Source organism: Streptomyces sp. NBC_01476 (genome assembly GCF_036227265.1).
In the GTDB taxonomy this organism is placed as follows: Bacteria; Actinomycetota; Actinomycetes; order Streptomycetales; family Streptomycetaceae; genus Actinacidiphila.
Genome location: NZ_CP109446.1, coordinates 2,706,159 through 2,763,829, shown reverse-complemented (window position 1 = coordinate 2,763,829; position 57,671 = coordinate 2,706,159). Strand labels below are relative to the sequence as shown.

At 71.3% G+C, this 57,671-nt stretch carries 45 protein-coding genes and 1 tRNA gene (2 of these 46 cut by a window edge); 22 read left to right on the top strand and 24 right to left on the bottom strand.

Annotated elements, in window-relative coordinates:
- The 8 genes from OG552_RS12335 to OG552_RS12300 form a co-directional block, all read right to left on the bottom strand.
- Positions 1 to 463, bottom strand: partial view of an IucA/IucC family protein gene (locus tag OG552_RS12335; RefSeq protein WP_329132201.1) — the 5' end (the start) only. Its footprint begins 1,511 nt before the window's first position; only the first 463 of its 1,974 coding nucleotides appear in the window; it begins with the start codon at positions 461 to 463; its stop codon lies beyond the left edge, outside the window.
- A complete protein-coding gene (locus OG552_RS12330; protein WP_329132198.1) occupies positions 460 to 1,053 on the bottom strand; it encodes a GNAT family N-acetyltransferase in 594 nt (197 codons plus the stop codon). The genes OG552_RS12335 and OG552_RS12330 overlap by 4 nt, the downstream gene beginning before the upstream one ends.
- Positions 1,050 to 2,330 (bottom strand): lysine N(6)-hydroxylase/L-ornithine N(5)-oxygenase family protein, encoded by a 1,281-nt coding sequence (locus tag OG552_RS12325; protein ID WP_329132196.1) that lies wholly within the window; start codon positions 2,328 to 2,330, stop codon positions 1,050 to 1,052. The genes OG552_RS12330 and OG552_RS12325 overlap by 4 nt, the downstream gene beginning before the upstream one ends.
- Complete coding sequence (locus tag OG552_RS12320; RefSeq protein WP_329132194.1) at positions 2,317 to 3,768, bottom strand: pyridoxal phosphate-dependent decarboxylase family protein; 1,452 nt, start codon at positions 3,766 to 3,768, stop codon at positions 2,317 to 2,319. The genes OG552_RS12325 and OG552_RS12320 overlap by 14 nt, the downstream gene beginning before the upstream one ends.
- A gap of 93 nt (positions 3,769 to 3,861) precedes the next feature.
- Positions 3,862 to 5,028: an acyl-CoA dehydrogenase family protein gene (locus OG552_RS12315; RefSeq protein ID WP_329132192.1), complete on the bottom strand. Its 1,167-nt coding sequence runs from the start codon at positions 5,026 to 5,028 to the stop codon at positions 3,862 to 3,864.
- A gap of 2 nt (positions 5,029 to 5,030) precedes the next feature.
- Positions 5,031 to 6,131, bottom strand: coding sequence for a hydroxymethylglutaryl-CoA lyase (locus OG552_RS12310; RefSeq protein ID WP_329140758.1), 1,101 nt, complete (start codon positions 6,129 to 6,131; stop codon positions 5,031 to 5,033).
- A 188-nt stretch (positions 6,132 to 6,319) separates the two neighbouring features.
- Positions 6,320 to 8,338: an ATP-binding protein gene (locus OG552_RS12305; protein ID WP_329140756.1), complete on the bottom strand. Its 2,019-nt coding sequence runs from the start codon at positions 8,336 to 8,338 to the stop codon at positions 6,320 to 6,322.
- Positions 8,339 to 8,412: 74 nt separating this feature from the next.
- Positions 8,413 to 10,041, bottom strand: a complete 1,629-nt coding sequence (locus OG552_RS12300) for a carboxyl transferase domain-containing protein (protein ID WP_329132190.1) — start codon at positions 10,039 to 10,041, stop codon at positions 8,413 to 8,415.
- Between the two features lie 84 nt (positions 10,042 to 10,125).
- Here OG552_RS12300 and OG552_RS12295 point away from each other — a divergent pair, with 84 nt between their 5' ends.
- The 3 genes from OG552_RS12295 to tesB are packed head-to-tail and all read left to right on the top strand — an operon-like array spanning position 10,126 to position 12,878.
- Positions 10,126 to 10,773, top strand: coding sequence for an SACE_7040 family transcriptional regulator (locus OG552_RS12295; protein WP_329132187.1), 648 nt, complete (start codon positions 10,126 to 10,128; stop codon positions 10,771 to 10,773).
- 45 nt (positions 10,774 to 10,818) lie between these two features.
- Positions 10,819 to 11,976, top strand: a complete 1,158-nt coding sequence (locus tag OG552_RS12290) for an acyl-CoA dehydrogenase family protein (RefSeq protein WP_329132185.1) — start codon at positions 10,819 to 10,821, stop codon at positions 11,974 to 11,976.
- Between the two features lie 2 nt (positions 11,977 to 11,978).
- Positions 11,979 to 12,878, top strand: a complete 900-nt coding sequence (gene tesB / locus OG552_RS12285; RefSeq protein ID WP_329140755.1) for an acyl-CoA thioesterase II — start codon at positions 11,979 to 11,981, stop codon at positions 12,876 to 12,878.
- A gap of 44 nt (positions 12,879 to 12,922) precedes the next feature.
- On the opposite strand, the gene OG552_RS12280 is transcribed toward tesB, so the two are convergent.
- On the bottom strand, positions 12,923 to 13,723 hold the full coding sequence (locus OG552_RS12280; protein ID WP_329132183.1) for a phosphatase: 801 nt from the start codon (positions 13,721 to 13,723) through the stop codon (positions 12,923 to 12,925).
- Positions 13,724 to 13,899: 176 nt separating this feature from the next.
- Here OG552_RS12280 and speB point away from each other — a divergent pair, with 176 nt between their 5' ends.
- The gene (gene speB / locus OG552_RS12275) at positions 13,900 to 14,859 is read left to right on the top strand and encodes an agmatinase (protein ID WP_329132182.1); all 960 of its coding nucleotides are present in this window, start codon (positions 13,900 to 13,902) and stop codon (positions 14,857 to 14,859) included.
- Positions 14,860 to 15,042: 183 nt separating this feature from the next.
- Positions 15,043 to 18,837, top strand: a complete 3,795-nt coding sequence (locus OG552_RS12270; protein ID WP_329132180.1) for an ABC transporter ATP-binding protein — start codon at positions 15,043 to 15,045, stop codon at positions 18,835 to 18,837.
- 133 nt (positions 18,838 to 18,970) lie between these two features.
- Here OG552_RS12270 and OG552_RS12265 read toward each other — a convergent pair whose 3' ends face one another.
- From OG552_RS12265 to OG552_RS12250, 4 genes are all read right to left on the bottom strand, one after another.
- The gene (locus OG552_RS12265) at positions 18,971 to 19,519 is read right to left on the bottom strand and encodes a hypothetical protein (RefSeq protein ID WP_329132178.1); all 549 of its coding nucleotides are present in this window, start codon (positions 19,517 to 19,519) and stop codon (positions 18,971 to 18,973) included.
- Between the two features lie 65 nt (positions 19,520 to 19,584).
- Positions 19,585 to 20,382, bottom strand: coding sequence for a sugar phosphate isomerase/epimerase family protein (locus tag OG552_RS12260; RefSeq protein ID WP_329132176.1), 798 nt, complete (start codon positions 20,380 to 20,382; stop codon positions 19,585 to 19,587).
- Between the two features lie 153 nt (positions 20,383 to 20,535).
- Positions 20,536 to 21,462 carry a bifunctional helix-turn-helix transcriptional regulator/GNAT family N-acetyltransferase gene (locus OG552_RS12255; RefSeq protein WP_329132174.1) on the bottom strand — a complete coding sequence of 309 codons (927 nt, stop codon included), beginning with the start codon at positions 21,460 to 21,462 and terminating at the stop codon, positions 20,536 to 20,538.
- Positions 21,463 to 21,550: 88 nt separating this feature from the next.
- Positions 21,551 to 22,639 carry a LacI family DNA-binding transcriptional regulator gene (locus OG552_RS12250; RefSeq protein WP_329132172.1) on the bottom strand — a complete coding sequence of 363 codons (1,089 nt, stop codon included), beginning with the start codon at positions 22,637 to 22,639 and terminating at the stop codon, positions 21,551 to 21,553.
- Positions 22,640 to 22,902: 263 nt separating this feature from the next.
- Here OG552_RS12250 and OG552_RS12245 point away from each other — a divergent pair, with 263 nt between their 5' ends.
- The 7 genes from OG552_RS12245 to OG552_RS12215 all read left to right on the top strand — a co-directional run bounded on the left by OG552_RS12245 (position 22,903) and on the right by OG552_RS12215 (position 32,325).
- Positions 22,903 to 24,054 carry a Gfo/Idh/MocA family protein gene (locus OG552_RS12245; protein WP_329132170.1) on the top strand — a complete coding sequence of 384 codons (1,152 nt, stop codon included), beginning with the start codon at positions 22,903 to 22,905 and terminating at the stop codon, positions 24,052 to 24,054.
- On the top strand, positions 24,051 to 25,202 hold the full coding sequence (locus OG552_RS12240; protein WP_329132169.1) for a dihydrodipicolinate synthase family protein: 1,152 nt from the start codon (positions 24,051 to 24,053) through the stop codon (positions 25,200 to 25,202). Before OG552_RS12245 ends, OG552_RS12240 begins: the two co-directional genes overlap by 4 nt.
- On the top strand, positions 25,199 to 26,059 hold the full coding sequence (locus OG552_RS12235; protein ID WP_329132167.1) for a sugar phosphate isomerase/epimerase family protein: 861 nt from the start codon (positions 25,199 to 25,201) through the stop codon (positions 26,057 to 26,059). The genes OG552_RS12240 and OG552_RS12235 overlap by 4 nt, the downstream gene beginning before the upstream one ends.
- Before the next feature lie 315 nt (positions 26,060 to 26,374).
- Entirely contained in the window at positions 26,375 to 28,597 is a 2,223-nt protein-coding gene (gene recD2 / locus OG552_RS12230; RefSeq protein WP_329132165.1) for an SF1B family DNA helicase RecD2, read from the top strand.
- Positions 28,598 to 28,721: 124 nt separating this feature from the next.
- The gene (locus tag OG552_RS12225) at positions 28,722 to 30,011 is read left to right on the top strand and encodes a citrate synthase (protein WP_329132163.1); all 1,290 of its coding nucleotides are present in this window, start codon (positions 28,722 to 28,724) and stop codon (positions 30,009 to 30,011) included.
- A gap of 429 nt (positions 30,012 to 30,440) precedes the next feature.
- Positions 30,441 to 31,190 carry an SDR family NAD(P)-dependent oxidoreductase gene (locus tag OG552_RS12220; RefSeq protein WP_329132162.1) on the top strand — a complete coding sequence of 250 codons (750 nt, stop codon included), beginning with the start codon at positions 30,441 to 30,443 and terminating at the stop codon, positions 31,188 to 31,190.
- A 214-nt stretch (positions 31,191 to 31,404) separates the two neighbouring features.
- Positions 31,405 to 32,325 (top strand): DedA family protein, encoded by a 921-nt coding sequence (locus OG552_RS12215; RefSeq protein ID WP_329132160.1) that lies wholly within the window; start codon positions 31,405 to 31,407, stop codon positions 32,323 to 32,325.
- Here OG552_RS12215 and OG552_RS12210 read toward each other — a convergent pair.
- The gene (locus OG552_RS12210; RefSeq protein ID WP_329132158.1) at positions 32,322 to 32,957 is read right to left on the bottom strand and encodes a TetR/AcrR family transcriptional regulator; all 636 of its coding nucleotides are present in this window, start codon (positions 32,955 to 32,957) and stop codon (positions 32,322 to 32,324) included. The genes OG552_RS12215 and OG552_RS12210 overlap by 4 nt on opposite strands.
- Positions 32,958 to 33,097: 140 nt before the next feature.
- Here OG552_RS12210 and OG552_RS12205 point away from each other — a divergent pair, with 140 nt between their 5' ends.
- Positions 33,098 to 35,317 (top strand): MMPL family transporter, encoded by a 2,220-nt coding sequence (locus tag OG552_RS12205; protein WP_329132156.1) that lies wholly within the window; start codon positions 33,098 to 33,100, stop codon positions 35,315 to 35,317.
- Positions 35,318 to 35,327: 10 nt separating this feature from the next.
- Here the strand turns inward: OG552_RS12205 and OG552_RS12200 are convergent, their stop codons facing one another.
- Positions 35,328 to 35,531 carry a MarR family transcriptional regulator gene (locus tag OG552_RS12200; RefSeq protein ID WP_329132154.1) on the bottom strand — a complete coding sequence of 68 codons (204 nt, stop codon included), beginning with the start codon at positions 35,529 to 35,531 and terminating at the stop codon, positions 35,328 to 35,330.
- Positions 35,532 to 35,795: 264 nt separating this feature from the next.
- Here OG552_RS12200 and OG552_RS12195 point away from each other — a divergent pair, with 264 nt between their 5' ends.
- Positions 35,796 to 37,193 carry a cryptochrome/photolyase family protein gene (locus OG552_RS12195; RefSeq protein WP_329132152.1) on the top strand — a complete coding sequence of 466 codons (1,398 nt, stop codon included), beginning with the start codon at positions 35,796 to 35,798 and terminating at the stop codon, positions 37,191 to 37,193.
- A gap of 19 nt (positions 37,194 to 37,212) precedes the next feature.
- Here OG552_RS12195 and OG552_RS12190 read toward each other — a convergent pair whose 3' ends face one another.
- The 7 genes from OG552_RS12190 to fdh form a co-directional block, all read right to left on the bottom strand.
- The gene (locus OG552_RS12190) at positions 37,213 to 38,046 is read right to left on the bottom strand and encodes a class II fructose-bisphosphate aldolase (protein WP_329132150.1); all 834 of its coding nucleotides are present in this window, start codon (positions 38,044 to 38,046) and stop codon (positions 37,213 to 37,215) included.
- Between the two features lie 163 nt (positions 38,047 to 38,209).
- Positions 38,210 to 39,100, bottom strand: coding sequence for an SIS domain-containing protein (locus tag OG552_RS12185; RefSeq protein WP_329132148.1), 891 nt, complete (start codon positions 39,098 to 39,100; stop codon positions 38,210 to 38,212).
- Positions 39,101 to 39,434: 334 nt separating this feature from the next.
- Positions 39,435 to 39,965: a MarR family transcriptional regulator gene (locus tag OG552_RS12180; protein WP_329132147.1), complete on the bottom strand. Its 531-nt coding sequence runs from the start codon at positions 39,963 to 39,965 to the stop codon at positions 39,435 to 39,437.
- A gap of 270 nt (positions 39,966 to 40,235) precedes the next feature.
- A complete protein-coding gene (locus OG552_RS12175; protein WP_329132145.1) occupies positions 40,236 to 41,438 on the bottom strand; it encodes a lactonase family protein in 1,203 nt (400 codons plus the stop codon).
- 359 nt (positions 41,439 to 41,797) lie between these two features.
- Positions 41,798 to 42,760, bottom strand: a complete 963-nt coding sequence (gene nrfD / locus OG552_RS12170; protein ID WP_329132143.1) for an NrfD/PsrC family molybdoenzyme membrane anchor subunit — start codon at positions 42,758 to 42,760, stop codon at positions 41,798 to 41,800.
- Positions 42,757 to 43,704 (bottom strand): 4Fe-4S dicluster domain-containing protein, encoded by a 948-nt coding sequence (locus OG552_RS12165; protein WP_329132141.1) that lies wholly within the window; start codon positions 43,702 to 43,704, stop codon positions 42,757 to 42,759. Before OG552_RS12165 ends, nrfD begins: the two co-directional genes overlap by 4 nt.
- A 4-nt stretch (positions 43,705 to 43,708) precedes the next feature.
- Complete coding sequence (gene fdh / locus OG552_RS12160) at positions 43,709 to 46,996, bottom strand: formate dehydrogenase (protein ID WP_329132139.1); 3,288 nt, start codon at positions 46,994 to 46,996, stop codon at positions 43,709 to 43,711.
- A 321-nt stretch (positions 46,997 to 47,317) separates the two neighbouring features.
- Between fdh and OG552_RS12155 the strand changes: the two genes are divergently transcribed.
- The 3 genes from OG552_RS12155 (at position 47,318) to OG552_RS12145 (ending at position 50,281) form a co-directional block, all read left to right on the top strand.
- On the top strand, positions 47,318 to 47,962 hold the full coding sequence (locus OG552_RS12155; protein WP_329132138.1) for a UdgX family uracil-DNA binding protein: 645 nt from the start codon (positions 47,318 to 47,320) through the stop codon (positions 47,960 to 47,962).
- Between the two features lie 127 nt (positions 47,963 to 48,089).
- Entirely contained in the window at positions 48,090 to 49,466 is a 1,377-nt protein-coding gene (locus tag OG552_RS12150; RefSeq protein ID WP_329132136.1) for an aldehyde dehydrogenase family protein, read from the top strand.
- A gap of 47 nt (positions 49,467 to 49,513) precedes the next feature.
- A complete protein-coding gene (locus OG552_RS12145; protein WP_329132134.1) occupies positions 49,514 to 50,281 on the top strand; it encodes a 3-oxoacyl-ACP reductase in 768 nt (255 codons plus the stop codon).
- Positions 50,282 to 50,356: 75 nt separating this feature from the next.
- Here OG552_RS12145 and OG552_RS12140 read toward each other — a convergent pair whose 3' ends face one another.
- Positions 50,357 to 50,554, bottom strand: a complete 198-nt coding sequence (locus tag OG552_RS12140) for a CsbD family protein (RefSeq protein ID WP_329132132.1) — start codon at positions 50,552 to 50,554, stop codon at positions 50,357 to 50,359.
- A gap of 270 nt (positions 50,555 to 50,824) precedes the next feature.
- Positions 50,825 to 50,897 (bottom strand) — tRNA-Arg (locus OG552_RS12135).
- A 335-nt stretch (positions 50,898 to 51,232) separates the two neighbouring features.
- On the opposite strand from OG552_RS12135, the gene OG552_RS12130 reads away from it, so the two are divergent.
- From OG552_RS12130 to OG552_RS12110, 5 genes are all read left to right on the top strand, one after another.
- Positions 51,233 to 52,870: a dynamin family protein gene (locus tag OG552_RS12130; protein WP_329140752.1), complete on the top strand. Its 1,638-nt coding sequence runs from the start codon at positions 51,233 to 51,235 to the stop codon at positions 52,868 to 52,870.
- Positions 52,867 to 54,879: a GTPase gene (locus tag OG552_RS12125; RefSeq protein ID WP_329132130.1), complete on the top strand. Its 2,013-nt coding sequence runs from the start codon at positions 52,867 to 52,869 to the stop codon at positions 54,877 to 54,879. The genes OG552_RS12130 and OG552_RS12125 overlap by 4 nt, the downstream gene beginning before the upstream one ends.
- Before the next feature lie 186 nt (positions 54,880 to 55,065).
- Complete coding sequence (locus OG552_RS12120) at positions 55,066 to 55,509, top strand: single-stranded DNA-binding protein (RefSeq protein ID WP_329132128.1); 444 nt, start codon at positions 55,066 to 55,068, stop codon at positions 55,507 to 55,509.
- Between the two features lie 318 nt (positions 55,510 to 55,827).
- Entirely contained in the window at positions 55,828 to 57,492 is a 1,665-nt protein-coding gene (gene ettA / locus OG552_RS12115) for an energy-dependent translational throttle protein EttA (protein ID WP_329132126.1), read from the top strand.
- Positions 57,492 to 57,671: the beginning of an acyl-CoA thioesterase gene (locus tag OG552_RS12110; RefSeq protein WP_329132124.1), read on the top strand. 243 nt of this gene lie beyond the right edge of the window; the window shows 180 of its 423 coding nt (coding positions 1-180); its start codon is at positions 57,492 to 57,494; the stop codon falls past the right edge of the window. Before ettA ends, OG552_RS12110 begins: the two co-directional genes overlap by 1 nt.

The following is a 57,671-nucleotide window of genomic DNA, read 5'->3' as shown; positions in this document are numbered from 1 at the left end:
CCTCGGTCATCGCGCTCTCGATCACCTGGAAGCCCGCCGCCGGCAACTGCGCCGCGCCGCACGGGTGACGGTCCCGGGCCGCGGACTTGAAGGCGAGGCAGGAGAGGGTCGCGGTGATCTCCTCCAGGTAGACCGGGAGCACGGCGTCGCTCAGGCCCAGGGTGGCGCGCAGCTCGGTGAAGAAGGCGAGCGCGTCCAGGGGGAGCCGGGCGCCGTCGCGGTGGCGGGTGATCGAGGCCGGGTCGATGTGCCAGTGGTCGAGGGCGAGGCGGGTGGCGGTGAAGCGGTACGTGGTCGTGCCGCTGTCACCGCTGACCGTGTACGCGCTGGTGCCCGGCGCCCTGACGGGGTGCAGCAGGCGCTCGTGGCTGAACTCGGCGAGCGCTTTACGGATCAGGTGGCGGGTGGCCCGTGCCCACCGGTCGGGGGTGAGGTGGGCGGTCGCGCCCGGGGTCGGGGTCATCGGCGGGCCTCGAACTGTGCTCGGGTGCAGACGCTGAGGTACGCGTCCTTCTCGGGTGTCCTGATCCGGCGGACGATCGTGAAGCCGACCGCCTCGTTGAGCGCGTGCACGGCGGTGTTGCGGATGTCGGGTTCGACCACCACCCGGTGGACGGCCGGGTCACGGAAGAGTTCGGTCATGACGGCCCTGAGCACCGCGCGGCTGAAGCCGTGGACCGGTGCCGCGGGGGCCGGGGCGACCAGGAAGTGCATGCCGATGTCGCCGGGTTCGGCTGCGTACAGCCCGTTGAGTTCGACCTGCGCGGGGTCGTACCGCTCCATCAGGAAGGCGGGCCTGCGGTCGTACCGTCCGATGAAGGCGTCCTGGTACGGCGCCTGCGCGATGTCGGCGTAGGCGCGCTCCACGTCGTACACCCCGGCGTCCCCCATCAGCCAGAAGGCCGCTTTGGGGTGGGTCACCCAGGTGTGCAGCAGGGACGCGTCGGCGATCGGGTCGACCGGGCGGAAGGTGAAGCGGGCGGGGTCGAGGGGGTCGAGCGGGGCGTGCGGGGCGAGCGGGTCGTACGGTCCGGCGGCTGTGGGCTCGGTCATGCGGTGAACTCCTGGAAGGCGATGGCCGTTTCCACCCGGTAGTGCTCGCGGCCGAGCAGCTGCCGGATGATGCGGGAATTGCGGTACGCGGCCATGCCGAGGTCGGGCGCGGTGAAGCCGTGGGTGTGCAGCTCGGCGTTCTGCACGTACACGCCGTGGCCGGTGACGTCGATGGCGTAGTCGCGGCTGACGTCGTAACGGCCCTGCTCGTCCCAGCGGATGCGGTCGCGGACGGGGGTGAGGAAGTCCGGCACCTGGTAGCGGTAGCCGGTGGCCAGTACCAGGCCCTCGGTGGTCAGGGTGTGGTCGCGGCCCTGCTCGCGCTGGCGCAGCCCGAGCGTGTACGTGCCGGCTCCGGCGTCCGTCTCGTACCGCGCGCTGGTCAGCTCGGTGTTGGTGAGCAGCCGGGTGGGGACCTTGCCGCGGCGGTTCTTGACGTAGAGCAGGTCGAAGATGCCGTTGATCAGCTCGGAGTTGATGCCCTTGTAGAGGTTCTTCTGGGTGAGGTTCAGCCGGTCGCGCACCGGTCCGGGCAGGGCGTGGAAGTAGTCGACGTACTCCGGGGAGGTCATTTCCAGCGTGAGCTTGGTGTATTCGAGCGGGAAGAAGCGCGGGGAGCGGGTCACCCAGGTCAGTTCGTAACCGCGGGTGTCGATGTCCTGGAGCAGGTCGTAGTAGATCTCCGCGGCGCTCTGTCCGCTGCCCACCACGGTGATGCTCCGCTTGGCCTGCAGCTCCTCCTTGACCGTGAGGTAGCGGGAGTTGTGCACCGCGTCGCCGCCGATGCCCTCGCAGGCGGCCGGCAGGTGGGGCGGGGTGCCGGTGCCGAGGACCAGCCGTGGCGCGCGATAGGTCTCCCCGGTGGCGGTGCGGACCACGTAGACCGCGTCCCGCTCGTCGTAGCGGACCTCGGTCACGGTCCGCCCGAAGCGGATCGAGGGGATGCGGGCGGCGGCCCAGCGGCAGTAGTCATTGAACTCCTCGCGCAGCGGATAGAAGCTCTCCCGGATGTAGAAGGAGTACAACCGGCCCGATTCCTTCAGGTAGTTGAGGAAGCTGAAGGGGGAGGTGGGGTCGGCGAGCGTGACCAGGTCGGAGAGGAACGGCGTCTGCAGGGTGCTGCCTTCCAGGAACATCCCGGAGTGCCAGTCGAAGTCCGGCTTGCTCTCCAGGAAGACGCCGGTCAGCCCGTCGACCGGCTCGGTCAGACAGGCCAGGCCCAGATTGAACGGGCCGAGGCCGATCGCGATGAAGTCGGGTGTCTCAGGCGTGGACAAGCGTCTCTCCCAGCTGCAGGTAGTGCTCGGCGTGCCCGGCGAGGAGGTCCAGCACGGCGGCGATGTCGTCGGTGGTGGTGCGGGGGTTGAGCAGGGTGAGCTTCAGGTAGTGGCTGCCGCGCACCTTCGTCCCGGCGACCACGGCCTCGCCGGAGGCGAACAGCGCCTTGCGGGCGTGGAGGTTGGCGCGGTCGATCCGGGCCGGGTCGAAGGTGCGCGGCGGGATCCAGCGGAAGACCAGGGTGGACAGCGCGGGCCTGGTGACGACCTCGAACCGCGGGTCGGCGTCGAGCAGTCGCCAGCCCCGCTCGGCCAGGTCGACCACCTCGTCGAAGAGTTCGCCCACCCCGTCGGCGCCCATCACCCGCAGCGTCATCCACAGCTTCAGCGCGTCGAAACGGCGGGTGGTCTGCAGCGACTTGTCCACCTGGTTGGGGATCCGCTCGGCGACCGCCCGGCGCGGGTTGAGGTAGTCGGAGTGGTAGGTGGCGTGCCGCAGCGTGGTGCGGTCCCGGACCAGCAGCGCGCTCGAACTCACCGGCTGGAAGAAGGACTTGTGGTAGTCGACGGTCACCGAGTCGGCGTGCTCGATGCCGTCGAGCAGCCGGCGGCGGGTGCGGGAGACCAGCAGGCCGCAGCCGTAGGCAGCGTCCACATGGAGCCAGACGCGGTGCCGGGCGCAGAGTTCGGCGATCTTGGGCAGCGGGTCGATGGAGCCGAAGTCGGTGGTGCCGGCGGTGGCGACCACGGCCATCGGGGTCAGGCCCTGGTCCGCGCAGTGCGCCAGCGCCGCGGCGAGTCGGTCGGTCCGCATCCGCTTGTCCTGGTCGCAGGGCACGGCGAGCACCGCTTCGGCGGGCAGCCCCAGCAGTCTGGCGGCCTTCTGCACGCTGAAGTGCCCGCACTCCGAGGCGAGGACGCGCAGCGACGCCGGGTCGGCGCCGCGGCTGACCGCCTCCTCGCGGGCCAGCAGCATTGCCTGCAGATTGGACTGGGTGCCGCCGCTGGTGAAGACGCCGTCGGCGGCCGGGCCGAGGCCGATCCTGGCCGCCGTCCAGTCGATCAGCCGGCGCTCGATCAAGGTGGCGCCGGCGCTCTGGTCCCAGGTGTCCAGTGAGGAGTTGACGGCGCTGAGCACGGCCTCGGCGACGAGGGCCGGTATGACCACCGGGCAGTTGAGATGTGCCAGATAGCGCGGATGGTCGAAGCGGACGGCGTCGCGGAGATAGACGGATTCGAGCTCGTCCAGGGCGGCGGCGGTGTCCCCGACCGGCTGGTCGAGATCGATCGCGTCGATCCGCGGTGCGAGGGCGTCGGGGGTGATTCCGGTGAACGGCCGGCCGGTCGCGGTGAGGGTGGCCGCCACCCGCTCGACCCCGTGGGCGACGGACCGCCGGTAGTGCTCCGTCGTCGCGTCGTTGAGCAGGTGTGAGCGCATGGGGGCACGTCTCCTTGATCGTTGCTGAGTTAGGTTAGCCTAACCTAACTCAGCAACGGGCACGTCAGCCCCTCGCCCCCCACCATCCCTCGCTCAGCCCACGAGCCCCAACTCCCGTGCGATCAGCATCCGCTGGACCTCACTCGTGCCCTCGCCGATCTCCAGGATCTTGGAGTCCCGCCACATCCGGGCCACCGGATACTCGTTCATGAAGCCGTAGCCGCCGTGGATCTGGGTGGCCTCCCGGGCATTGGTCACGGCGATCTCCGACGAGTAGAGCTTCGCCAGCGCGGCCTCCTTCTTGAACGGTTCGCCGTGCACCAGCCGGGCCGCCGCATCCCGCCAGGCCAGCCGGGCGGTGTAGGTGCGCATCTCCATGTCGGCGATCTTGAACTGGATCGCCTGATTGGCGCCGATCGGCCGGCCGAACGCCTGCCGGCTCTGCGCATACGCCAGCGACTCGTCCACGCAGCCCTGGGCAAGCCCGGTCGCCAGCGCCGAGATCGCGATCCGCCCCTCGTCCAGGATGCGCAGGAACTGGGCGTACCCGCGGCCCTCCGCACCCAGCAGATTGGCCTTCGGCACCCGGCAGTCGGCGAAGGAGAGCTCCCGGGTGTCCGAGGCGTTCCAGCCGACCTTGCTGTACTTCTTCGACACCGTGAAGCCGGGCGTGCCGGACGGCACGATGATCGAGGAGATCCGCGGCCTGCCGTCCTCCGTGCGGCCGGTCACCGCGGTCACCGTCACCAGGCCGGTGATGTCGGTTCCGGAGTTGGTGATGAAGCACTTGGTGCCGTTGATCACCCACTCGCCGGTGGCTTCGTCCAGCCGCGCGGTGGTCCGGGTGCCGCCCGCGTCCGAACCGCACTCCGGTTCGGTCAGCCCGAAGGCGCCCAGCATCTCGCCGGAGCAGAGCTTCGGCAGCCAGGTCCGCTTCTGCTCCTCGGTGCCGAACCGGAAGACCGGCATCGCACCCAGCGACACCCCGGCCTCCAGGGTGATCGCCACCGACGAGTCGACCCGGGCCAGCTCCTCCAGCGCCAGCCCCAGCGCGAAGTAGTCCCCGCCCATCCCGCCGTACTCCTCGGGGAACGGCAGCCCGAACAGGCCCATCCGCCCCATCTCCCGGACGATCTCGTACGGGAACTCCCCCTGCTCGTAGAACTCCCCGATCTTCGGGGCGATCACATCGCGGGCGAACTCCGCGACGGTGGCACGCAGTTGCTCGTGCTCATCGGACAGCCGGTGGTTGATGGACATGGCTACTGCTCCTGGTGGGTCAGGGCGCGGACGGTTCGGGACGGGCTGGGTCGGCCCAACTGCTCCGCCATCCAGACGCTTGTGGCGCTGAGGCGGCCGAGATCGACCCCGGTACGGATGCCGAGCCCGTGCAGCATCCAGACGAGGTCTTCGGTGGCGAGATTGCCGGTGGCGCTCTTGGCGTACGGGCAGCCGCCGAGGCCGCCCGCCGAGGCGTCCACCACGGTGACGCCGCTGCGCAGCGCGGCCAGGGTGTTGGCGAGCGCCTGGCCGTAGGTGTCGTGGAAGTGGACGGCGAGGTGGGCGACGGGGATGGGGGCGTGCCCGCGCGTGGCGGGGGCGGGGGCGTGCCCGTGGGCCGGGGCGGGGGCTGGGGCGTGGGCGGGGGCGTGCCCGTAGGCAGAGGCGGGGGCCGGGGCGTGGGCGCCGCCGGTCGGCCTGCCGGCCGGTTCACCGGTCGGGGCACCCGCATCGCGGGCCGGTCCGCCGGTCAGTTCGCTGAGCAAAGCGGTGACATGGCCGGGCGTGGCCACGCCGATGGTGTCGCCGAGGCTCAGCTCGCTGCAGCCCATCTCGTACAGTCGCCGGGCCACCGCGGCGACCTGGCCGATCGGTACCGGGCCCTCCCAGGGGTCGCCGAAGCACATCGAGAGATACCCGCGCACCCGGGCCCCGGCGGCCACCGCCTTCGCCACCACCGGCTCGAACATCGCCAGCGACTCCTCCACCGTCCGGTTGAGATTGGCCCGGGCGAAGGACTCGGTGGCGCTGCCGAACACCGCGATCTCCCGGACGCCGAGATCCAGCGCCCGCTCCAGGCCGCGCTCGTTCGGCACCAGGACGGGGAGCCGGAGGGCCGGCTCCAGGTCCGCCAGGTCCGCGAGCAGCGGCATCAGCTCGCCCGCGTCGGCCAGTTGGGGCACCCATTTGGGGTGGACGAAGCTGGTCGCCTCGATCGTGCGCAGGCCCGCGGCGGCCAGCCGGTGGATGAACTCGGCCTTCACCCGGGTCGGCACGGTCGTCTTCTCGTTCTGCAGGCCGTCCCGGGCGCCGACCTCGTGAATCCGGACTTCGGCCGGCAGCCCGTCGAGCGGCACAGCCATCGGCAGCCCGGCGGGGAGGGCGTCGGTGTCGCCGGGGGCGTCGGCGGGGGCGTCGGTGGAGGTGCCTGCGTTTGTGCCTGTGCGGGTGCCGGTTCCGCTGGCGGCGTGGCCGGGGGTGCCTGTGCCTGTGCGGGTGCCGGCTCCCCTGCCGCCGGGGCCGGGGGTGCCCGGGGTCAAGGGGGTGTCGGTCATGACGCCTCCCCGGGCCGCGACACCTCGTGGTCCTCGTCCCCGGTACCGGCCGCCGGGGTCACCACCGCCAGCACCTGGTCCATCGTCACCGCCGTCCCCGCGGTGACGTCGATCTCCGAGACCGTCCCGTCGTGCGGGGCGGTGATCACGTGCTCCATCTTCATGGCCTCCACCACGAGCAGGCTCTGTCCGGCCGTCACCTCGTCACCCTTGGCGACCTTCACCACGGTGACCGTGCCGGGCATCGGCGCGGTCAGCGCACCGCCCCCGGCGCCGGCCGCGCCACCCCGCAGGGCCGCCGCCACCGGGTCGTAGGGCTGGACCCGCCAGCTGTCGCCGTCCCGGCCCAGCCAGTCGCCCGCGTACCGGAACGCGGTCACGGTGCCCTCGCGGTGCAGCAGGACACGTTCCCCGTCCACCGCGATGCCCGCCTCGACCGCCGGGCCGTCGCCGACCCGCACCCGTCCGTCCCTGACCCGTACCGCGACCGGCTCCCGGCCGGGTACCCGCAGATGGTGCACCGTCCAGGCGGCCTCCCCGCCGAGCCGCCAGCCGCTGGGCACCGAGAAGGGATCGGTCCAGCCGCTCGGGTCGGCCGGCGGAGCCAGTGCCCGCTGCCTCAGCAGTGCCGCGGCCTCGTACACCTCGTCCGGCACCCCGTCCGGCACCAGTGCGGCGGCGTCCCGCTCGATCAGCCCGGTGTCCAGTGAACCGGCGACCACGTCCGGATGGCCCAGCAGCCGCCGCAGGAACCCGGTGTTGGTGTCGAGACCCAGCACTACCGTGTCCGCCAGCGCCGCCCGCAACCGGCGCAGCGCGGTCGCCCGGTCCGGGCCGTGCGCGACCACCTTCGCCAGCATCGGGTCGTAGGCGGTGCCCACTTCGGTGCCGAGCGCCAGTCCCGAGTCGACCCGCACCCCCGGACCGGCCGGCTCCCGCAGACCCAGCACGGTCCCCGCCGACGGCAGGAAGTCCACCCGGCCACCGGCCGGCCGGGCGGTCTCCGCGCAGATCCGGGCCTCGATCGCGTGCCCGGTCAAGGTGACGTCCCGCTGCCCGAAATCGAGCCGCTCCCCGCTTGCCACCCGCAACTGCCATGCCACCAGGTCGAGACCGGTGACCAGTTCGGTCACGGGGTGCTCCACCTGGAGCCGGGTGTTCATCTCCATGAAGAAGTAACCGGCCGGATCGTCGCCCGGGACGATGAACTCCACCGTGCCCGCTCCGGTGTAGCCGCAGGACCGGGCCGCCTGCACCGCGGCCTCGCCCATCGCGGCCCTGGTCGCCGGGTCCAGCAGGACCGACGGCGCCTCCTCGATCACCTTCTGGTGCCGGCGCTGCAGCGAGCACTCGCGCTCGCCGAGGTGCACCACCTGGCCGTGGCCGTCGGCCAGGATCTGGATCTCGATGTGCCGGGGCCGCTCCACCCACCGCTCCACCAGCAGGGTGTCGTCGCCGAAGGAGCCGCGCGCCTCCCGGCGGGCCGCCGCGATCTCCTCGGCCAGCAGCGCGGCGTCGCGGACCAGCCGCATGCCCTTCCCGCCGCCGCCCGCCGACGGCTTGAGCAGCACCGGCATGCCGATCTCCCGTGCCGCCGCGGCCAGTTCGGCGTCCGTCAGCCCGCTGCCGCTGCTGCCGGGCACCACTGGCACCCCGGCGGCCCGCACCGTCTGTTTGGCCCTGATCTTGTCGCCCATCAGCTCGATCGCCTCGGCGGGCGGACCGACGAAGACCAGTCCGGCCTGCGCACAGGCCCGCGCGAAGGCCGCGTTCTCGGCCAGGAAGCCGTAACCGGGGTGCACGGCCTGGGCGCCGGCCACCCCGGCCGCCCGTACCTGCTCGGCGGCCGAGAGGTAACTGCTCACCCGGACCGCCGTGTCCGCCTCCCGGACGTGGCGCGCGTCGGCGTCCGCCTCGGTGAAGACGGCCGCCGACCGTACGCCCAGCTCCCGCAGCGTGCGCATCACGCGGACCGCGATCTCGCCCCGGTTGGCGACCAGCACGGTGTCGAACATGGTGGGGGCGTCGGGCGCGTCGGCGGCGTCCACGGCTGCGGTGTTCACATCGGTCCCGGAGTTCGTCATGGCGCTCACATCCGGAAGACGCCGTAGCCCGGCGCGGTCGGATCGGCGGTGGGCAGCGGGGCGTTGGCGCAGGCGGTCAGCGCCAGGCCCAGCACGGTGCGGGTCTCCAGCGGGTCGATGACCCCGTCGTCCCAGAGGCGGGCGGTGGCGTAGTAGGCGTTGCCCTGGGTCTCGTACTGGGCGCGGATCGGGGTCTTGAACTCTTCCTCGGCCTCCTCGCTCCACTTCTCGCCTGCCGCCGCCAACTGGTCCCGTTTGACGGTGGCCAGCACCGATGCGGCCTGCTCCCCGCCCATCACCGAGATCTTGGCGTTGGGCCACATCCACAGGAAGCGGGGGCTGTAGGCACGGCCGCACATCGAGTAGTTCCCCGCGCCGTAGGAGCCGCCAATCACCACCGTCAGCTTGGGCACGCGGGCGCATGCGACCGCGGTCACCATCTTGGCGCCGTGCTTGGCGATGCCGCCCGCCTCGTACTGGCGGCCCACCATGAAGCCCGAGATGTTCTGCAGGAAGAGCAGCGGGATGCCGCGCTGGTCGCACAGCTCGATGAAGTGCGCGCCCTTGAGGGCGGATTCGGCGAAGAGGATGCCGTTGTTCGCCACGATCCCGACCGGATGCCCCTGCACATGGGCGAATCCGGTGACCAGCGTGGCGCCGTACTCGGCCTTGAACTCGGCGAACCGGCTGCCGTCCACCAGCCGGGCGATCACCTCGCGCACGTCATAGGGGGTGCGGGAGTCCACCGGGACCGCGCCGTACAGCCCCGCCGGGTCGACGGCCGGCGGCTCGGCGGGCCGTACCGTCCACGGTGGCGCGTCCCGGGCGGGCAGCGTCGCCACGATGTCGCGGACGATGCTCAGCGCGTGCGCGTCGTCCTCGGCCAGATGGTCGGTGACCCCCGAGACGCGGGCGTGCACCTCGCCGCCGCCCAGCTCCTCGGCGGTGACCACCTCGCCGGTGGCCGCTTTCACCAGCGGCGGACCGCCGAGGAAGATCGTGCCCTCGTTCCGCACGATCACGGCCTCGTCGCTCATCGCCGGGACGTAGGCTCCGCCCGCGGTGCACGAACCCATCACGGCCGCGATCTGCGGGATGCCGCGGGCGGACATGGTGGCCTGGTTGAAGAAGATGCGGCCGAAGTGGTCGCGGTCGGGGAAGACCTCGTCCTGCCGGGGGAGGAAGGCGCCGCCGGAGTCCACCAGATAGACGCACGGCAGCCGGTTGTCGAGGGCCACCTCCTGGGCGCGCAGATGCTTCTTCACCGTCATCGGGTAGTAGGTGCCGCCCTTGACCGTGGCGTCGTTGGCGACCACGACCACTTCGCGTCCGGCCACCCGTCCGATGCCCGCGATCACTCCGGCGGCCGGCGCCTGGCCGTCGTACATCCCGTCCGCGGCGAGGGGGGCGAGTTCGAGAAAGGGGGAGCCGGGGTCGAGCAGCCCGTCCACCCGGTCGCGGGGCAGCAGCTTGCCGCGGGCGGTGTGGCGCGCCCGTGCCTTCTGGCCGCCACCGAGGCGCGCGGTGGCCAGCTTGTCCCGGAGCGCGGCGGTGAGTGCCGCATGTGCCTCGGTGTTGCTGCGATATGTCTCCGACGCCGGATCTGCGGCGCTGGACAGGGCTGGTGCTGCCATGATTCGACCCCCCGGATGTTAGCGATCGTTAACCTTCTGCCCTTACGTTAACGCTCGCTAACAGGATTGTCTAGACTCGAAAGCATGAATCCGACGAAGACGGCCGCGAACCGGCGCGAGCAGATCCTCAGAGAGGCCGCGCGGCTCTTCGCCGAGCGCGGATTCCACGGGGTCGGGGTGGATGAGATAGGTGCCGCTGTCGGTATCAGCGGCCCCGGCCTGTACCGGCATTTCGCCGGCAAGGACGCGATGCTGGCCGAACTGCTGGTCGGCATCAGCGACCGGCTGCTCACCGCAGGGCGGATGCGGGTGGCCGAGACGGACGACGCGGTCGAGGCGCTCGACGCGCTGATCCGCGGGCACATCGACTTCGCCATCGACGACCGGCCGCTGATCACCCTGCACGACCGCGAGCTCGACCGGCTGCGCGACTCCGACCGCAAACTCGTCCGCCAGCTCCAGCGGCAGTACGTCGAGGAGTGGGTGGGGGTCGTCCGCAGGGTCCATCCGGACGCCACCGAACTCGAAGTGCGTGCCGCCGTGCACGCCGTCTTCGGCCTGCTGAACTCCACCCCGCATCTCGGTGCCCAGTCAGGGCTGCCTGACCGTTCCGCCATGGCCGTCCTGCTGCACCGGCTCGCGCTCAGCGCGCTGGAGGCACTCGACGGCGGAACGGCTCCGGGCCTGCGGACCACTCTGGACAGCGCCGCCGACCGACCGGTAACTTACTGAGCGCTTGCTTATGTTCCGTCACCACTCGCCGATGGGAGGCGCGCCGTGCGTCGTACGGTGTTCAACGAGGACCACGAAGCGTTCCGCGAGACGATACGGGCCTTCATCGAGGCCGAGGTCGTCCCCGTCCACGACGAGTGGCTGGCGGCCGGGCAGGTGCCCCGCGACTTCTACTACAAGCTCGGTGAGCTGGGTGTCTTCGGCATCGAGGTGCCCGAGGAGTACGGCGGCGCAGGACAGAACAGCTTCAAGTTCCAGGCCGTCATCAGCGAGGAGTGCGCCCGGGCCGGCGTCAGCTTCGGCGGCAGCAGCGTCCACGTCGGCCTGTGCCTGCCCTATGTGATGGCCTACGCCACCGAGGAGCAGAAGAAGCGCTGGCTGCCCGGCTTCGCGAGCGGCGAGATCATGTTCGCCATCGCCATGACCGAGCCCGGCACCGGCTCCGACCTGGCCGGCATGAAGACCAGCGCCAAGCTCTCCGCCGACGGCACCCACTACGTGCTCAACGGCGCCAAGACCTTCATCACCGGCGGCGTCCACGCCGACCGTGTCATCGTCTGCGCCCGCACCGCCCCGGCGAGCGCCGGGGACCGCCGGGCCGGGATCTCGCTCTTCGTCGTCGACACCAAGTCCGAGGGCTACGCGGTCGGCCGCAAGCTCGACAAGCTCGGACTGAAGACCTCCGACACCGCCGAACTCTCCTTCTCCGATGTGAAGGTGCCCGTCGAGGACCTGCTCGGCGACGAGGGCAAGGGCTTTGCCTACCTCGGCCAGAACCTGCCGCAGGAGCGCCTCGGCATCGCGGTGGGCGCCTACTCCCAGGCCGCCGCCGCCATTCGCTTCGCGCAGCAGTACGTCCAGGACCGAGTCGTCTTCGGCAAGCCCGTCGCGTCCTTCCAGAACACGAAGTTCGAACTGGCCGCCTGCAAGGCCGAGGTGGACGCCGCCCAGGCCGTCGTCGACCGCGCCCTGGAGGCCCACGACCTGCGCGAGCTGTCCGCGGCCGACGCCGCCTCGGCCAAGCTCTTCTGCACCGAGGTCGCCGCCCGCGTCATAGACCGCTGCCTCCAGCTGCACGGCGGCTACGGCTACATGAACGAGTACCCGATCGCCCGCCTCTACGCCGACAACCGCGTCAACCGCATCTACGGCGGCACCAGCGAGGTCATGAAGTCGATCATCGCCAAGTCGATGGGCCTGTGACCCTGGCGCCCCGGCCGGCCGGCGACGACCTGCCCCCACTGGAATCCCTGCTCGACCTGCTCGACCTGGAGCGGATCGAGGAGGACATCTTCCGCGGTGTGAGCCGGTCCGCGGTCGTACCCCGGGTCTTCGGCGGCCAGGTCGCCGCCCAGGCCCTGGTCGCCGCGGGCCGCACCGTCCCCGAGGAGCGCGGGGCGCACTCCCTGCACTCCTACTTCCTGCGGCCGGGCGATCCCGGCGCGCCGATCGTCTACCAGGTGGACCGGATCCGCGACGGCCGCTCCTTCACCACCCGGCGGGTGGAGGCGATCCAGCACGGCCAGGCGATCTTCCACCTGTCGGCCTCCTTCCAGGTCCACGAGGAGGGCCTGGACCACCAGGACCCGATGCCTGGTGCGCCGGACCCGGAGACGCTGCCCACCGCCGAGGAACTGCTGCCCGCGCACGCGGACAAGTTCCCCGACCCCGGCGTGGTGGAGCGGCTGCTGGAGGCCCGCGCGGCCGTCGACCTGCGGTACGTCGAACCTCCGCCGTTCCTCACCGCGGGTGTCGTCCGCGAGCCGCGCTCCCAGGTGTGGTTCAGAACCCGGGGCAAGCTCGCCGAGGACCCGCTGCTGCACGTCTGCCTCGCCACCTATGTGTCGGACATGACGCTGCTCGACTCCGTGCTCCTCGCCCACGGCCGGGGCGGCTGGGCGGTCGGTGACGTGGTCGGCGCCAGCCTGGACCACGCCATGTGGTTCCACCGCCCCTTCCGCGCCGACGAGTGGCTGCTCTACGACCAGCGGAGCCCGTCCGCCTCGGGCGGCCGCGGCCTGGGCACCGCCCGCATTTACACCCAGGACGGGCGGCTGGCGGTGTCGGTGATCCAGGAGGGCCTGGTCCGGGTGCCGCGCGGCTGACCGCCGCCTGCGCCCGCCTCCCGGGCCGCCCCGCCGAGCCCGCCCTACGCCCCGGTGAGACCCGCCGCGGCCAGCAGATACGCGGTCATCGGTGCGTAGTGCTGCGGCGGCACGTTGTCGTCAAGCGGCACGCTCACCAGGATGCTGCCCTCGGCCTCACCGACGAACAGCGCCGGGTCGTTGCAGTCCGCGAAGCCCACCGTCTCCAGACCGCGCCCGCCCGCGCAGCCGGCCCAGCCGTGGTCGGCTATCACCAGGTCGGGCTGCGGGTCGCCGTCGCGCTCCAGGGCGTCCAGGATCTCGGCCATCGGGTCTGGCGAGTGCGTGTGCACCAGACCGCCGGCCCGGTGCAGCATGAAGACGCCCGCGATATGACGGATCTCACCGCCGTCGGCGTACAGGTGCTCGGCCGGCGCGACCACCGAGCACCCCGCCGCCCGGAGCGCCGCGGCCAGCGCGTGGTGGACGGCGAACAGACCCGCCGGGTGGCCCGTGGCCAGCAGCACCCGGGAGCCGTTCTCCGCCGCCTTCCGCAGCGCTTCGGCCATCCGGTCCAGGGCGTCGATGGTCAGCTCGGCGTCTATGGTGTCCTGCCCGTGCCGGTGCCCGGGGTCGGCGACCACCCCGCAGCGTGCGGCCATCAGCTCCAGCACCGCCGCCGGATCCGTCCAGCGGTCACCCAGATCCAGCCCGAGCCAGTAGTAGCGGTCGCCCTCGGCGAGCGCGCGGTAGTGGTCCAGGTTGTTCTCGCGGCTGGTCGCGACGTCCCCGGCTATCCGGGTGCGGATGAGGTGGTCGGCGAGGTCCTGGCGGCTGGGGGCGACGGGCGCGGGATCCATGGGCATGCGGTCATTGTCCCGCGCCCGGCGTACGGCCGTGCGACAGCCTGTGGACAAGTGGACCCACGGCTCGACGCCGAGGCACAATCGCCGCCCCGAATTGGGGGAAACGTACATCCCGGGACCGCCACGGGAGACATATGGTCACCCGCGGACCCCACCCCACCAGGAAGGCAGCCTCCATGAGCAGTGCGCAGCCGCGCGGCCCCGTCGACTCCTCCCGGACCCCGCGCTACGCGGGTCCCGCGACCTTCGCCCGGCTTCCGCGCCTGGACGAGGTCGGCAGCACCGACATCGCGGTGGTCGGGGTGCCCTTCGACGCCGGGGTCTCCTTCCGTCCCGGCGCGCGCTTCGGCGGCAATGCGATCCGTGAGGCGTCCCGGCTGCTGCGCCCCTACAACCCGGCCCAGGACGCCTCGCCCTTCGCCCTTGCCCAGGTCGCGGACGCCGGCGACATCGCCGTCAACCCGTTCGACATCAATGAGGCCGTCGAGACCATCGAGGCAGCAGCCGGCGACCTGCTCGACGCCGGCGCCCGGCTGATGACCCTGGGCGGTGACCACACCATCGCCCTGCCGCTGATCCGGGCGGTCGCCCGCCGGCACGGCCCGGTCGCGCTGCTGCACTTCGACGCGCACCTCGACACCTGGGACACCTACTTCGGCGCCGCCTACACCCACGGCACGCCCTTCCGCCGCGCCTTCGAAGAGGGCATCCTCGACACCTCGGCGCTCAGCCACGTCGGCACCCGCGGCCCCCTGTACGGGAAGAAGGACCTGGACGACGACGAGCGGATGGGCTTCGGCATCGTCACCTCGGCGGACGTGATGCGCCGCGGCGTCGACGAGGTCGCCCAGCAACTGCGTGAGCGGATCGGCGACCGGCCGCTGTACATCTCCGTCGACATCGACGTCCTCGACCCGGCCCACGCGCCCGGCACCGGCACCCCCGAGGCCGGCGGCATGACCTCACGGGAACTGCTGGAGATCCTGCGCGGCCTGTCCGGCTGCCGGCTCGTCTCGGCGGACGTCGTGGAGGTTGCCCCGGCCTACGACCATGCCGAGATCACCTCGGTCGCCGCCTCGCACACCGCCTACGAGCTGACGACGATCATGTCCCGGCAGATCGCCGACGCCCACTGATTCACCCGAACCGACTACGACCAAGGTCGCACTCATGTGCGACCTTGGTCGTTGTATGTGTTGCGGGAGGATGAAACGCGCAGCCCGGGGCGTTGCAGCCTCGGGCACAGACGGACAAAGGGACGGACAAGCGGTGACACGGGCGGCCGGCTTCGGCCGCCCGACGATCGGTGGGAGGACCGTGTGGCGAGGGCCAAGGACGAACCGGAGCAGGGGTGGCTGCGCCGGCTGACCGCGTACTGCTGGCGCTACAAACGCGAGGTGCTGCTGGCACTCGGCGCGTCGCTCGGCGGTATGGGCGTCACCGCCCTCGTTCCCCTCGTCCCGAAGCTGATCATCGACGACGTCATCGTCAAGCACGACAAACCCCTCGCGCCCTGGGCCTTCGCCCTCGTCGGTGCCGCGATCGCGGTCTATCTCCTCACCTACGTGCGGCGCTACTACGGCGGACGGCTCGCCCTCGATGTGCAGCACGACATGCGCAACGACATGTTCCGCTCGCTGATGCGGCTCGACGGCCGCCGCCAGGACGAACTGAGCACCGGTCAGGTGGTCGGCCGGGCCACCAGCGACCTCCAGCTCATCCAGGGCCTCCTGTTCATGCTGCCGATGATGATCGGCAACCTGCTGCTCTTCGTGCTCTCGCTCGTGGTGATGCTGACGCTCTCCCCGCTGCTCACCCTGGTCGCGCTGGCGGTGGCCCCGGCCCTGTGGTTCATCGCCGACCGGTCGCGCAAACGGCTCTTTCCCGCGACCTGGTACGCCCAGGGGCAGGCGGCAGCCGTCGCGGGCATCGTGGACGGCTCGGTCACCGGCGTCCGCGTGGTCAAGGGCTTCGGCCAGGAGCGGCAGGAGATGGGCAAGCTGGAGACGGTCAGCCGCCGCCTCTTCGCGGGCCGGCTGCGCACCGTCCGGCTCAGCGCCCGCTACACCCCGGCGCTCCAGGCGGTGCCGTCACTCGGCCAGATCGGCATGCTGGCGCTCGGCGGCTGGATGGCCACCCGCGGGCAGATCACGCTGGGCACCTTCGTCGCCTTCTCGACCTACCTCGCGCAGCTCACCGGCCCGGTCCGGATGCTCACCATGATGCTCACCGTCGGCCAGCAGGCCCGGGCCGGCGTGGAGCGCGTCTTCGAACTCATCGACACCGAACCGACCCTGCGGGAAGGCACCGGCGCCCTGCCCCAGGACGCGCCCGCCACGGTCGACTTCGACAAGGTGACCTTCGGTTACACCGAGGAGCGGCCCGTCCTCGACGGCTTCGACCTCCACGTCACGCCCGGCGAGACGGTCGCCGTGGTCGGATCCTCCGGCTCAGGCAAGTCCACCATCTCCCTGCTGCTGCCCCGGTTCTACGACGTCACCGGAGGCGCGGTGCGGGTCGGCGGCACCGACGTGCGGGAGCTGACCTTCGACGCGCTGCGGTCGGTGATCGGCCTGGTCCCGGAGGACAGCTTCCTCTTCTCCGACACCGTGCGGGCCAACATCGCCTACGGCCACCCCGAGGCCACCGACGAGCAGATCCTCGCCGCCACCCGGGCCGCCCAGGCGGACGGCTTCATCACCGACCTGCCCGACGGATACGACACCGTCGTCGGTGAGCACGGCCTGACCCTCTCCGGTGGCCAGCGGCAGCGGGTCGCCCTGGCCCGGGCGATCCTCACCGACCCCCGGCTGCTGCTGCTCGACGACGCCACCTCCGCCGTCGACGCCCGGGTCGAGGCCGACATCTTCGACGCGCTGCGCGAGGTGATGCGCGGCCGTACGACGCTGCTGATCGCCCACCGCCGGTCGACACTGGCACTCGCCGACCGGATCGCGGTCCTGGACGCCGGGCGGCTGGCGGACATCGGCACGCACGAAGAACTGGAAGAACGCAGCGCCCTCTACCGCGCGCTGCTCACCGACCCCGACGCCCTGGGCGCCGACGTCGTCGAACTCGACCCGGTGGGCGCAGCCGCCGTGACAGCCCCCGCCGTGACAGCCGCCACCGACGAGCCCGCCGCCGGGATCACCCCCGAACTCTGGCCCGCGGACCGCCGTACCGCCGACGATCCCGCGCGGTCGCTCCGCGGCGCCCCGGCGGTGCCACGCGGGGCCGCAGGCGGTGCGGGCGGCATGGCGGGCGCGCTCGCCGGGATGCCCGCCACCCCCGAACTGCTCGCCAAGGTGGCCGCCCTGCCGCCGGCGGACGACACCCCCGACGTGGACGAGGAGCGGGCCAGGGCCGCCGATCTCACCTTCGGCCTGGGCAGCATGCTGCGCGGATTCCGCACCCCGCTGCTGCTGAGCCTGCTGCTGGTGGCGGTCGACGCGGTCGCCGGCCTGCTGCTGCCAGTCCTGATCCGGCACGGCATCGACGCCGGTGTCCGCCGGGAAGCCCTCGGCGCGGTCTGGGTGGCGTCCCTGCTCGGGCTCGGTCTGGTGCTCACCCAGTGGGCGGTGGAGTGGGGCTCGACCGTGCTCACCGGCCGCACCGGCGAACGCATCCTCTACACGCTGCGGGTGAAGATCTTCGCCCACCTGCACCGCCTCGGGCTCGACTACTACGAGCGCGAGCTGACCGGCCGGATCATGACCCGGATGACCACCGACGTGGACGCGCTCTCCACCTTCCTGCAGACCGGCCTGGTCACCGCCCTCGTCAGCCTGCTCACCTTCGTGGGCATCCTGGTCGCGCTGCTCGCCATCGACGTGCAGCTCGCCCTCATGGTCTTCGCCACCCTGCCGCTGCTGGCCATCGGCACCTGGATCTTCCGCCGCAAGTCCAAGCGGGCCTACGAAACCGCCCGCGAGCGCGTCGCCGTCGTCAACGCCGACCTGCAGGAGCACGTCGCCGGCCTCCGGGTCGTCCAGGCGTTCCGGGGCGAACGGCACGGCGCGGAACGCTTTCTGAAGCGCAGCGACGACTACCGCACGGCGCGCGTACGCGGCCAGTTCCTGATCTCGGTCTACTTCCCCTTCGTCCAACTGCTCTCCAGCGTCGCGGCGGCGCTGATCCTGATCGTCGGCGCCCACCGGGTCACCGACGGGACACTCACCGCCGGCGCCCTGGTGGCGTATCTGCTCTACATCGACCTGTTCTTCTCACCGGTCCAGCAGCTCTCGCAGGTCTTCGACGGCTACCAGCAGGCCACCGTCTCGCTCGGCCGGATCAGTGAGCTGCTGCGCGAGCCCACCGCCACCCCGGCGTCCGCCTCCCCGAAGCCGGTTGCCCGGCTGCGCGGGGAGATCGTCTTCCGCGACGTGCACTTCCGCTACGGAGGCGCCGCCGCCGAAGGCGCCGAAGCGCTCGCCGGCATCTCGCTGCGGGTACCCGCAGGGCAGACCGTGGCGTTCGTCGGCGAGACCGGAGCGGGCAAGTCCACCCTGGTCAAGATGGTCGCCAGGTTCTACGACCCGACCGACGGCGCCGTCCTGGTGGACGGCACCGACATCCGTGAACTCGACCTCGCCGAGTACCGCCACCAACTCGGCGTCGTCCCCCAGGAGCCCTATCTCTTCCCGGGCACCGTCCGTGACGCCATCGCCTACGGGCGGATGGACGCCACCGACGCCGAAGTGGAGGCGGCGGCCCGCGCGGTCGGCGCGGACGCGATGATCGCGACACTCGAAGGCGGCTATCTGCACGAGGTCGCCGAGCGCGGGCGCAACCTGTCCGCCGGGCAGCGGCAGCTGATCGCACTGGCCCGCGCCGAACTGGTCAACCCGGCGGTCCTGTTGCTCGACGAAGCCACCGCCGCTCTCGACCTGGCATCCGAAGGGCTGGTCAACCAGGCCGCGGACCGCCTCGCCATACGCCGTACGACGCTGGTGGTCGCACACCGTCTCACCACCGCAGCCCGCGCCGACCGCGTCGTGGTCCTCGACCACGGGCGCGTGATCGAGGACGGCACCCACGAGGAGCTCCTCGCCCGCGCCGGCCGGTACGCCGAGCTGTGGCGGACCTTCACCGGCGAGCTGTCGGCAGCGGCCTGACGGACCCGCGGCCCGAGCCGAGGCCCGGCTGCCCGGCCTGTCCCCCCGATAGCCGGCAAGCCCCGTCGGTCAGTGCCTGCGGGCCCGCTGCCGGACCGGACGGGACCGGTCCGGCTCGCCGGCCGCGCGGACGTCAGCCGAACACCGGATTCGCCGGCATGCTCTCCTTCGGCACTGCGAAGAGCACCGTTGCCACGAACGCCCGCAGACACTCCCGCGGCGGCTCCGGCTGGCTGACCCGCACCGACAACCGGTCGTCCGCAATATGGAGCACCGCAGCGGTGGCGGCGCTGCACCCCGTGGACGCCGTCCAGCCCACCAGCACGTCCCGGGAGAAGTCCGTGTCCTTCCCCCCGGCCGTGATCTCGGCCGCCTGCCGGTCTTGCGGCGCCACCTTCGCGGCGAACCGGCCGAGTTCGCCCGCATCGTGCAGCACCTCGTGCGCCTCGGGGGCGGCCGGTTCCGACGACGAGAAGTACACCACCCGGAACGGAGCCGTCTTCCCGTCGGAGCCCGACGGCTCGACACGCACCGAGGGCACCGTCCCGCCGTCCACTCTGTCCTTCCGTGGGCCGCCCCCGGCCTCCCCCTTCTCGCCGCAACCGGCGGCGAACATCGTCACGGATGCGGTCAGCAGTGCGGCCGCGAGCACTCTGCGCAGGTCCACTGTCAGCATGCCCATGGGACGCCCGCCGTCCCCGACCGGTTCCGCCCGGCCCCCACCATCGGACGGTGGGCGCCGAGCGATCAGGCCGACTCGACCAGCAGCCGCGTCAGATGCTCCCGGGCCGGTCCCAGCAGTCCCGGCAGCTCGGCCGCCGCGTCGTACCACCGCTTCTCGTACTCCCAGCACAACCAGCCGTCCCATCCCGCCCGGCTGAGCACCTCCACCGTCTCGGTCAGCGGCAGCACCCCCGCCCCCAGCGGCAGCGGCGTCGTGTCCTCCGCCGACGCGACATCCTTCACCTGTACGTAGCCGAGGTAGGGACTGAGCACCGGATAGGTGGACGACGGCTGTTCACCGGCCAGCCAGGTGTGCAGCACATCCCAGATCGCCCCCACCGAACGGTGCCCCACCAGGCCCAGCACCCGCGCCACGTCCGCCCCGGTGCGGTGCGAGTCATGGGTCTCCAGCAGCACCCGTACACCGAGGTCGTCGGCGATCGGCGCCACTGCCGCGAGCCGCCGGGCCGCCAGCGTGTCGGCCTCGCCGGCCGGCAGATCCCCGCCGCCGGGGAAGACCCGTACGCAGGAGGCCCCCAGGTCGGCGGCGAGCGTCATGGCGGCGCCGATCTCGTCCAGCACCGGCCCGTCGTCCCCCGCCGCCGCCACCTTCGCGTAGCCGGCCACGGTGAGGATCTCGACCCCCGCCTTCGCGAACTGCCCGGCCACCCGGGCGCGTTCGCCGGCCGACAGCCCGGTGTGCACCGGGCCTTCCTCGCTCGCGCGCAGTTCGACACCGTGGTAGCCGTGTTCCGACGCGAGCCGGACCACCTGATCGACGGAGAGTGCGGGGACCCCGAGGGTGGAGAAGGCGAGTCTCATTCGCCGGACACTAGGCACCGGGTCGGGCCCGGTCAACCATGGTCGGCCGCACACGACGCCCCGCGGCCCGACCTCCCCGCGACCGCGGCCGAGCACTCCGCCCGGCGCCGGCCACCTGCCGGAGCGTCCCTGTTCGAGAGGAGTGACGCCCCCTCAGCGCGCCAAGTCCAGGCGCCAGTCCTGCCCGACGAGGTCGTGCCCGAAACTGTGGTGTGCCTCCTCCCGCACGAGTTCGAATCCGGCGCGCTGGTATATCCGGCGGGCGCCGGACAGTACGTCATTCGTCCACAGGACCAACGCGGTGTAATCGGCCGCCAGGGCGAAGGCGACGCACTCGGCCACCAGCCGACCGCCTATGCCGTGCCCCCGTGCGGCCGGATCGACCAGCAGCAGCCGTAACCGCGCGGTGCCGGGGGCTTCGTCCCGCACGCAGAAGACGCAGCCGGCCCGTTCGCCGTCGAGTTCGGCTATCCACACCGCCTCCCGCTGCGGATCGTGCGAGGCGGCGAAGTCCGCGACGATCCGGGCGACCAGCACCTCGTACTCCTCGTTCCAGCCGAACTCCGCCGCGTACACAGCGGCGTTCCGCTCGATGGCCCAGCCGAGGTCGCCGGGGCGCGGGCCGCGCACGGTCACCCGTTCGGCCGCGGGTTCCCGCTGATCCTCGCGGAGTATGTCGCGGACCGTGCGCATGGCCTCGGTCAGCCGCTTGCGGTCGTCAGGCGGTATCGGGCCGAGCAGCGTGTTCACCGCGTCCTGCGACCGCTCCTCCAGCAGCGACGCCGCTTCCTCGCCGCGCGTCGTCAGCGCTATCCGCTGCCGCCGGGCGTCCTGCTCCGAGGGCCCGCGGGTGACGAGCTGCTGCTCCTCGAACTTCGCCAGCATCCGGCTGAGATGGCCCGCGTCGAGCGACAGCTCCACCCGGAGATCGGCCGCGTCGGTGCGCGGCGCGTGCGCGAGTTCGTACAGCACACGCGCCTCGGTCAGGGTGAACGGCGTGTGCAGGTGGCGGCTGTAGTCCAGCGCGCCGATGAGATTGGTGTAGAAGCGGTTGAACTCCCGGACGTCCTTGACGGCCATGGTCCCTCCCCAATTTCCTTTGCCCGAGTCAAAGGTAAGCCGGAGCGCAGACCGCGCGGAAGGGCCGAATTCCTGCCTGTGGATAACTTCAGCGATGCCCTGACGCCGGGGGCGCCGTCGACCCTCGGACCATCAGCTCGGTCGCGACCGAGGCCACCGCGCCGGGCGGCGGCGCCTCGCGTCCCATCACGAACCGACCCGCCCGGGCGCCCGCCTCCTGCAGCGGGATACGGACGGTGGTCAGCGCGGGGGAGGCGTCCACGCTGAACGGCAGATCGTCGAAGCCCGCCACCGAGACATCGCCGGGAATGTCGAGCCCGGCGTCCCGCAGCGCGGCGCACACGCCCAGCGCCACGGTGTCGTTGGCGGCCACGATCGCGGTCACCCCGGCGTCCCTGCGCAGCAGTTCACGTGTCGCGTCATATCCGGCGGACCGGTTGTAGCCGCCGTGCACCGTGAGCCGCAGCGCGTTGGCGCCGGCCGGGGTGTCCGGGCCGAGACCTCGGGCGGCCAGCGCTTCCCGGTGCCCCTCCAGCCGGTGCCGCGTGGTGCTGCGTTCGACCGGGCCCGCGACGTACCCGATCCGGCGGTGGCCGAGCGAGAGGAGGTGTTCGGTCAGCCGGCGGGCGCCGCCGCGGTTGTCGAAAGCGATGGTGATCAGGCCGAGTGCGTCGTCGGCCGGCTCCAGCGGCGGACGGCCGCAGAGCACGATCCGCGTGCCGGACGCGGCCAGCCGGGTCAGCCTCGCGGTGACCGCCGCGGTGTGCGCGCGGCTCTCGACGGTGCTGCCGGTGAGCACCACACCCGCCGCCCGCTGGCGTTCCAGCAAGGTGAGGTACATCAGCTCGGCCTCGGGCGAGCCGCCGGTGTTGCAGACCACCGCGAGCTTGCCGCCGCCGGGCTGGGTCCCGCCCGCGCCGATCTCGCTCTGGAGCGCGCTGGCGATGATCCCGAAGAAGGGGTCGGCCACATCGTTCACCAGCACCCCGACGAGGTCCGAGGTCGCGGCGGCCAGGGCACGGGCCTGGCCGTTGACGACGTAGTCCAGCTCTTCGACGGCCCGCTGGACGCGTTCCCTGGTACTCCCGGCCACCGGGTAGTTCCCGTTCAGGACGCGGGAGACCGTCGCCGACGACACCCCGGCGCGCGCCGCGACATCGGCCAGAGTCACTGCCATCTCGGTCCTGTCCTCCTTCAAGGGGATGGGCGCCGGTGGCGACCGCCGTTCGGCGCTGCTCATGCTCTCATTCCGCGGCACCGGAGGGGGGCGGCGGCCCGGGCTCCGATCGGGCGCCTCGGCGGACCAGCGCAGCAAGGGCTTACTCCGGTATCCGGACACCCTTGCCTCGGTCAAGGCGGCTCGGTTAGCGTGCAACGGAAAGAAAGCGCTTGCTATCGATCCCCAGAGGTGGCCACCTTGTGGCTTCGAGGAGAGCAGTCATGACACGCAGGACGATGCGGATCGCCATGAACGGCGTCACCGGACGCATGGGATACCGGCAGCACCTGGTGCGCTCGATCCTGAGCCTGCGTGACCAGGGCGGCCTCGATCTCGGGGACGGCGACGTCCTCGTGCCGGAGCCGGTGCTTGTCGGCAGGCGCGAGCACGCGCTGAAGGCGATGGCCGGCCGGCACGGCATCGAGCACTGGACCACCGATCTGGACACGGTCCTGGCCGACCCCTCGGTGGAGATCTACTTCGACGCCCAGGTGACGGCCGCCCGCGAGACCGCGGTGAAGCAGGCCATCGCGGCCGGCAAGCACATCTACTGCGAGAAGCCCACCGGCACCACACTGGAGGGCTCGCTCGAACTCGCCCGGCTCGCCGAGGCCGCCGGAATCAAGCACGGTGTGGTGCAGGACAAGCTCTTCCTGCCCGGCCTGCTCAAGCTCAGGCGCCTGATCGAGGGCGGCTTCTTCGGCCGCGTCCTGTCCGTCCGCGGTGAATTCGGGTACTGGGTGCACGAAGGCGACTGGCAGAGCGCCCAGCGGCCCTCGTGGAACTACCGCGCGGAGGACGGCGGCGGCATCGTGCTCGACATGTTCCCGCACTGGGAGTACGTCCTGCACGAGCTGTTCGGCCGGGTACGGACCGTGCAGGCGCTCACCACCACCCACATCCCGCAGCGCTGGGACGAGCAGGACAAGCCGTACGACGCCACCGCCGACGACGCCGCCTACGGGATCTTCGAGCTGGAGGGCGGGGCGATCGCCCAGATCAACTCCTCCTGGGCGGTGCGCGTCAACCGCGACGAACTCGTGGAGTTCCAGGTCGACGGCACCCACGGATCGGCCGTGGCGGGCCTGCGCAACTGCCGGGTGCAGCACCGCTCGGCCACGCCCAAGCCGGTGTGGAACCCGGACCTGCCCGCCACCGAGTCGTTCCGCGACCAGTGGCAGGAGGTGCCGGACAACGCCGACTTCGGCAACGGCTTCAAGGCGCAGTGGGAGCTGTTCCTGCGGCATGTCGTCCTCGATGAGCCGTGGCGCTGGGACCTGCTGGCCGGCGCCCGCGGGATGCAACTGGCCGAACTCGGCCTCAAGTCCTCGGCGCAAGGTGTCCGTGTCGAGGTCCCGGAGCTGTCGCTGTGACCATCCTGCTGCCGGACGGATCCGGCACTTCGCGTCCCTTTGTGCCGCGGTCGGAACCGGTCTCCTATGCCGCGGAACTACCGCTGCGCAGCCGGGTGGTGTACTCCGCCGCGCATGTCGTGGCGGACCCGCTGCGTACCTCGGCCGACGGCCCCGCCGCAGTTGACTGGGACGCCACTCTCGCCTTCCGCCGCCATCTGTGGGCGCACGGCCTCGGCGTCGCGGAAGCGATGGACACCGCGCAGCGCGGCATGGGGCTCGACTGGGCGGGAGCCGCGGAACTCATCCGCAGGTCATCGGCCGAGGCGCGGTCCGCAGGCGGCAGCATCGCCTGCGGTGTCGGCACCGACCAGCTGACCGGACCCGCGACGCTCGCCGAAGTCGTCGCCGCCTATGAGGAGCAGCTGGCCGTCGTGGAGGCGGCCGGCGCCCAGGCGATCCTGATGGCGTCGCGCGCCCTGACGGCGGCGGCCAAGAGCCCGGACGACTACCTGGAGGTCTACGAGCGCCTGCTGCGGCAGTCCTCCGACCGGGTGATCCTGCACTGGCTCGGCCCGATGTTCGATCCGGCGCTGGCCGGCTACTGGGGCTCGGACGACCTCGACAAGGCGACCGAGACCTTCCTGGACGTCATCACCGCCCACCCCGACAAGGTCGACGGGATCAAGATCTCGCTGCTGGACGCGGACCGGGAGATCGCACTGCGCCGCCGCCTGCCCAAGGGCGTGCGCTGCTACACCGGGGACGACTTCAACTACCCGGAACTCATCGCTGGCGACGAGCAGGGCTTCAGCCACGCACTGCTCGGCATCTTCGACCCGCTCGCGCCGTTGGCCGCGTCGGCCGTCAGCGCTCTCGACACCGGCGACACCGCCGGCTTCCGGCGCGTCCTCGACCCCACGGTTGAGCTGTCGCGGCACCTGTTCCAGGCGCCCACGCGCTTCTACAAGACCGGGGTCGTGCTGCTCGCCTGGCTGGCCGGCCACCAGTCGCACTTCACCATGGTCGGCGGACTCCAGTCGGCCCGGTCGGTCCAGCACCTGGCGAAAGCGTACGAACTCGCCGACCGCATCGGTCTGTTCCCCGACCCGGCGCTCGCCGAGGCCCGGATGCGCCACCTGCTCGCGGTCCACGGGGTGGACGCATGAGCGGCGGAGCGGCGTACACCGGGCCTTCCGGCGATCTGGCGCGGCTGAGCATCAACCAGGAGACCGTCAAGCAGTGGTCACTGCCCGAACTCGCGGCGGGCTGCAACGCGCTGGGCATCACGCAGGTGGGGCTGTGGCGGGCACCGGTGCAGAGTTACGGAGTCGAGCGCGCGGCGCGGCTGATGCGGGACAGCGGACTCACCGTCACCTCCCTGTGCCGCGGTGGCTTCTTCACCGACGCGGAACCGGGACGCCGGGCGGCTGCCCTGGACGACAACCGGGCGGCGATCGACGAGGCGGCCACGCTGGGGACCGGAACCCTGGTGCTGGTCTCCGGCGGCCTGCCGCCGGGCGACCGCGACATCGCCGCCGCCCGGGAGCGTGTCGCCGACGCCATCGCGACCCTGGCCCCCTATGCCGCGGACCGCGGTGTGCGGCTGGCTGTCGAGGCGCTGCATCCGATGTACGCCTCGGACCGGTGCGTGATCTCCACCCTCGGCCAGGCCCTGGACATCGCGGAGCGTTTCCCGGCCGAACAGGTCGCCGTCGTGGTGGACACCTACCACCTGTGGTGGGACGACCTGGTGCCGGCGCAGATCGTCCGGGCCGGGGCCGGCGGAAGGATCGCCTCCTTCCAGGTCGCCGACTGGGTGACTCCGCTGCCCGAGGGCGTGTTGCTCGGCCGCGGGCAACTCGGCGACGGGTGCGTGGACCTGCGCGGATTCCGTACGCAGGTCGACGCGACGGGCTTCGACGGCGCCGTGGAGGTGGAGATCTTCAGCCCCGCGCTGTGGGCGCGGGACGGCTCCGAAGTGCTCGCGGAGATCGCCGAGCGGTACCGGCGGCACGTCCTCTGAAAAAATCTTGAGAATTCCTGTGTCCGTACTACAACCCTTCCGGGGCATGGGCGGTCGTACATGGCATCACGGCTCTCAGGAGGGGTTCAGGGAGCCAGGAGAGTAAGTGCGCCCGAGGGGGGCTTCGGGGGTAAGTGGGGGGAACGAGAAAGGGGTCCGGCCTTGTGCCGGACCCCTTTCGTCTGTCCGGACGGTGTCGGTGTGCGGGCGGCAGAGCCGGTTGTCCACAGGCTCCCGGCGGCGGGCCGACGGAGTGTCCGTCCCGGGCGGTACCTTCGGAACAGATCACCGACGCAGCCGGGAGGGAGGCCGGACATGGGCGAGAACGCGCACCTTGCCGTGCTGGAAGGCGTCCTGGAACGGATCACCTATGCCAACGAGGACAACGGCTACACCGTCGCGCGGGTGGACACCGGCCGCGGCTCGGCGGACCTGCTGACGGTGGTCGGCGCGCTGCTCGGCGCCCAGCCCGGTGAATCGCTGCGGATGCACGGCCGTTGGGGCTCCCACCCGCAGTACGGAAAGCAGTTCACGGTCGAGAACTACACGACGGTCCTGCCGGCCACCATCCAGGGCATCCGCCGCTACCTCGGATCGGGCCTGATCAAGGGCATTGGCCCGCGCATCGCCGAACGCATCGTCGAGCACTTCGGCACCGACACGCTCGACATCATCGAAGGCGAGCCCAAGCGCCTGGTCGAAGTCCCCGGACTCGGCCCCAAGCGGACGAAGTTGATCGCTGCCGCCTGGGAGGAGCAGAAAGCGATCAAGGAGGTGATGGTCTTCCTGCAAGGCGTGGGCGTCTCCACCTCCATCGCGGTCCGGATCTACAAGACCTACGGGGACGCCTCGATCTCGGTGGTCAAGAACCAGCCCTACCGGCTGGCGTCCGAGGTGTGGGGCATCGGCTTCCTGACCGCGGACCGGATCGCCCAGGCGGTCGGAATACCGCACGACAGCCCGGAGCGCGTCAAGGCCGGACTCCAGTACGCCCTGTCGCAGGCGACCGACCAGGGCAACTGTTTCCTCCCGCAGGAACGGCTGATCGCCGACTCGGTGAAGCTGCTCCAGGTCGACATCGGCCTGGTCATCGACTGCCTGGCCGAACTGGCCGACGAGGAAGGGGTGGTACGCGAGGACGTGCCCGCCGCCGACGGCGACCAGGAACCGGTGAAGGCCGTCTACCTGGTGCCGTTCCACCGCGCGGAAATAGCGCTGGCCGCCCAGTTGCTGCGGCTGCTGCGCGGCACGGAGGACCGGCTGCCGGCGTTCCACGACGTGGACTGGGAGAAGGCGCTCGCCTGGCTCGCCACCACCACGGGCACCGACCTGGCGCCTGAGCAGGAGCAGGCGGTCCGGCTGGCCCTCACGCAGAAGGTCGCCGTGCTCACCGGCGGCCCCGGCTGCGGGAAGTCCTTCACGGTCCGCTCCGTGGTCGCCCTCGCCCTGGCCAAGAAGGCGAAGGTGATCCTCGCCGCGCCGACCGGCCGCGCAGCCAAGCGACTGGCGGAGCTGACCGGCGCGGAGGCGTCCACCGTGCACCGGCTGCTGGAGCTGAAGCCCGGCGGAGACGCGGCCTATGACCGGGACCGGCCGCTGGAGGCCGATCTGGTGGTCGTCGACGAGGCGTCGATGCTGGACCTGCTGCTGGCGAACAAACTGGTGAAGGCGGTTCCGCCCGGTGCTCATCTGCTCTTCGTCGGGGACGTGGACCAGTTGCCCAGCGTCGGTGCGGGGGAGGTGCTGCGCGATCTGCTGGCGGCCGGCAGCCCGGTCCCGTCGGTGCGCCTCACCCGTGTCTTCCGCCAGGCACAGCAGTCCGGAGTGGTCACCAACGCGCACCGGATCAACGCCGGCGAGCCGCCCGTCACCCAGGGCATGCCCGACTTCTTCCTCTTCCCGGAGGAGGACTCCGAGGAGGCCGGGCGGCTCACGGTGGACGTGGTGGCGCGGCGGATCCCGGCCAGGTTCGGTCTGGATCCGCGCAAGGACGTCCAGGTCCTGGCACCGATGCACCGCGGTCCGGCCGGCGCGGCCGTCCTGAACGGACTGCTCCAGCAGGCGGTCACCCCCGCGCGCCCGGATGTGCCCGAGCGCCGGTTCGGCGGTCGCACCTTCCGCGTGGGCGACAAGGTGACTCAGATTAGGAACAACTACGACAAAGGTGCCAATGGTGTCTTCAACGGCACGGTCGGTGTTGTCACCGCCCTGGACACGGTCGAGCAGAAACTGACCGTGCGCACCGACGAGGACGAGGAGATCGACTACGACTTCGACGAGCTGGACGAGCTGGCCCACGCGTACGCGGTGACCATCCACCGCTCGCAGGGCAGCGAGTATCCGGCCGTAGTGATCCCCGTCACCACGGGTGCCTGGATGATGCTCCAGCGCAACCTGCTCTACACGGCTGTGACCAGGGCGAAGAAGCTGGTGGTGCTGGTCGGGTCCCGGCGTGCGATCGGGCAGGCGGTCCGCACCGTCTCGGCCGGAAGACGATTCACGGCTCTCGACCACCGGCTCTCCCGAGGCGCAGAATAGGCACTCCGTGCCACTTTTCGGCCCGATGGCCGACCCCGAGTGCACACCCCAGTGCCAAATGGGGGACAGTGGATGGAGTCAGGGCACCTCGAAGAAGAGGCAACACCGTCGGTGAGGGAATGACGTGAGCGACAACTCTGTAGTACTGCGGTACGGCGACGGCGAATACACCTACCCGGTTGTGGACAGCACCGTCGGCGACAAGGGATTCGACATCGGCAAGCTGCGCGCCGACACCGGTCTGGTCACCCTGGACAGCGGGTACGGCAATACCGCGGCCTACAAGTCCGCGATCACCTTCCTCGATGGCGAACAGGGCATCCTGCGCTACCGGGGATACCCGATCGAGCAGATCGCGGAGCGCGGTACGTTCCTGGAGACCGCGTACCTGCTGATCAACGGCGAACTGCCCACCGTGGACCAGCTGTCCGAATTCAAGGGTGAGATCACCCAGCACACCCTGCTGCACGAGGACGTCAAACGGTTCTACGACGGCTTCCCGCGGGACGCGCACCCGATGGCGATGCTGTCGTCGGTGGTCAGCGCGCTGTCCACGTTCTACCAGGACAGCCACAACCCGTTCGACCCGAAGCAGCGTCACCTGTCCACGATCCGGCTGCTCGCCAAACTGCCGACGATCGCGGCGTACGCGTACAAGAAGTCCGTCGGCCAGCCGGTGGTCTACCCGCGCAACGACCTCGGCTACGTCGAGAACTTCCTGCGGATGACCTTCTCGGTGCCGGCCGAGGAGTACGAGCTTGACCCGGTCGTGGTCAGCGCGCTGGACAAGCTCTTCATCCTGCACGCCGATCACGAGCAGAACTGTTCGACCTCCACGGTCCGGCTGGTCGGCTCCTCGCAGGCCAACCAGTTCGCGTCGATCTCGGCGGGCATCAGCGCGCTGTGGGGGCCGCTGCACGGCGGCGCCAACCAGTCGGTGCTGGAGATGCTGGAGCGCATCCAGGCCGAGGGCGGCGACGTCGACTCCTTCATCGCCAAGGTGAAGAACAAGGAAGACGGCGTGAAGCTCATGGGCTTCGGGCACCGCGTCTACAAGAACTTCGACCCCCGGGCGAAGATCATCAAGTCCGCGGCGCACGACGTCCTGTCAGCGCTCGGCAAGTCCGACGAGCTGCTCGACATCGCGCTCAAGCTCGAGGAGCACGCGCTCAGCGACGACTACTTCGTGTCGCGCAAGCTCTACCCGAACGTGGACTTCTACACCGGCCTGATCTACCGGGCCATGGGCTTCCCGACCAGCATGTTCACCGTGCTCTTCGCGATCGGCCGGCTCCCCGGCTGGATCGCCCAGTGGCACGAGATGATCAAGGAGCCCGGTTCCCGGATCGGCCGCCCGCGGCAGATCTACACCGGTGTCGTCGACCGCGACTACGTGCCGGTCGAAGCCCGCTGACCCGAGCTCGTACCGGGCAGCGGCCCAGCGGCGAAGAAGCGCCCCGCGACGGATCCCCCCACGGGTCCGGCACGGGGCGCTCCCGTCTCCCGGCGCGAATCCCCCCACGGGTTCGTACCGGGCGTTTTTGGTGGCGGCACGCCGCTGCCGGGACGGAGTGCCCGGGAGGGCCGCTCAAGCTCCCCGGGCGTCGCCCCGGCGACGCAACCCGGACCGTCCCCCAAGACAGTCCGTACCGCATCCCCCGCACCGGCTCCGCCGGGAGCGCGGTGCTCAAGACATAAGACCCACGAATCACCGTAATGGTTACGTCTCAAGACGTGTGATCTACGTCTCTTCCCCGAAAGAGGGTGTTTCTGCAGGCTACCCCGCTCGCGGTGGGTGATGGGCGATCCCGTAGCGTGCTGTTCTTCTCGAGGGGCGGAGCACATGGCAGAGAACGGGACAGCGGTCCGCAATGTCGTGGTGACCGGTGGGGGCACCGGCATCGGACTGGCCATCTCCACGCGGTTCGCCGAGGACGGCCACCGCGTCACGATCGTGGGCCGCCGCCGTGAGGTGCTCCGCGCCACCGCCGAGGAACTGCGCACTGCCCGCGGCCTGGACATCACCCCCGTCGTCTGCGACCTCGCCGACCCCGATGACGTGGAAGCGGTGCTCTCCCAGCTCCCCGACCGGGTCGACGTCCTGGTGAACAACGCGGGCAGCCGCGAGCTCGCGGTCGGCGCCGGAGCCCATGGGGTGCTGGCCCGCTGGCGTGGCGACTTCGAACGCAATGTGCTGACCGCGGTGCTGCTGACCGAGTCTCTGCGGGACCGCTTCACCACCGACGGCGGCCGGGTGGTCACCGTGACGTCGGTGGCGGCGCTGCGCGGTGGCGGCTCGTACGGCGCCTCGAAGGCCGCTCTGCACGCCTGGAACCACTCGCTCGCGGCCCAGCTCGGGCCGCAGGGCGTGACCTGCAACATCGTGGCGCCGGGCACGGTCGCGGGCACCGAGTTCTTCGGTTCCCGGCTCAATGAGGCGGAGCTGACCCGCCGGGCAGGCCGCACCCTGGTGGGCCGGGTCGGACGGCCGGTGGACGTGGCGGCCGCGGTGCTCTTCCTCGCCTCGCCCGAGGCCGGCTTCATCACCGGCGAGATCCTCCAGTGCAACGGCGGCGAACTGCTCGGCCGCTGAGCCCGTCGGGCGCCGGCCGCGGTATCGGGTCCCGCCCGCGTGATCGCCTCGTTCCGCCGCGGCCTACTCCCTGAGGAGTAGCGGGACCGGGCCCACAGGATGAGATTTCCGGTGAATCCCCGGGGAGTTCCCCGATCCCGGGGAAACCCGCTTGCCGACCCCACGCATCGCTGTCAGCGTTGAAGTACCCGGGGGTGGGAAGAGGGACGGTGGCATGAACGTTGCAATTGACGTGTCAGCACTCGACTTCACCTCCGGGCTGGCCGAATACCTGCGGGGTGGACACGTCATCTGGGCGTACGCGCTGCTGGCCGCCACGACGGCGCCGCCGCTCGTACCCAACTCCGTGCTGCTCGTCACCGGCGGAGTGATGGCCGCCGAAGGCCACCTCAACCTGGCGCTGGTTCTGCTGGTGGTGGCGGGAAGTGCCCTCGTCGGAGACCTGCTGATCCACCGGGCGGGCCGCGCGGTGAGCGGCAGAGTGCTCAGCCGGATGCGCCGCAAGCCCCGCCAGGCGGCGCTGCTGAACTGGGCCGCACTGCGCATACAGCGCCATGGGGTGCCCTTCGTCATCGCGGTGCGCTTCCTGCCCAGTGGCCGGGTCATCGGCGGCGTGGCGGCGGGCGTGGTCCAGTATCCGGCCCGCAGATACGCGATCGGCGCGGGCGTGGCGGAGACGGTCTGGGCCACCTACTCGGTGGGCGCGGGCTACTTCAGCGGGCGTGCCGCGTCGAACGACTTCTACGCGCTCACCTTGGGGCTCGGCATATCGGTGCTCGTCGCGGCGGCCGGCACGGCCGCCCAGTGGATCTCCCGGACCCGGGAACGGCGGCTGCCGCGCGCTCCCGGAGAGATCGCCCGGCCGTCCGCGGTGGTGACCGCGTCCCTCGCCGGTGAGAGCGGCGCGGCGGCGCCCGCTTCCACCGCACCCCCGTTGGTCGGCGCTCAGGCGCGCGACGGCATGTCCGACGGCGGTCCGAGGATCGGACCGCCTTTCGCGTCTCCCGAGGCATCCGTGGACGGATCCTCACTGGCGCCGCCTGACCTCTCCTTCAGCGCAGAGGCGGTCACCGCGGAAGGCGGCAAAGGCACGGGGTCCCATCCCTGCGGGATGACCGGCGGCCGGCACCTTTAGGGCGCCGGTACGGCCTCGGTCCCCACGGCGGGTGCGAGATAGCGGTAGAGCATGCTCTTCAGCTCCCGCACATACCGCTCGCGCTCGGCTCCCTCATGCTGCATGACGAGGTTGAGGCCGGTCTTGAACATCGCGAAGGACATCTCCGAGATGAGCGCGCACTCCGTACGGGACAGGGACGGCGTGCGGACCGCCAGCAGCTCCGTCACCCGCTCCAGCAGAGCGTTGTGCAGCACGTCGTGTTCTTCAGCGACCCGGCCCGGGGCGTCCGAGCCCTTGATCAGCGCGAGGAAGGCCGGGTTGGCGCTGTTGAACTCGATGAACGGCTCGGTCACCTCGTCGATCAGCCGGTCCAGCGGCAGCCGGGCGGTCTCCGGGGTGAAGACCCTGCCGTGGGTGGCCTCCATCTCCTTGATCATCTGTGCGCTCAGCTCGATCGCGATGGCTTCCTTGTTGGGAAAGAACTGGTAGAGCGTGCCCGGTGACACGCCGGCCTCGCGGGCGATGGCATTGGTGCTGGACGCGGTGTACCCGAGCGCGCAGAACACGCTGGCGGCCGCCTGCAGCAGCTGCGTGATGCGGCGCTCTCCGCGGGCCTGACGGCGGCGCGGTCTCTCGTCCGCCTCGGACACGTTGACCCCCAGGGAGGATTGACAAACACGAGCGGTCGCTCGCATTCTGGAAACACGAGCGATCGATCGTGTTTCGATTCTATGCCGCGTTTGCGGGCTATGTCGTGATGCCGTTCTACGGGGGAGGGGACACCTCTGTCATGTCCGATGTCAACCACGAAGGTGCGGTCCGTGGCTGGACGCGGATCGTCACCGCGCGACCGCGGCTGACGCTGCTGCTGGCCCTGCTCTTCACCGCGCTGGCCGTGGTGGCGGGCAGCGACGTCGGCAGCCGGCTCTCCAGCGGGGGCTGGGAGGCCCCCGACTCCCAGTCGTCCTACGCCACGGCCGCCCTGGCCGAGCACTTCCCCTCCTCCCAGCCCAATCTGGTGCTCCTCGTCGACGCCCGCGGGGCCGGCGTGGACAGTCCGGCGGTCGCCGCGCAGAGCGGCGAGCTGGCCCGCCGGCTCGCTGCCGACCCGGCGGTGACCGGCGTGACCTCCTACTGGGGGACGCATGCGCCGGCACTGCGGGCGAAGAACGGCAGTTCCGCGCTGATCACCGCGCGGCTGCGGGGCGACGACGACGCGGTGGCCGACGAGGTCAAGCGGATAGCTCCCGCCTACCGGGGTCAGCACGGACCGGTGAAGGTCACAGTCGGCGGCTCGGCGGCGGTGCGCGACGAGATGCAGACCACCATCCAGGAGGACCTGGTGCGCGCCGAGGTGATCGCGCTCCCGATCACCCTGCTGCTGCTCGTCATGGTGTTCGGCAGCGCGATCGCCGCTCTGCTGCCGCTCGGTGTCGGCATCGTCGCCATCCTGGGCACCAGCGCGGTGCTGCGCGGCATCACCGGCTTCACCGACGTCTCGGTCTTCGCGGAGAACCTCACCACCGCCCTCGGCCTGGGCCTGGCGATCGACTACGCGCTCTTCATCGTGCGCCGCTTCCGCGAGGAGCTGGCCACCGGCGTGGAGCCCCGGACCGCAGTGGGAAGAACGCTGCGCACCGCCGGTCGCACGGTGCTCTTCTCCGCGCTGACGGTCGCCGCCTCGCTCTCGGCGATGCTGGTCTTCCCGCAGTACTTCCTGCGCTCCTTCGCCTACGCGGGCATCGCGGTGGTGCTGCTGGCCGCCGCCGCGGCGCTGATCGTGCTGCCGGCGTCGCTGGTGCTGCTCGGGCACCGGGTCAACGCACTGGACCTGCGCAAGGCACTGCGGCTGAAGTCCCCGGACGATCCGGGGGCCGGGTACGCCCGGGTGGCGCGGCTGGTGATGCGCCGCGCGCCGGTGTTCGCGATCGGCGCCGTGGCGGGGCTGCTGCTGCTCGGACTGCCGTTCCTGCAGGTGAAGTTCGGCACGGCGGACGACCGCCAGCTGCCGGCCACCGCGGAGGCCCACGTGGTGCAGCAGCATATCCGCCAGGAGTTTCCCGGCAGCCCGGACGGCGCGATCACCGTCCTCGCCCAGGGTGCGAGCGCGGCCCAGTTGCGTCAGTACGACCGGCAACTGGCCGCGCTGCCGGGCGTGGTCCGGGTCGACGGCCCCGTCACCGTGCCGGGCGCGGACGCGTCCTATGTGACGGTGCTGCCGAAGGGCGAGGCGGTGGACGGCAGTACGCAAGGCCTGGTGCGGACGATACGGTCGGTGCCGGCCGGCTTCCACGCGTCGGTCACCGGGCAGGCGGCGGTCCTGGTCGACAGCAAGCACGCCATCGCCGAGAAGCTGCCCTGGGCGGCCGGGATCATCGCCCTGGTGACGCTGCTGCTGGTCTTCCTGCTCACCGGGAGCGTGATCATCCCGGTGCAGGCGGTGCTGCTCAACGCACTGAGTCTGACCGCCATGTTCGGAGCGGTGGTGTGGGTCTTCCAGGACGGTCATCTCTCCGGACCGCTGGCCTTCACCTCGACCGGCAGTATCGAGACCACCCTGCCCGTGCTGATGTTCTGTGTCGCCTTCGGGCTCTCCATGGACTACGGAGTGTTCCTGCTCTCCCGGATCAAGGAGGAGTACGACCGGACCGGTGACCACCAGTCGTCCATCGTCTTCGGACTGAGGCGGACCGGCGGGCTGATAACCGCGGCGGCGGTGATCCTCGCCGTGGTGATGGTCGCGATCGGCACCTCCCGGGTGGCCAACACCAAGATGCTCGGGCTCGGCATCGCCCTGGCCGTGCTGATGGACGCGATGGTGGTGCGGACCCTGCTGGTCCCGGCGGTGATGCGGCTGACCGGCCGGTTCACCTGGTGGGCGCCGCCGGCGCTGCGCAGGTTCCACGACCGGTTCGGGATATCCGAGGGCGGTGGAGAGGCTGGACCGGACGGCGCAGGGCCCCCTCGCTCCGAGGAGCGGCGGGACCCCGAACCGGCCACCAGCGGGTGAGACCCGAGGATCAGTCCGGATCCCGGCGGCCACGATTTCCGGGCCGCCGGGCACTCCACGCCCGGATGGTGTCCGCGTACCAGAACGGCTTGCCGCCCTCCACGACATCAGGATCGGGCAGGTGCCCGTGCTTTCGGTACGAGCGCACGGTGTCGACCTGCACGCGGATGTGTGCGGCGATGTCCGCGTACGACCACAAGGTCCGGTCGGTCATGATGCACCTCCATACGGTGGGGATGTCGATCAGTACCTTCGCCCGGACAACGACGAGTGAAGATACCCGCATGGGCCTGTTGATCCTCTGTGACGCGGAACCCGCGTAACGGTGACAAAGTGGCGAACGGGTAACTCTGACCGTGATCTTACGTTCGATCACTCTTTCGGGTTTTTGGATGTGTTGTGCTGTTTCGGCGCGGCGGATCCGAGGCAGACTTCGAACACATGACGACCTCAGCAACTCCCATGACCCCCACCGCTCATGGGTGAGTCCGTGTCCGTCGCCCTGTTCACGGCGGACCTCCGGCTGCATGACAATCCGGTGCTGGCGGAAGCCGCCAAGGCCGACCGGACAGTGCCGCTCTTTGTCGTGGACCCGGGTATCGCCCGTGCCGGGTTCGCCGTGCCGAACAGGACCGCCTTCCTCGCCGAGTGCCTGGCAGACCTGGACGAGGGACTGCGGTCGCGCGGCGGCCGGCTCGTCGTCCGCCGCGGCGATCCCGTCGAACAGGTCTGCGCGGTGGTGCGGGAGTCCGGCGCCCGCGAGGTCCACATCGCGGGCGGGGTGAGCGGCTACGCGACCCGGCGAGAGGAGCGGCTCCGCGCAGCGCTGGCCGGGCTCCGCTGCGCACTGGTCGCACACGACGGAGTGATCACGGTGGCGCCGCCCGGCGTGATCACCCCGGCGGGCCGTGACCACTTCGCGGTGTTCACCCCGTACTGGCGGCGCTGGCAGGCGGAGCCACTGCGTTCGCTGCGGACGGTGCCACGCCGGGTGGTGCTGCCCGAGGGAACGGACTCCCTCCCCCTGCCGACAGCCGCCGACCTGACCGGGCCGGGCGGCGGCGGTCCGTCACCCCGGCTGCCGCGGGGCGGTGAGACGGCGGGCCGCCGGGCGTCGGGCAGTTGGCGGCGCGACCGGCTCGCCGAGTACGGGAAGCGCCATGACGACCTGGCGGCTGATGCCACCTCCCGGCTCTCGCCCTACCTGCACTTCGGCTGCCTGTCGGCAACCGAACTCGTCCACCGGGCATGGGAGTCCGGCGGGGGCGCGGAAGAGGGCTCCGGGGCGGGGGACTTCGTACGGCAGCTGGCGTGGCGGGATTTCCATCACCAGGTGCTCGCCGCCCGCCCGGACGCGGCATGGCACGACTACCGGAAGAGAAACGACCGCTGGCGCACCGCCCCCGAGGAGGTCGCCGCGTGGAAGGAGGGGCGCACGGGATATCCGATGGTGGACGCGGCGATGCGGCAGCTGCGGCACGAGGGGTGGTTGCACAACCGTGGCCGGCTGCTGGTGGCGAGCTTCCTGACGAAGACGCTCTACGTGGACTGGCGCACCGGAGCACGGCACTTCCTCGACCTGCTGGTGGACGGGGACGTGGTGAACAACCAGCTCAACTGGCAGTGGGCGGCGGGCACCGGCACCGACACCCGGCCCAACCGGGTGCTCAACCCGGTGCGGCAGGGGATCCGTTTCGATCCGGAGGGGGAGTACATCAGGAGGTGGGTGCCGGAGCTGGCCGGACTGAAGGGCCGCGCGGTGCACGAGCCGTGGCGGCTGGAGGAGCGGGAACGGGCGGGGTTCGACTACCCGGGACCGATCGTGACGCTCGCCGAGGGACAGCGGCGGTTCGCCGCCGGGCGCGACCTGACGTAGCGTCGCGCCCCGTGGGGACTCAGCCCCCGACGACCTGGAGCAGGTGGGCCGCCGTGGTGGTCATGGCGTCGCGGGCCGGGCGGAGGTAACGGCGGGGGTCGACCGTAGCCGGATCGGCGGTGAGATGCTCGCGGACCGCGGTGCTGAAGGCGATGTTGAGGGCCGTGCCGATGTTGACCTTCGTCATACCGGCGGTGACGGCCAGACGGAGGGTTTCGTCGGGGACACCGGAGGACCCGTGCAGGACCAGCGGTACCTCGATCGCGGTGCGCAGCCGGGCGATCAGGTCGAGGTCGAGGCCGGCGGTGCGCTCGGTCATCGCATGGGAACTGCCCACGGCGACGGCGAGGGCATCCACACCGGTCGCCGCGGTGAAGGCGGCGGCCTCTGCCGGGTCGGTGCGCACACCGGGGGCGTGGGCGCCGTCCTTCCCGCCGACCTCGCCCAGTTCGGCCTCGACCCAGACGCCGCGGTCGTGTGCCCAGGCGGTGACGCGCGCGGTGGCGCGGACGTTCTCCTCGTAGGGCAGCGTGGAGGCGTCGAACATCACCGAGGTCACGCCGGCCGCGACGCCCGCGCGCAGCAGGACCTCGTCCTTGATGTGGTCCAGGTGGAGGGCGACTGGGACCGTCGCGGAGCGGGCGAGCGTGGCGGTGGCCGCGAGGAGGGGTTCGGCATGCCCGCCGTGGAACTTCACCGCGTTCTCGCTGATCTGCAGGATGACCGGGAGTCCGGTCCGCTCGGCGGCGGTGGTGATGGCCTCGGCGTGTTCCAGCGTGATGACGTTGAAGGCGGCGATGCCGCGGCCCGAGGCGCGGGCGGCGAGGACGAGTTCGGCGGTGGCGGCGGGCATGCGGCGGGTCCTTCGGGTCGCGCGGGTGGACGGGGGAGGGCGGCTCACGGCCTGGCGAGCAGAGCCCGGGGGAATCCGGGGCCCCGGGGGCCCCGGGGCTCAGGCCCTCGCTGCTCGGCGCCGCGGGCTTCGGGCTCGCGGCTCAGGGCTCAGGGCTCAGGGCTCAGACGAGGATGACGGAGCGGGTGAGGTTGCGGGGCTGGTCCGGGTTGTAGCCCTTGGCCTCGGCGATGGCGACGGCGAGCCGCTGGGCGCGGATGAGGTCGGCGAGGGGGTCGGTGGCCGGGTGGGTTTCGAGGAGGCCGCCGACGGCTTCCACGTTGTCGGCGAGGCCGTCCGGGAGCGGGCCGAAGGACCAGACGGCGCGGCCCGGTCCGGTGATGCTGATCGGGCCGTGGCGGTACTCCATCGCGGGGTAGGACTCAGTCCAGGCGCCCGCGGCCTCCCGCATCTTGAGGGCGGCTTCCTGCGCGAGGCCGTACGTCCAGCCGGTGCCGAGGAAGGTGAACTGCTCGGACGCCACGAGGGACGGGGCCAGTTCGTCCTCGACCGCCTTGCGTGCGTCGCCGATGGCCGAGGTGAGGTCCTCGCCGAGGTGGGCACGGAGCAGGGCGAGCACGGTGGTGGCGAACCGGGTCTGGACGACGGACTGTTCGTCGGCGAAGTCGAGGACGACGATGTCGTCGGCCGCGGCCATCACGGGAGTGTTCGGGTCCGCGGTGATGGCGGTGACCGGGATGGTGCCGCGCAGGCGTTCGCAGGCACGCAGCACCTCGGTGGTGGTGCCGGAGCGGGTGATGGCCACCACCCGGTCGTAGCCCCGGCCGAAGGGAAACTCAGAGGCGGCGAAGGCGTCGGTCTCACCCTTGCCGTCGCGCTCACGCAGCGCCGCGTACGACTGCGCCATGAACCAGGAGGTGCCGCAGCCGATCACCGCGACGCGCTCGCCGGACCGCGGCAGCTTCGCGCCCTCGGTGGCGACGAGTTCGGCCGCGCGCTGCCAGCATTCCGGCTGGGTGGCGATTTCGGTGGTGGTCAGGGACGACGCGGACATCGGTGCTCCTCACGAGGCGGCCGGCCAGGGCGGCGCGTGCGGGCGCCGCACCTGGTAGTTGCCGCCAGTGTAGATGATTGGTGATGCTCGAAACGAGCATAGAACGAGCAGAAAAGTACACGCGAGGGAATTTCCGGTGCCGGAGGACCTGGTGACGCGGGGGTTCGCGGTCGCCGTTTGGTCACTCAGCGGTGAGCCGGGGCGTGAGAAGCCGCCCGCCCCGACGAGGCGGGGAGAGGGGGGCGGAATTGCCGCAGGGCGGCCCGTGCCCGCCGGCCGGGCGCGGACGTGACGCACGCGTCCGGCGGTCCGGCCGACGGGATGTGACCGGGGGTCAGCTGTCGGCGAGGTCGTCGGTGGCGACTCTGGCGGCCCGGGCGGTACGCAGCAGGAAGTCGGCGATCATGACGAGTTCGGCGTCCTCGTAGCCGGAGCACACGTCGTCCATCGCCCTGTTGAGGCCGGAGAAGAGGAAGGCGACTTCGGCTTCCTTCTCCTTGATGACCTGGACGAGGATCGCCCGCCGGTCGTTGGGGTTGGGGGTCCGCACGACCCAGCCGCCGCGTTCGAGGCGGTCGAGGACTCCGGTGAGGGTGGCCGGATGCAGTCCGGCACGTTTGGCCAGTGCGGTCGGTCCGATCGGGCCGTAACGGCTGATCAGATCCAGGCACTCCAGATCGGCGTCCCGAAGGTCGAGGTGGGTGCCCACTTGGTGGTTCAGCAGGGAATGCTGGACGGTGAGATCCCGCAGTCCGTCCTTTATCCGGGCGGTCAGCCGCCGTCTCCGCCGCACAACGGAGGCCGGGGGTGCCGACGTCGCCGCCGATTTCGCTGCCGGTGCGGCCCCGGGCAGGGTGGAATCCATACGCACAGATCCTCGTATCGCTCGCTCGCCGAGAGTGGCCACGTGATCGCCGCACGGCCCTGGCGGCGATCACGTTACCGGCGGCCGGTTGATCCGAATAACCAGCCATCCGGGGGGTGGCTCAAGCGCATACCTTCTCACAGCACTCCTTTCAACTCGAAGACATCGGGGAAACGTTCCGCCCACGCCGACCTGGGCTGTCGGCGTGGGCGGAAGCTGTGAGTTGCACCGGGAGCAGAGGTGCTAGCGGGACGCTCGGGGGCGGCGGAGTCAGCCCGCCGCGATGCCTTCTCCTCCGGCCGCGCCGGGTACTGTCACCGACCCGATCCGGGTGAGCGAGCCGTCGTGGCCCACCCGGAAGGCGTCCACCCCGCCGGCCGCACCGGTCTGCGCGTAGAGGAAACGGCCGTCGGAGGAGACGGCGGCATCCACCGTGCCGGCGGCGGTGGCGGTGGTCCCCAACGGCGTCAACGTGCCGTGGCCGCCGATCCGGTAGCCCGACACGGTGCCACTGCCGGCGTTGGAGGCGTACACGTCGCTCCCGGTGCGCACGATCCAGCAGGTCGCCGCCTGGCCGGTGGCCGTCTCACCGGTCTTGGTGAGCCTGCCGTCGCGGCCGAGGGTGAAGGTGGCGACCGCGTTCGGCCCGGCCTCGGTCAGCTGGAGCCGGCCGCCGGAGTCGAAGGTGAAGCCGAAGGGCACCGCCTCCGGGGTGGAGGTGACCACCGGGCGGGCGGCGGGGGCGCCGAGGGCGTTCAGCGGGAAGACGTCGACGCTGTTGGCCGCGGCCTTGGTGGTGACGACGAGGTCCGACCCGTCGGGGGTGAAGGCGATCTGGCCCGGCGTGTGGGTGAACTGCGGGGTGGCGGCGGGGTCGAGGCCGAGATCCCGGTGCCAGGCCGGCACGCTCACCAGGTGGTCGCCGATCCGCAGGAAGCCCTGGATCGAGCCGCCGCCGAGCGCGTTGGCGACATAGACCAGATCGCCGTGCACGGCGATGCTGACCGGGAAGTCACCGCCGGAACGGATCACCTGGATCCGCTGCAGCCGGTCGCCGCGCACTCCGAAGACGGTGACGGTGTCGCTGCCCGCGTTGACGGCGTAGAGGAGCTGCTGCCGCTGGTCGAGGACGAGCGATCCCTGTGAGGCCAGGTGGTCCACCTGGGATCCGTCGAGCACGCCGCCACGGCCGCCGGTCGGGTAGATCCCGCTTTGCCGCAAGGTGCCATCGGCGGCGCGGTGGTAGGAGACGACGGTATTGGCGGTGGTGTTGTCGCTCTGTACGAACACGGGCGCCCCGGCGGTGTGCCGGTGCTGGTGCGGGGCCGCGGCGGAAGCGGCCGGGGCCACGGCGAAGAGGGCGGCGGCCGCGACGGCGACCGCTCCGGCACCGGCGGTACGGGCGAGGGGGGCGGCACGGACAGCTCCGGTGCGGCGCCGGGCGGACGTACGCATCCTGACGGTGAAGGTCATGGCGGTGGACTCCTGATGCGGAGAACTGCGGAGAGCCGCAGTTGGCTTCGGAGAGCCGAGTTGCGTTCGGACGGGGCCGGTGCGCGCTGCCGCCGGCCCGCCGAGGCATGGCGATTCAGCCGCCGACTCCCCCTACTGGCCAGGGGAGTCGGCGACGTCGACGCGGGCTCGTGGACTGACCGACACGCTAACTCCGGGGACAGTGCGCCGAAGGGACGAAAGCCGCGAATCGTCCTGCCTTCCGGGGTCCGTAAGAATTGCCACCCATTCGGCGGTATGGCGCCGCTTGCGGAGCGGGGAGGATTTTCTCCACGCCCTATGGAAATGCGCCGAGGCACGGCAATCGGTCGCCCGCCGAATTACCGACCCGCGGCCTCCAGCCTTTCCCGCTGGGGCAGCACCGTGTATTTCGGATCCCGCGCCGAGGCGACGCCCGCCTCGAATACGCCGAAACGCGTGCAGGCCGACGCCGCCAGCAGCGCCGCCCCCATGAGCGCCGCAGGCCACCGCCCGCGCCCGGCCAGCAGTACGGCCCCGGCCGCCCCCACCGCGGACAGCACCTCCGCGGTCCGCATCAACCGGCCACCTCGGCCGTGTTCGTAGGTCTCCGCGACCACCCCGAGGCGTGCCTGCATCGCCTTGGCAGCGGCGATCTCCACCGCGCACGCCAGCAGTGCGGCCCGCCGGGCCGGACCGGTCTCGCGCACCGGAGCGGTCAGCAGCGCCATCCCGGAAGCCGCGGCGAGCGCCGACCCGGCGAAGACGAACGGCAGCTCCCCGTGGGCGTCGTGCCAGGCGGGCACCGCCGTGTCCGCCGCCAGCACGGCGGTGTAGGTGGCGATGGCGGGGCCGAGCAGCGCCGCGCCCACGGTGCAGGCGGTGCCCGCTTTGGGCAGCCGTCCCGCTCGGTCCAGCAGCGCGGCCCCGCCCGCCAGGGGACCGTAGGCGGAGAGCAGCCAGGAGCCGACACTCATCGGGGAGGTCGGCTTGAAGACCCGGAGCATGTTGACGAAGCGCCCGGGCCTGCCGAGGTCGTGCACGAGGGCGGCGGCGGAACCGGCGATGGCCACCGCCGAGGACGTCTTCAGGGCGCGCGCCATCCCGGGGCGGCCGGTGGCCTGGGCGCCGGCCGCCAGCACCGAGCCGGCGCCCGCGAGGCCGCCCAGGAAGAAGTAGCCGGCGATGTCCATCGGAGCCCAGGACGGAGGCTTGATCACGGGGCGGCCGTAGTAGGAGCTGAACTCGGCGGGCTCCACCATCAGTTGCTCGCCCTTGCCGCGGCGGCGGCCCTTCCCGCGCCGGGTCAGGTCGGAAGTGCTCATCGTTTCGCCTTTCCCAGCGGGGCGAAGGCGATGGCCGCCGCACCCAGGATGCCGAGGGCGGCGCCGCCGGCGCGGCGCCACATGCGGGGGAGGTCTCGGGTGGTGACCACCGGGTCGGGCGGCAGGCCGTAGACCTCGGGCCGGTCGAGCAGGAGGAAGAAGGCGCCATCGCCGCCGACCCCGTCCTCGGGGTCGTGGCCGTAGAGGTGGGCCTCGGGCACTCCGGCGTCATGGAGCTGGTCGACGCGCAGGGCGGCGCGCTCGCGGAGCTCGTCCAGCGGGCCGAACTGGATGGACTCGGTGGGGCATGCCTTGGCGCAGGCAGGCTCCATGCCGTCGCCGAGGCGGTCATAGCACATGGTGCACTTGAAGGCCCGCCCGTCCTCCGGGCGTTGCTCGATGACGCCGTAGGGGCAGGCGGGGACGCAGTAGCCGCAGCCGTTGCAGATGTCCTCCTGGACGACGACCGTGCCGAACTCGGTGCGGAAGAGGGAGCCGGTGGGGCAGACGTCGAGGCAGGCGGCGTGGGTGCAGTGCTTGCACACGTCTGAGGACATCAGCCAGCGCAGTTCGGTCCGGCCGTCGGGCGACGGCGGGCCGGCCGGCGGCTCCGGCGCCGCCGGGGCGACCAGTGCCTCGGGGGGTGCTGCTGTTTCCGGGGCCACCGGCCGGCTCTGCTCGATGAAGGCGACATGCCGCCAGGTCGAGGCACCGAGGCCGCCGGTGTTGTCGTAGGACATGCCGGTGAGCGAGAGGCCGTCCTCCGGGATGGCGTTCCACTCCTTGCAGGCGACCTCGCACGCCTTGCAGCCGATACAGACGCTGGTGTCGGTGAAGAAGCCCATCCGCGGCGGGTGTTCCTGGTGCCCGGCGTCGCCGGCCGGGTCCGGTTCCGGGCCGGAGAGCAGCAGGTCGAGCCGACGGGGGCCCTCGGGTTCTGACATGGCTTCAGACCTCCATACCGGTCCGGTCGGTGATACCTGCCCGCTGCCGGTACTCGGCGAGCAGCCGGGGCAGTTCGGGACCCCGAGGCCGCCGGCCGGGGCGGATGTCGGCGCTGAGCGCCTTGACCTCCTGGATGTGCACGTTCGGGTCGAGCGCGATCGCCGACAGCTCATTGGCGGCGTCACCGGTGACCAGGCCGTTGGGCCCGAAGTGGTACGGCAGGCCGATCTGGTGGACTGTCCGGCCGTCCAGCGTCAGCGGCGCCATCCGGTCGGTCACCAGGACCCGCGCCTCGATCGCCCCCCGCGCGGTGACGATCGTCGCCCACCCGGCGTTCTCCAGCCCGCACCGGCCGGCCAGTTGCGGGGAGACCTCGCAGAAGAGCTCCGGCTGGAGTTCGGCGAGGTAGGGCGACCAGCGGGTCATGCCGCCGGCTGTGAAGTGCTCGGTGAGCCGGTAGGTGGTGACCACAAAGGGGAAGACGTCCGCGCCCTGCTCACTGCCGCTGGGGTGGTAGCGGTTGCCCTCGCGGGAGAAGACCTGCCGGACCGGGTTGCGCTGCCGGTTCCCGTGCAGCTGGTTGGTGAACGGCGAGTCCTGCGGCTCGTAGTGGACCGGCATCGGCCCGTCGACGAGCCCGGCCGGTGCGAAGAGCCAGCCCCTGCCGTCGGACTGCATGATGAAGGCGTCGTCACCGCCGAGTGCGCCGGGCCCGCTGCTGCCCTCGGGCGGCACGGTGTGCGGGGCGAGTTCCGGCGGGAAGTCGGGCACGTCGTGGCCGCTCCACTTCCCCGCCTCGGCGTCCCACCAGACATACGCCTTGCGCTCGCTCCACGGGCGGCCGTCGGGGTCGGCGGAGGCGCGGTTGTAGAGGATGCGGCGGTTGGCCGGCCACGCCCAGGCCCACTGCGCGGCCACCCAGTCCTGCTCGGTGTGGGGTTTGCGCCGGGCCGCCTGGTTGACGCCGTCCGCGTAGACCCCGCAGTAGATCCAGCAGCCGCACGAGGTGGAGCCGTCGTCCTTGAGTTCGGTGTACGCGGACAGGTGGCCGCCGTCCGGTCCGTAGCCGTTGATTTCGGCCAGTACCGCCTCCGCCGACGGTTCCCGCAGCGGGCCCTCGGTGGGGTAGTCCCAGGCCAGGTCGAGGATCGGCCGGTCCATCGGCGCGGTGGAACCGGCCAGCCGCTCCCGGATCCGGCGGCCCAGGTGGTACATGAACCACAGGTCGCTGCGGGCGTCTCCGGCCGGTTCGACCGCGGTGTGGTGCCACTGCAGCCAGCGGTTGGTGTTGGTGAAGGAACCGGACTTCTCGGTGTGCGCGGCGGCGGGGAAGAAGAACACCTCGGTGCCGATGTCCTCGGTCCGCAGTTCGCCGGTCTCGATCTCCGGGCCGTCCTGCCACCAGGTCGCCGACTCGATCAGCGAGAAGTCCCGGACCACCAGCCATTCGAGGTTCGCCATGCCGAGCCGTTGCAGGCGGGCGTTGGCCGAGCCGACGGCCGGGTTCTCGCCCATCAGGAAGTAGCCCTTGCAGAGGCCGTCGAGCTGGGCGAGCACCGTCTCGTAAGTGCTGTGCGAGCCGGTCAGCCGCGGGAGGTGGTCGAAACAGAAGTCGTTGTCCGCGGTGGCCGCGTCCCCGTAGTACGCCTTGAGCAGGCTCACCATGTAGGACTTCGCCTCGCCCCAGAAGCCCTTGTCGGTCTTGATGGAGGCGATGAAGCCGTCCAGATTCTCGTCCCGGTGGGCGTGCGGCATCGGCAGGTAGCCGGGCAGCAGGTTGAAGAGGGTGGGGATGTCGCTGGAGCCCTGGATGCTGGCGTGGCCGCGCAGCGCCTGGATGCCACCGCCCGGGCGGCCGATGTTGCCGAGCAGCAGCTGCAGGATCGAGGCGGTGCGGATGTACTGCGCCCCGACCGTGTGCTGGGTCCAGCCGACCGCGTAGCAGAAAGCGCTGGTGCGGTCGGGCCCGGAGTTCTCGGTGAGCGCGTCGCAGACTTCGCGGAAGACGTGCGGCGGCACTCCGCAGGTGCGTTCCACCAGCTCGGGGGTGTAGCGGGCGAAGTGGCGCTTGAGGATCTGGTAGACGCAGCGGGGGTGGCGCAGTGTTTCGTCGCGCTGCGGTGAGGGGTGCGCGGAGGCGCCGCCCGAGCCGTGGGATTCGGCGCCGCCGGACCGGGCGACGGTCGGGCCGGCGTCCGCGCCCGCGCCGGACTCCTGCTCCCGCTCCCGTTCGTCCTGGTCCGCGTCGCCGCCGGCACCGGAGGCCGCGTGGACCGGGGCGCCCTCGTACTGCCAGCTGGACGGGTCGTAGTGCCGTTCCTCCTCGTCCAGGCCGGAGAAGATGCCGTCCAGGTCCTCGGTGTCCTGGAAGTCCTCGCTGACCAGGAAGGACGCGTTGGTGTAATGCAGTACGTACTCGCGGAAGTCCTTCTCCTCGGTCAGTACGTGGTTGATGATGGCGCCGAGGAAGGCGATGTCGCTGCCGGCCCGCAACGGGACGTGCAGATCGGCGAGCGCACTCGTCCGGGTGAAACGCGGGTCGACGTGGATCACTTTGGCGCCGCGTGCCTTCGCCTCCATCACCCACTGGAAGCCGACGGGGTGGGCCTCGGCGTAGTTCGAGCCCTGGATGACGATGCAGTCCGAGTGCTGCAGGTCCTGCATGAAGGTGGTGGCGCCGCCGCGGCCGAAGGAGGTGCCCAGACCGGCCACGGTCGCGCTGTGGCAGATCCGCGCCTGATTCTCCACCTGGACCACCCCGAGCCCGGTGAAGAGCTTCTTGATCAGGTAGTTCTCCTCGTTGTCCAGCGTCGCCCCGCCGAGGCTGGCCAGGCCCAGCGTGCGGTTGACCCGCTTGCCGTCGGCCTCCTCCTCCCAGGTCTCCCGGCGGGTACGGATCACCCGGTCGACGACCATCTCCATCGCCGTGTCCAGGTCGAGCGGCTCCCAGTCCTTCGCGTACGGCCTGCGGTAGAGGACCTGGTGGCGCCGGGCGTCGCCGGTGGTGAGCTGGAGGGTCGCGGAGCCTTTGGGGCACAGCCGGCCGCGGCTGACCGGCGAATCCGGGTCGCCCTCGATCTGGACGACTTTCTCGTCCTTGACATAGACGTTCTGGGCACAGCCGACCGCGCAGTAGGGGCAGATGGACTTCACCACCCGGTCGGCGGTCGCGGTGCGGGGGGTCAGCTCCTGGGTCTGCCGGGACATCGCGGCGGCGCCGCGGCCCAGGCGGTCGGTTCCGGTGAGCTGGCGGAAGACCGGCCAGCCGCGGATCAGATCGGGTACGCCCATGCTCTCGACCTCGTCTCGCTCGGCCCACCTCGCCGTGCCGCACGGCTCCTGGCCACGGTTCCGGCGGCGAAGGTCGGTTGCCCGGGGTCCCGGTACGGAAACGCACCGCCTCCGCGTCACCACGGTCTGTCATCGAACGTATCCATCTCGTGGCCGCTCCGCAGGTCCGGCTGACCTGTCCGTGGGGCCCGTCCGGCGTCCGGGGGACACTGCCGGTGGGTTCGCTCCCGCGCGGGTAGCCGAAAAGGGACGTGTCCGCTTCCGAGGAGGCCCTATGGCACCGCTCCAGCCGCAGCCCCGGTCGACCACCGGCCGGCCGGCATGAGCCGGCCACAGGCCGAGGACGGCTCCGGATACGACGCGACCCCGTATCTGCCCTCGCGCGGCGGGCTTGCCGCCCACCGCAAGGCTGCCGCCGACTGCCGGGGCTGCCCGTTGTTCGGCCCGGCGACCCGGACCGTCTTCGGAGAGGGGCCGTCCGGCGCGCGGCTGATGCTGGTCGGGGAGGAACCGGGGGACCAGGAGGACCGGCAGGGCCGGCCGTTCGTCGGTCCGGCCGGGCGGTTGCTGCACAAGGCACTGGAGGCGGCCGGACTCGGCGACGAACCGGCCTATCTCACCAACGCGGTGAAGCACTTCTCCTTCACCGAACGCGGCAAGCGCCGCATCCACAAACCGCCGACCCTGCGGGAGGTCTCCGCCTGCACGCCCTGGCTCGACGCGGAGCTGCGCCTGATCCGCCCGAAGGTCGTGGTGGCTCTCGGCGCAACCGCAGGGCGGGCTCTGTTCGGTGCCTCCTTCCGTGTCACCAAGGACCGCGGCAAGCCGCTGCAGCTCCCCGCCGACGAGCGGGCGCGTGCGGTGGCGACCCCGCACCCGTCGGCGGTCCTGCGCTCGGACGACCGCGAAGAGGCCTACGCGGCGCTGGTCGCCGATCTCCGGGTGGCGGCGGAGCTGCTGTCCTGAACGGCCGGCCGCGGTCCGGCTCCGTGCTTCGTACGATTTCGGCGGCGCGAAGATCGTCCCGTGCGTCACCATGGGAGCGACCAGGTCCGCCGGTCCCGGACCCGGCCCCGACAGCGTGAGGACACCCATGAGCGCAGGCGCCGACGGCGTGTACGAGGTGGTCGACCCGGCGACGGGCACCGTCTTCGAGAAGGTCACGATGCTGGACGCCGAGCGGGCCGATGCCGCGATCGCCCGCGCGGCGGCGGCGTATCCGGCCTGGCGGGCGCTGGCGCCGGCGGACCGCGGGCGGCTGCTGCGGGCCTTCGCGGCGGCGGTCGACGGCGACCTGGAGAACCTGGCGCGGCTCGAAGTACGCAACGCCGGGCACACCATCGGCAACGCGCGCTGGGAAGCGGGCAATGTCCGGGACGTGCTGGAGTACTTCTCGGCCGCCCCGGAACGGCTCTTCGGACGGCAGATCCCGGTGGCCGGCGGCATCGACATCACCTTCCGCGAGCCGCTGGGCGTGGTCGGGGTGATCGTGCCGTGGAACTTCCCCATGCCCATCGCGGGCTGGGCGATCGCGCCCGCGCTGGCGGCCGGCAACACCGTCGTGGTCAAGCCCGCGGAACTCACCCCGCTGACCGCCCTGCGGCTCGGCGAACTCGCGCTGCAGGCCGGGATCCCGGAAGGCGTGCTGCAGATCCTGCCGGGGGCCGGGCCGGTGGTCGGGCGCCGGTTCGTGGACAACCCGCAGGTGGCGAAGGTGGTGTTCACCGGGTCCGGGCGGGTCGGCAAGGAGATCATGGCCGGCTGCGCGGCCCAGGTGAAGCCGGTCACGCTGGAGTTGGGCGGCAAGTCCGCCAACATCGTCTTCGCCGACGCCGATCTGGAACGGGCCGCTGCCGCCGCACCGGCCGCGGTCTTCGACAACGCCGGGCAGGACTGCTGCGCCCGGACCCGGATCCTGGTCGAGCGCGGTGCCTTCGACCGTTTCATGGAACTGCTCGAACCCGCGGTCCGTGACTGGCGGGTCGGCGATCCGGGGGATCCCGAGAGCCGGATGGGGCCGCTGATCTCCGCCGCGCACCGCGAGAAGGTCGCCTCCTATGTGCCGGACGACGCACCGGTCGCCTTCCGCGGGACGGCGCCCGAGGGCCCGGGATTCTGGTTCCCGCCCACCGTGCTGGCGCCGGTCACCGTGGACGCTCCCGCCTTCCGCGAGGAGATCTTCGGGCCTGTGGTGACGGTGCTGCTCTTCGAGGACGAGGCGGACGCGGTCCGGATCGCCAACGACACGGCGTACGGGCTCTCCGGCTCGATCTGGACCCAGAACCTGGGACGGGCGCTGCGGGTCGCCCGCGGTGTGGAGAGCGGCAACCTCTCGGTCAACTCCCACTCCTCGGTGCGCTACTCCACGCCGTTCGGCGGCTTCAAGCAGTCGGGCCTGGGGCGCGAACTCGGACCGGACGCGCTGGACGCCTTCACCGAGGTCAAGAACGTCTTCATCGCCACCGACTGACTTCCGCCCAGCCCCTTCGCCCGCCACGTCCATTCGAGGAGTACCGCATGTCCGAACGTCTTCAGGACCGCGTCGCCGTCATCACCGGCGCCGGCAGCGGCATCGGCCTGGCCTCCGCCCGCCGGCTGGCCGCCGAAGGCGCGAAGGTGGTCTGCGCCGACATCGACGAGCGGGCCGGCAACGCGGCGGCGCAGGAGGTCGGCGGGTTGTTCGTACGGGTCGACGTGGCCGCGGAGGCCGAGGTCGAGGCGCTGTACGAGGCGGCCGTGGCCGCGTACGGCAGCGTGGACATCGCCTTCAACAACGCGGGGATCTCGCCGCCGGAGGACGACTCCATCCTCACCACCGGACTGGACGCCTGGCGCCGGGTCCAGGACGTCAACCTGACCTCGGTCTACCTGTGCTGCAAGTACGCGATCGGGCACATGCGGCGCCAGGGCAAGGGCTCGATCATCAACACCGCCTCCTTTGTGGCGGTGATGGGCGCGGCGACCTCGCAGATCTCCTACACCGCGTCCAAGGGCGGTGTCCTGGCGATGTCGCGCGAGCTGGGCGTCCAGTTCGCCCGGGAGGGCATCCGGGTCAACGCGCTGTGTCCGGGGCCGGTCAACACCCCACTGCTCCAGGAGCTGTTCGCCAAGGACCCCAAGCGCGCGGCCCGCCGGCTGGTCCACATCCCCCTGGGCCGGTTCGCCGAACCCGAGGAGATCGCAGCCGCGGTCGCCTTCCTCGCCAGCGACGACTCCTCGTTCATGACCGCCTCCCAATTCCTGGTCGACGGCGGCATCTCGGGCGCCTACGTGACGCCGCTGTAGCCGGCACCGGGAGGGGCCGCAGCGCGCACACTGCGGCCCCTCCACCATGCTGTCGCCGACGGCAGGTCCGGCTGGTCAGTGCTTGAAAACGTCCTTCGCGGCGTCCTTGGCCTTCTCGCCGGCCTGGCGGAGGTCGCCCTTGGCCTGGTCGCCGCGGCCCTCGGCTTCGAGTTCCTCGTTGCCGACCGCGCGGCCCACGGTCTCCTTGACCTTGCCCTTGGCCTGATCGGTCTTGGCCTGCGTCTTCGCGTTGGTCTTGTCGCTGTCGCTCATGAGATGACTCCTCGATATCGACGGCGTACCCGGCGGATGCTGAGCTGCGCTGTTCGCACCGGAAACGTCCCGGCACACTGCTCCTGTCCGCAATCGGGGGCCTTACCCCTGCGGGCAGCCGCCCACTGGTTCCAGCCAGTGACGAGCCGGCTTCGCAGGCCGCAGACGCAGCCGGACGGCTCTTACGCGCTCAGTACGCCGCACTCGCTAAGGTAGAGCTGGCCTGCAGTGATGCCTTCGGCTTACGAGCCGAGCACCTCATGGGCTGGGTGCCCCCGGCAGGACTCGAACCTGCGGCCAAGCGCTTAGAAGGCGCCTGCTCTATCCACTGAGCTACGGGGGCCGGACAGTGGCCGCGGCTGCTCCGCCCCTGGTTGTTCCGTGACCTTGTACCGAGGTCAAGGATAGGGCGCCACACGCCTGCTGCCGGGCGCTTCACCCGCGTGACACGTTGTGGAGGTTCGGTGAAGCGGTCCGATAATCGCAGGCATGTGCAGAAGGTGCACCGCTTTTGACGGGTCGAAATCCCGCTGTTGTGCAGTCGTTATGCCGATGGCTCATTCTGCCCCCCACTCCCCGTAGGCCCCACAGGAACCCCGCGCGGGCCGAATAGGGCAAACCATCACGAATACACTTCAAAAGCGCAGCAATATGGGGCATTCTGCCATTGTGGTGATCTTGGACGTACGGCCCGAGCTGCTTGACGCGCTGTCCGCACTGCGTGACCGTGTCGACGCCGCACGCTTCCCCTTCCCGTTGCCCGGAGCTGCCCGGGCCCGCCGCAGCCGTGAGGAACTGCTGGCCCAGCTGGACGACTACCTGGTACCCCGGCTGAAAGCCCCGGAAGCGCCACTGCTCGCCGTGGTGGGCGGTTCGACGGGCGCGGGGAAGTCCACGCTGGTGAACTCCCTCGTCGGCCGGCGGGTCAGCGTCTCCGGCGTACTGCGGCCGACCACCCGTACCCCGGTCCTGGTCTGCCATCCCGAGGACCGCGCCTGGTTCGCCGACCCCCGGGTGCTGCCGCGACTGGCCCGCTCCTGGGCCGTGCGGCAGCGCTCCCGCGCGGACGAGGACGGACACGACCGGGCCGAGCAGGAGCGGGCCGAACTCCGGCTGGAAACCGACGACTCCCTGCCCCGCGGCCTCGCCCTCCTGGACGCCCCCGACATCGACTCCCTCGTCACGCGCAACCGGGAACTGGCCGCCGAACTCATCTGCGCCGCCGACATCTGGATCCTCGTCACCACCGCCTCCCGCTACGCCGACGCCGTCTCCTGGCACCTGCTGCGCACCGCAAAGGAGTACGAGGTCAGCCTCGCCACCGTGCTCGATCGGGTGCCCCACCAGATCGCGGATGACGTCAGCGGTCACTACGCGGCCCTGCTGACCAAGGCCGGCCTCGGCGACGTGCCACGCTTCACCGTCCCGGAACTGCCCGAGTCCGCGGGCGGCGGCGGCCTGCTCCCGCAGACCACGGTCGCCGCGCTGCGCGCCTGGCTGGTGCACTGCGCCGAGGACCCGGCCGCCCGGCAGCACGCCGCCCGCCGCACCATGACCGGCGCACTCGACTCCCTGCGCGTCCGCTTGCCGGGCCTCGCCGACGCCTCCGCCGCCCAGCACGCCGCGGCCCTGCGGCTGGCCCGGGCCGCGGAGGAGTCCTACGAGCAGGCCGCCACCCGGATCGACGCGGCCATCAGTGCCGGCGCGCCGCTGGCCGGGGAGGCGCTCGCCCTTTGGCGGGGCTATCCGGCCTGCGGGCCCAAGGCCCTCCAGTACGCCCTGGTGGAGGAGTTGGCCGCGCTGCTGCGTACTGAGACCGACGCCGCCGACGACCGCATCCGCGAGGCATGGCAGCGTGACCGGGCGGGCGCCGCGCTGCTCGACGAACCGACCACCCGGCCGGACCGCGACGGTGTGGCCGTCGCGGCCCGGATCGACAAGCAGGCACGCCGCTGGCACCGGCGTCTCACCGATCTCGCCCGGGCCGAGGCCCGCGCCGTCCGCGCCGGTCGCGGCACCGATCGCCCCCCGGCCGACCCGCACGATCTGGCCGCACTTCTCGCCACCGCGCTGCTCGGTGGCCGCCCCGACGGCAGCATCGCCGGGGAACGGCTCGCCGAAACGATCGGCGCCCAGGCCGCCCTCCGCCTCCAGGACGCCGCGGGCAGTGCCCTGGAGAGCACCGTCGCCGGCCTCCTGCGGTCCGAGCGGGAGCGCAGAGTCGCCCCGGTCTACGGCTACGACGTCACCGCAGGACAGCAGTCCGCACTGATCGCCGCCCTGTCCCACTTGCAGAAGGAGAGGGGATCCGAGTGACCACCACCCGCTCGCCCCAGGCCGCACCAGCCGGACCCGGCAGGACCGGATCCGGCGACCCGCTGGGAGTGCGGGCCGACGCGCTCGGCGAACTCCTCGGCCTGTCCAGAACCAGGATCAGCTCGGACGCTCTCGCCGAGACCGGCGAACTGCTGGCACGTATCGGCGAGCGGCGGCGCCTGTCGCACGACCACACCGTGGTCGCGCTGGCCGGAGCCACCGGCAGCGGGAAGTCCTCCCTCTTCAACGCGCTGGCCGGGCGTGACCTGTCCGCCGCCGGGATGCGACGGCCCACCACCGCACACCCCGTCGCCTGCGTCTGGCGGCCGGCCCACGCCACCGGGCTGCTGGACCGTCTCGGCATCGCCCCCGAGCACCGGCACGCCAGGCGGGGACACCTGGACGGGCCGGAACCGGCGGGGGAAAGCGGAGCACACTGTTCAGTTGGTGGCGCCGCCGGGGCCGGTGAGAACCCCTGGGGCGCCGAGGAGCAGAGCCTCGACGGGCTGGTACTGATCGACCTCCCCGACCACGATTCCGCCGCCGTCGGGCACCGCGAGCAGGTGGACGGCCTGCTGCGGCTGGTCGACGTCGTCGTCTGGGTGCTGGACCCGGAGAAGTACGCCGACGCGAGCCTGCACGAACGCTATCTGCGGCCCCTTGCCGGGCACGCGGACATCACCGTGCTGGTGCTCAACCAGGTCGACCGGCTGCCGGAGGACGCAGCCGACCTGGTCCTCGACGATCTGCGACGGCTGCTCGACGAGGACGGGCTGGCGGTGGGCGAACACGGCGAGGCCGGTGCTGTCGTGCTCGCCACCTCCGCACTCACCGGGCAGGGCCTGCCGGATCTGCGTGCCGTACTGGCCCAGATCGTCACCGAGCGCGCCGCGGCCGGGCGGCGGCTGGCGGCCGATCTGGACCGCACGGCGAGCAGACTCCAGCCGCTCTACGTCGGCGAGGGCGGCGCCGGGCTCACCGATCCGGCGCGCGAGGAGTTCATCGACCGGCTCGCGGACGCGTGTGGTGCGGCCGCTGCCGGTCAGTCGGCGGAAAGGGACTGGTCGGGTGCCGCATGGGACGCGTGCGGCACGCCGTGGAGTCGACTGATGGGGGAACGGACCGGTCGAGCGGGCTGTTCCCGATTCGGCCGGAAAACGCATGGTTCACACGTTCGAGTGAGCGGGCGCCGGGCCGGGGCGGGGGCCGCGGTCCAGGTGCCGGCGGGGCAAGGACTCCGGGACCGGTCAGCACCCCGCCCCGGCGTGCCCGCCGGCCGCGGGGCCGGCCGGGTTCCCGCACCCACCGCACGGGAGTCGGCGTCCCGCCCGGTGATCGACGAGGCGGTCCGGGGGCTGGCCGCCGACGCGGCCCGCGGGCTGCCCGCTCCCTGGGCCCAGGCGGTGCGCGGCGCCGCTCGGCGCGGCGGGGAGGGGCTGCCCGCGGCGCTGGACGCGGTGGTGGAACGGTCCCGGCCGGGACCGCCGGAACGGCCCGGCTGGTGGTCGCTGGCCGCGGCGGTGCAGTGGCTGCTGATGGCGCTGGCGCTGGGGGGCGTGGTGTGCGGGGCGGGGATCGTGTCCGACTGGATCGATCTCGCGTGGTGGCCGCCGCTGGCGATGGTGGTGGCGGGCGGGCTCGGCGGCCCGGCCGTCAGCGGGATCTGCCGGTTCGCGGCGCGCGGGCCGGCCCGGCGGTACGGCCAGGGCGCGGAACGGCTGCTGCGGGACGCGGCGGCGGACTGCGGGCGGGCGCGGGTGCTGGAGCCGGTCGCGGCGGAGCTGATGCGGTACCGGGAAGTGAGAGAGCAGTACGCCGTCGTGGCCGGGTCGGCCCCGCGGCTCGGCGGTCAGCGGGAGGCCGGGACGGGTGGGATCAGCGGGACCGGCGGGGCGGAGGGGTCGGGCGGGCTCGACGGCTGCGGCGGCTCTGACGGTTCTGGCGGCTTTGACGGACTTGACGGATTCCGCGGAACCGACGGGCCGGCCCGGGTGGACGCCGACGCGTAGCCCCCCTCTCCTTCCTCGCGGACACCTCTGCACGGACAACTCCGTCACTCCTGCGAGTGGCGGAGTTGTCCACATCCAGTGAGTTATCCACAGATTTCATTTGGTTCGGTCGGGGCTGCTCGGATTCCCGCACGATGTTCTTGTCGCGTTCCGCACGGGACGCACTTCACGCGGGAGGAACATCCGATGAACGAGACGCTTGTGACCGTGGTGGGAAATGTCGCCACCGAACCGGAGACCCATGTAACCGCCACCGGTGTGCCCGTCACGCGATTCCGGCTGGCGACCACCTCACGCCGCTGGGACGCCGAGCGAGGCGGCTGGACCGACGGAGCGACCAGTTTCTTCACGGTGCGCGCCTGGCGCAATCTCGCGGGCAATGTCAAGGAGTCCATCGGCCTCGGAGAACCTCTCGTCGTGCAGGGCCGGCTGCGGATCCGCGAGGAGGAGAAGGAAGAACGGCGCTATTTCACGGCGGAGATCGAAGCCGTGGCGGTGGGACACGATCTGAGCCGGGGAGTCGCCCGCTTCACCAGGGGCGCGGCAACACCCGTGGTGGTCCGCTCCGGAGGCGCTGAGTCGGCACAACCGGGTTCCCCGGCGGCGCCCTTGCCGACCCCCGTGGCCTGACCGGCCCCGAAACGAGCGCCCGACAGTCACCGACGGCAGTCGGCGGCGCCCGTCGGCAGCAGTGGGTGACAGCCGCCGCCGGCACCGGCCCGCGGTGGGGAACAGTGCCGGCCGGCGATCAGCGGGCACGGGCTCCGGCCGGGGAGCCCGGGGTCCCGCTGGAAACAGGGCTCGACGAAGGGATGGGGGAAACGATGGAGGAGCGGGCGCTGACGTACCCGTTCGCCCGGGAGGGTGGACGGCTGGCAAGATGGGGTGTATCTGCCCTCACGGGGCGGAGCCGCACATTGGCCCTTCTCGAATGCCGGACGGTTTCTCTTGGCTGAGTACATCTACACGATGCGCAAGACGCGCAAGGCGCACGGCGACAAGGTCATCCTCGATGACGTGACGCTGAGCTTCCTGCCCGGCGCGAAGATCGGTGTGGTCGGCCCCAACGGTGCCGGTAAGTCCACGGTGCTGAAGATCATGGCGGGGATCGAGCAGCCGTCGAACGGGGATGCGTTCCTCTCGCCGGGGTTCAGCGTCGGCATGCTGCTGCAGGAACCGCCGCTCGACGAGTCCAAGACGGTGCTGGAGAACGTCGAGGACGGCGTCGCGGAGATCAAGGCCAAGCTGGACCGGTTCAACGAGATCGCCGAGCTGATGGCGACCGACTACTCCGACGCGCTGCTCGACGAGATGGGCAAGCTCCAGGAGCAACTGGACCACGCCAACGCCTGGGACCTGGACGCACAGCTGGAGCAGGCGATGGACGCGCTGGGCTGCCCGCCCGGCGACTGGCCGGTGACCACCCTCTCCGGTGGTGAGAAGCGCCGGGTCGCGCTCTGCAAGCTGCTGCTCGAAGCGCCCGACCTGCTGCTGCTCGACGAGCCCACCAACCACCTCGACGCCGAGTCGGTGCAGTGGCTGGAGCAGCACCTGGCGAAGTACGCCGGGACCGTGGTGGCCGTGACTCACGACCGGTACTTCCTGGACAACGTGGCCCAGTGGATCCTGGAGCTGGACCGCGGCCGGGCGATTCCGTACGAGGGCAACTACTCCACCTACCTGGAGAACAAGGCGTCGCGGCTCAAGGTCGAGGGCCAGAAGGACGCCAAGCGGGCCAAGCGCCTCAAGGAGGAGCTGGAGTGGGTCCGCTCCAACGCCAAGGGGCGGCAGGCCAAGTCGAAGGCCCGACTGGCCCGCTACGAGGAGATGGCCGCCGAGGCCGACAAGATGCGGAAGCTGGACTTCGAGGAGATCCAGATCCCGCCGGGCCCGCGACTGGGTTCGATCGTGGTCGAGGTCGAGCACCTGTCGAAGGCGTTCGGGGAGAAGTCGCTGATCGAGGACCTGTCCTTCACCCTGCCGCGCAACGGCATCGTGGGGGTGATCGGCCCGAACGGCGCCGGCAAGACCACCCTGTTCAAGATGCTGCAGGGGCTGGAGGACCCGGACTCCGGGACCATCAAGGTCGGCGAGACCGTGAAGATCTCCTACGTCGACCAGGGCCGGTCCAGCATCGACCCGAAGAAGACGCTGTGGGAGGTCGTCTCGGACGGTCTTGACTACATCAACGTCGGCCAGGTGGAGATGCCGTCGCGGGCGTACGTGTCGGCGTTCGGTTTCAAGGGCCCGGACCAGCAGAAGCCGGCCGGGGTGCTCTCCGGCGGTGAGCGCAACCGTCTCAACCTCGCGCTCACCCTCAAGCAGGGCGGCAACCTGCTGCTCCTCGACGAGCCGACCAACGACCTCGACGTCGAGACGCTCTCGTCGCTGGAGAACGCGCTGCTGGAGTTCCCCGGGGCGGCCGTGGTCGTCTCCCACGACCGCTGGTTCCTCGACCGGGTGGCCACGCACATCCTGGCGTACGAGGGCGACGCCAAGTGGTTCTGGTTCGAGGGCAACTTCGAGTCCTATGAGAAGAACAAGGTCGAGCGGCTCGGCCCGGACGCGGCCCGCCCGCACCGCGCCAGCTACAAGAAGCTGACCCGCGGCTGATGGCGCGGCACATCTTCCGCTGCCCGCTGCGCTGGGCGGACATGGACGCGTTCGGGCACGTCAACAACGTGACCTTCCTGCGGTATCTGGAAGAAGCCCGGATCGACCTGATGTTCCGCCTGGCGCCGGGGGAGGGGGAGGCATCCTTCACCGGGGGGTCGGTGGTCGCACGCCACGAG

Excerpts from the sequence above, each read along its gene's own strand:
- OG552_RS12330 (WP_329132198.1), bottom strand. The coding sequence starts at position 1,053 with ATGACCGAGCCCACAGCCGCCGGACCGTACGACCCGCTCGCCCCGCAC.
- OG552_RS12320 (WP_329132194.1), bottom strand. The coding sequence starts at position 3,768 with ATGCGCTCACACCTGCTCAACGACGCGACGACGGAGCACTACCGGCGG.
- OG552_RS12315 (WP_329132192.1), bottom strand. The coding sequence starts at position 5,028 with ATGTCCATCAACCACCGGCTGTCCGATGAGCACGAGCAACTGCGTGCC.
- OG552_RS12310 (WP_329140758.1), bottom strand. The coding sequence starts at position 6,131 with ATGGCTGTGCCGCTCGACGGGCTGCCGGCCGAAGTCCGGATTCACGAG.
- OG552_RS12305 (WP_329140756.1), bottom strand. The coding sequence starts at position 8,338 with ATGTTCGACACCGTGCTGGTCGCCAACCGGGGCGAGATCGCGGTCCGC.
- OG552_RS12300 (WP_329132190.1), bottom strand. The coding sequence starts at position 10,041 with ATGGCAGCACCAGCCCTGTCCAGCGCCGCAGATCCGGCGTCGGAGACA.
- OG552_RS12295 (WP_329132187.1), top strand. The coding sequence starts at position 10,126 with ATGAATCCGACGAAGACGGCCGCGAACCGGCGCGAGCAGATCCTCAGA.
- OG552_RS12280 (WP_329132183.1), bottom strand. The coding sequence starts at position 13,723 with ATGCCCATGGATCCCGCGCCCGTCGCCCCCAGCCGCCAGGACCTCGCC.
- speB (WP_329132182.1), top strand. The coding sequence starts at position 13,900 with ATGAGCAGTGCGCAGCCGCGCGGCCCCGTCGACTCCTCCCGGACCCCG.
- OG552_RS12265 (WP_329132178.1), bottom strand. The coding sequence starts at position 19,519 with ATGGGCATGCTGACAGTGGACCTGCGCAGAGTGCTCGCGGCCGCACTG.
- OG552_RS12260 (WP_329132176.1), bottom strand. The coding sequence starts at position 20,382 with ATGAGACTCGCCTTCTCCACCCTCGGGGTCCCCGCACTCTCCGTCGAT.
- OG552_RS12255 (WP_329132174.1), bottom strand. The coding sequence starts at position 21,462 with ATGGCCGTCAAGGACGTCCGGGAGTTCAACCGCTTCTACACCAATCTC.
- OG552_RS12250 (WP_329132172.1), bottom strand. The coding sequence starts at position 22,639 with ATGGCAGTGACTCTGGCCGATGTCGCGGCGCGCGCCGGGGTGTCGTCG.
- OG552_RS12245 (WP_329132170.1), top strand. The coding sequence starts at position 22,903 with ATGACACGCAGGACGATGCGGATCGCCATGAACGGCGTCACCGGACGC.
- OG552_RS12235 (WP_329132167.1), top strand. The coding sequence starts at position 25,199 with ATGAGCGGCGGAGCGGCGTACACCGGGCCTTCCGGCGATCTGGCGCGG.
- recD2 (WP_329132165.1), top strand. The coding sequence starts at position 26,375 with ATGGGCGAGAACGCGCACCTTGCCGTGCTGGAAGGCGTCCTGGAACGG.
- OG552_RS12220 (WP_329132162.1), top strand. The coding sequence starts at position 30,441 with ATGGCAGAGAACGGGACAGCGGTCCGCAATGTCGTGGTGACCGGTGGG.
- OG552_RS12215 (WP_329132160.1), top strand. The coding sequence starts at position 31,405 with ATGAACGTTGCAATTGACGTGTCAGCACTCGACTTCACCTCCGGGCTG.
- OG552_RS12205 (WP_329132156.1), top strand. The coding sequence starts at position 33,098 with ATGTCCGATGTCAACCACGAAGGTGCGGTCCGTGGCTGGACGCGGATC.
- OG552_RS12200 (WP_329132154.1), bottom strand. The coding sequence starts at position 35,531 with ATGACCGACCGGACCTTGTGGTCGTACGCGGACATCGCCGCACACATC.
- OG552_RS12195 (WP_329132152.1), top strand. The coding sequence starts at position 35,796 with ATGGGTGAGTCCGTGTCCGTCGCCCTGTTCACGGCGGACCTCCGGCTG.
- OG552_RS12190 (WP_329132150.1), bottom strand. The coding sequence starts at position 38,046 with ATGCCCGCCGCCACCGCCGAACTCGTCCTCGCCGCCCGCGCCTCGGGC.
- OG552_RS12185 (WP_329132148.1), bottom strand. The coding sequence starts at position 39,100 with ATGTCCGCGTCGTCCCTGACCACCACCGAAATCGCCACCCAGCCGGAA.
- OG552_RS12180 (WP_329132147.1), bottom strand. The coding sequence starts at position 39,965 with ATGGATTCCACCCTGCCCGGGGCCGCACCGGCAGCGAAATCGGCGGCG.
- OG552_RS12175 (WP_329132145.1), bottom strand. The coding sequence starts at position 41,438 with ATGACCTTCACCGTCAGGATGCGTACGTCCGCCCGGCGCCGCACCGGA.
- nrfD (WP_329132143.1), bottom strand. The coding sequence starts at position 42,760 with ATGAGCACTTCCGACCTGACCCGGCGCGGGAAGGGCCGCCGCCGCGGC.
- OG552_RS12165 (WP_329132141.1), bottom strand. The coding sequence starts at position 43,704 with ATGTCAGAACCCGAGGGCCCCCGTCGGCTCGACCTGCTGCTCTCCGGC.
- fdh (WP_329132139.1), bottom strand. The coding sequence starts at position 46,996 with ATGGGCGTACCCGATCTGATCCGCGGCTGGCCGGTCTTCCGCCAGCTC.
- OG552_RS12155 (WP_329132138.1), top strand. The coding sequence starts at position 47,318 with ATGAGCCGGCCACAGGCCGAGGACGGCTCCGGATACGACGCGACCCCG.
- OG552_RS12150 (WP_329132136.1), top strand. The coding sequence starts at position 48,090 with ATGAGCGCAGGCGCCGACGGCGTGTACGAGGTGGTCGACCCGGCGACG.
- OG552_RS12145 (WP_329132134.1), top strand. The coding sequence starts at position 49,514 with ATGTCCGAACGTCTTCAGGACCGCGTCGCCGTCATCACCGGCGCCGGC.
- OG552_RS12140 (WP_329132132.1), bottom strand. The coding sequence starts at position 50,554 with ATGAGCGACAGCGACAAGACCAACGCGAAGACGCAGGCCAAGACCGAT.
- OG552_RS12120 (WP_329132128.1), top strand. The coding sequence starts at position 55,066 with ATGAACGAGACGCTTGTGACCGTGGTGGGAAATGTCGCCACCGAACCG.